This is a genomic window from Luteibacter sp. (genome assembly GCF_009912395.1).
Taxonomy (GTDB): domain Bacteria; phylum Pseudomonadota; class Gammaproteobacteria; order Xanthomonadales; family Rhodanobacteraceae; genus Luteibacter.
Genome location: NZ_WNDO01000015.1, coordinates 57,672 through 115,342, shown reverse-complemented (window position 1 = coordinate 115,342; position 57,671 = coordinate 57,672). Strand labels below are relative to the sequence as shown.

Sequence of the window (57,671 nt, the reverse complement as noted above, 5' to 3'; positions counted from 1 at the left end):
GCTCGACGCGCTGACCGACGCCATCGTCCCCGGCTCGATCAAGTCGCCCGCGCCGCTCGCCCTGCCCGCGGCCGTGACCGAGGAAGAAGCGCTGGCCAAGATCCGCGCCGTCGCCGACCGCAACCAGGTCTTCCGCAGCTTCATCGGCCAGGGCTACTACGGCACGCTCACGCCGAACGTCATCCTGCGCAACGTGCTGGAGAACCCGGCGTGGTACACGGCCTATACGCCGTACCAGGCCGAGATCTCGCAGGGTCGCATGGAAGCCCTGATCAACTTCCAGACGATGGTCACCGACCTCACCGGCATGGACATCTCCAACGCCTCCCTGCTCGACGAGGGCACCGCGGCGGCCGAGGCCATGACCCTCGCCAAGCGTTCGGCAAAGTCCAAGTCCAACACCTTCTTCGTGTCGAAGGACGTGCACCCGCAGACGCTCGAAGTCCTGCGCACGCGCGCCGACGGCATCGGTATCGACGTGCATGTCGGTGACGACGCCGAGGCCGGTTCCGTCGACAGCTTCGGCGTGCTGTTGCAGTACCCGAATACCTTCGGCCGCATCAACGACTACAAGGCGCTGGCCGAGGCCACTCACGCGCGCGGCGCGATCGTCTGCGTGGCCACCGACCTGCTCGCCCTCACCCTGATCGCCTCGCCGGGCAGTTGGGGTGCGGACATCGTGGTCGGCAACACGCAGCGCTTCGGCGTCCCGTTCGGTTTCGGCGGCCCGCACGCCGCATACCTCGCCTGCCGCGATGCCTATAAGCGCTCGATGCCGGGCCGTCTGATCGGCGTGTCGCTCGACACCGAGGGCAAGCCGGCCTACCGCCTCACCCTGCAGACCCGTGAGCAGCACATCCGCCGCGAGAAGGCCACCTCGAACATCTGTACCGCGCAGGTGCTGCTCGCCGTCATGGCCAGCATGTACGCCGTGTACCACGGTCCGGAAGGCCTGCTCCGCATCGCCCGTCGCACGCACCGCTTCGCCGCGATCCTCGCCGGCGCGCTGGGCAAGGCCGGCGTGACGGTCGGCGGCCACTTCTTCGACACGCTGCACGTCACCGGTGTCGACGCCAAGGCGATCCACGCCAAGGCCGAGGCCGCGAAGATCAACCTGCGTGCGATCGACGCCGGTTCGCTGGGCATCAGCCTCGACGAGACCACCACCCGCGCCGATATCGTCGCCATTGCCGCCCTGTTCGGTGCCGACGCGAGCGACATCGACGCGCTGGACGCCGCCACCGCCGACGCCCTGCCGAATGGCCTGCTGCGCGACGTGGACTTCCTCCAGCACCCGGTGTTCAACACGCACCACAGCGAACACGAGCTGCTGCGCTACCTGCGCGGTCTCGCCGACAAGGATCTCGCGCTCGACCGCACGATGATCCCGCTGGGCTCGTGCACCATGAAGCTCAACGCCACCGCCGAGATGATCCCGGTGACGTGGCCCGAGTTCGCCAACATCCATCCGCTGGCCCCGGCCGCACAGTCGCAGGGCTACAAGCAGCTCATCGACGAGCTGGAAGCCATGCTGGTCGAGTGCACCGGCTACGACGCCGTGAGTCTGCAGCCGAACTCCGGCGCGCAGGGCGAATACGCCGGCCTGCTGGCGATCCGCGCCTACCACCGCTCGCGCGGCGAAGGCCATCGCGACATCTGCCTCATCCCCGAGTCGGCCCACGGCACCAACCCGGCCTCCGCGCAGCTGTGCGGCATGCAGGTGGTGGTGACCCGTTGCGACGCCAACGGCAACGTCGATGTCGAAGACATCCGCAAGAACGCCGAGAAGTACTCCGACCGCCTCGCCGCGATCATGATCACCTACCCGTCCACGCACGGCGTGTTCGAGGAAGACGTGGTCGCCATCTGCGACATCGTGCACACGCACGGCGGCCAGGTGTACACCGACGGCGCCAACATGAACGCGCTGGTCGGTGTGGCCAAGCCGGGCAAGTGGGGTTCGGACGTCTCGCACCTCAACCTGCACAAGACCTTCTGCATCCCGCACGGCGGTGGCGGCCCGGGCGTGGGCCCGTGCGCGGTCAAGTCGCACCTGGCCCCGTTCCTGCCGCGCACCTTCGGTGGCGAGGGCGACGTGGGCATGGTGAGCGCCGCCAGCTTCGGCTCGGCCTCGATTCTGCCAATCTCCTGGATGTACATCACGCTGATGGGCACCGAAGGCCTGCGCAAGGCGACCCAGGTCGCCCTGCTCAACGCGAACTACATCGCCACGCGCCTCGCGCCGCACTACAAGACGCTCTACACCGGTCGTAACGGCCTGGTGGCGCACGAGTGCATCCTCGACCTGCGTCCGCTCAAGGACGTCACGGGCGTGGGCGCCGAAGACGTCGCCAAGCGCCTCATCGACTTCGGCTTCCATGCCCCGACCCTGTCGTTCCCGGTCGCCGGCACGCTGATGGTGGAGCCGACCGAGAGCGAATCGCAGCACGAGCTGGATCGCTTCATCGACGCGATGATCCAGATCCGCGAGGAAATCCGCGCGGTGGAAGACGGTCGCCTGGACCGCGAGGACAACCCGCTGCGCAACGCCCCGCACACGGCCACCATGGTCACGGGCAGCGAGTGGTCTCACGCCTATCCGCGCGAACTGGCCGCGTTCCCGCTGCCGTCGCTGAAGTTGTCGAAGTACTGGCCGCCGGTGTCGCGCGTGGACAACGTCTACGGCGACAAGAACGTGATGTGCGCCTGCATCCCGGTCGACGCGTACAAGGAAGACGTCGAGGCGTGATAGAACTGTAGGAGCGCGCTTGCGCGCGATCGCGCGCAAGCGCGCTCCTACAGGGGCGACCAATACGGACTGGTCCAGGCCCTTAACGCCTCCAGGAACACCCGCAACCGCGACGGCATGAACCGTCGCGTCGGATACACCGCGTGCACCGGGATGATCGGCGACGACCACGCCGGCAGCAGGCGCAGCAGTTCCCCGCTGGCCAGTCGCTCGTCGCAATAGCCCGATGGCAGGAAGCCGATGCCGTGGCCGCGATACACGAACGCGCTCACCGAATGGAAGTCGCTGCTCGACAGCGGACCGGTGACGCGCACCTTCACCGACCGACGCCCCTTCACCAGCACCCAGTCCGCCTCGTTGTTGCGCACGCTCAGCAACACGCAGGCATGCGAGGCCAGCGCCTCGGGACTCGCGGGCGTGCCATGGCCTGCGACGTAATCCGGCGACGCCACCAGGTAGCGCACGCTGTCGCCAATGCGTTGCGCCACCAGCGACGAATCCCGCAGCTCACCGAAACGGACACCGACGTCCACGTTTTCCGCGATCAGGTCGACGAAGGCGTTGGTCACCGACAGTTCCACTTGGATGCGCGGATAGGCACGCATGAAGTCCGAGACGAAGTCGAAGAACGGCGTCTGTCCCAGCACCGCAGGCACGGACACGCGTAGCAGACCCTCCGGCTCGCGCTGGGTCTGGGTAAGCGCCCGCTCGGCGTCCTGCAACAACGCCAGCGGCTCGCCGCAGGCTTCCAGGTAGGCGCGCCCCTGCTGGGTCAGGCTGAGCTTGCGCGTACTGCGCTGGAGCAGGGTCACGCCCAGGACGGCCTCCAGTTCCCCCACCCGCCGGCTCACCGTAGATACGGGCATGGCGAGCGAACGCGCGGCTCGCGAAAAGCTGCCCAACTGGGCGACGCGGACAAAAATGGCGATGTCGTTGAGGTCGAGCATGGCCTATCTTTCCACCAATGGGAAAGACATTCCATATCTTCCCGTCTAATCAAGCAATCCAGCGCTTCCCATACTTCCCTCCAGTCAACCCACCATCGACTGGAGGCAGTCATGAAAACCATCGTCATCACCGGGGCATCGCAGGGCATCGGCGCCGGTCTGGTCAACGCATTCCTGGAACGCGGCTACAACGTGGTCGCCACCTCGCGGAAGGTGAGCGCCTCCCGCGAGTTGCTGACCTCGGACCGCCTGGTCCGCATCGACGGCGACATCGCCGATCCCGCCACGGCTGACGCCGTGCTGGCCGCGGCCGTCGACCGCTTTGGCGGCGTGGACGCGCTGGTCAACAACGCCGGCATCTTTATCGCCAAGCCCTTCGTCGACCATACCGTCGAGGACTACCGCCAGTTGCTCGCCACCAATGTCGACGGCTTCCTGCACCTGACCCAGCGCGTGATCGCCCGGATGCTCCGGCAGCGCACTGGCGGCAGCATCGTGAGCATCACGACGCCGCTGTCGGACCACCCCATCGCCGGCCTGAACGCGGCCGTGGCGATGATCACCAAGGGCGGCATCGAGGCAGCGTCGAAGAGCCTGGCCCTGGAATACGCCGGCGAGGGCATTCGCGTGAACACGGTCGCGCCGGGCGTGGTCGACACGCCACTTCACGAGAACAACCCGAAGGACTTCTTGGCCACGCTGTCGCCCATGCACGGCATTTCCAGCGTGCAGGAAGTGGTGGACGCCGTGGTCTTCGTGACCGAGGCACCGCGTGTCACCGGGGAGCAGGTCCGCGTCGATGGCGGCGCGCACCTGGGCAAGTGGTGAGCACCGGGGCCGAAGGGCGGCTCGCCGCCCTGGGATTGACGCTTCCCCCGCCACCCCAACCCTTCGGCAGCTACGTGGAGGCGGTGCGAATCGGCGCGATGGTGTACTTCAGCGGGATGCTGCCCGCCGTGGGCCACGATCTCCCGGTGCTGGGCCGGGTTGGCGCCGAGCTGACGACCGAACAGGGGCACGACGCCGCCCGGATGGCGGTGTTGAGCGCCCTGGCGGCAGCGAAGGCGTTCCTAGGTTCGCTGGACAAGGTGACCCGGGTCGCGAAGCTCGGGGTCTACATCGCCACGGTCGGCGATTTCCGGGAACACCCCCGGGTAGCCGACGGGGCCTCCGACGTACTGCGGGCGGTATTCGGCGATGAGCTGCTCTCGGGCCGCGTGGTGCTGGGCGTGGCAAGCCTGCCGCTGGGCGTTCCCGTGGAGCTGGAGCTGCTGCTGGAAGCCGCCGACTGAGGCGATTCCGTACGCCTTCGCATTCGCCTCATTGAGCTTTGTCTTAAACTTCGCTCCCTACCCCGCCGCGCTTCGCGGCGGGGTCCATTCCAAGGTGAGCGCATGACCCAGGAAACCCATCGCGACGAAAGCCTGCTCGGCCTGCTCAAGGGCGTCGAGAAGTTCAGCCACAAGGTCTTCCAGGAGAACAAGCCCCTGTTCGACGAGCTGGCCGGCAGCCAGAGCCCGCACACCCTGTTCATCACCTGCGCGGACTCGCGTGTGGTCCCGGAAATGATCACCCAGACGGAACCGGGCGAACTGTTCGTCTGCCGCAACGTCGGCAACATCGTTCCCGCCTATGGCGAGATGATGGGCGGCGTGTCGGCTGTGGTCGAGTACGCGGTGACCGTGCTGAAGGTGAGCAACGTGGTCATCTGCGGGCATACGGACTGCGGCGCCATGAAGGGCCTGCTCAATCCGGATTCGACGAAGGACCTTCCCACGGTCGAGGCGTGGCTGCGCAACGCGCAGGCCGCGAAGAGCACCGTGTTCGCCCGCAAGGTCGACGATGCCGACATTCTCCAGGCGACCATCGAGGAAAACGTGCGCCTGCAGCTCGATCACATCCGCACGCATCCCAGTGTCCGCGCGAGCAACCAGATCACCCTGCAGGGTTGGGTCTACAACATCGGCGATGGCAGCGTCACGGTGCTGGACGAGCACGAAAACCGCTTCGTGCCCCTTGCCGCCGCCATCAAGCGCGAGAACCACGCGTGATCCTGCCGGGACGCGCGCACCTCGGCCATATCCTGCGCTATGTCGGCCGGCCACTGATCTGGCTCCTGGCGTGGGACGTGGCCGTCACCGCGTTCTGGTACTTCATCCATCCGCGCTGGGCGGAGTTTCCCGCCCTGCCGGTCACCCTGCTCGGCTCGGCCGTCGCGGTGTATCTCAGCTTCCGCAACACCACCGCGTATGCGCGCTGGTGGGAAGCCCGCACGTTGTGGGGCGCGATGGTCAATGCCTCGCGCACCCTGGCCCGCGAGGCGCTGACCCTGATTCCCCAGCGGGACGTGGCCGCGACGGTGGCGCACCGGCAAATCGCCTACGTCCACGCGCTGCGCATGCACCTGCGCCGCCAGTCTCCATGGGACGACCTGACCAACCGCCTGCCCGCCGAGGACGTGGAACGCCTGCGCAGCGTCACCAACGTGCCCAACGCGATCCATGCGCGCACGGCGACGATCATCGCGGCGGCAAGACCGGAGCCGATCCTGCTCGCCACGCTGTCACGCACGCTAAGCGACATCTCCAATGCCCAGGGCGGCATGGAGCGGATCAAGAACACGCCGCTGCCGCAGCAATACGCGACCTACCCGGAAATCTTCACCCACGGTTTCTGCCTGCTGCTGCCGCTGGGCCTGGTCGAGACGCTGGGCCTGTATACCCCGCTCGGCTCGACCGTCGCCGGTTTCCTCTTCCTCGCCCTGCTGCAGATCGGCAACGACATGCAGAACCCGTTCGAGAACCTGGAAGACGACGTACCGCTCACCACGCTGACCCGCGCGATCGAGATCGACCTGCGCGACGGTCTCGGCGAGTCGCATGGCCTGGAACCGGTGAAGCCGGTGGACGGCATCCTCTGGTAAGCCTCAGAAGCGATAGGTGCGAACCTCGTCGCCGCGCTGCACCGAAAGTTCGAAACTCCGCTCGTCCAGCGAATGCACGGCCTCGACCACCACGCGGTCGGCGCCAGCGGCAAGCTGTTCCGCGTGTTCGCGAATGCCTTCCGGCAAGTCCGCAAGGCCGATGAGGAATTCCACCTCGGTCGCTTCATGACGGCGGAATTCCACCGTGACCTCCTGGCCGAAATCCTTCAGCCGGGCATCGGTGCCGCCGGTCACGCGTTCGGTGCCGATCGAAATGCCGTGCAACTGCGCCAGCGAGTGACCGGCCACGCCTGTCATCGCCACGCCCGCCGCGACCATCGAGCCGTAGGCCAGCCGACGGAACAGCGCCTCGCTCAGTAGCGGCAGGAGGCGGCGCACGCCGAAGGTGGATACCACGGCGGCCAGGGCCAGCACGGCACCCGCCAGCAGCGCGTCGCGGGTCACCAGGCCAAAGACGACGTACAGCGCGAGCTTGAGCAGGTGCAGGATGATCTCGTTGGCCGCGCGCGTGGCGACCACGCGCTCCTTGCTCAGGCCGTAGCGCATGTAGAAACCATTGAAGAGCAGGCCCACGGCACCGGTCAGGCCCGATACGAAACCCGCGCACAAGCCGATGACACCCAGCATGCCGGACGACGGTGCCCGCCTCGCGACGATCGCTGCCGGCCGGCGCCAGAGCATCGGCAGATTGACCAACAGGAACACGCCGATCAGCAATTCCGCGTAGACCGGGCTCACGTGTCCCAACAGCCACGCACCTAGGCAAGCCCCCGGCAACGAGAACGGCACGAACCAGCGAACGATGCGCCATTCGACATGGCGCACAAACAGCCCGATCCGCGCCACCGAACTCACCGCGCTGCCCATCGACAGCGCCACGGGCACCTGGGCCATCGGCAGCCCGATCCGCAGGATCGGCATCAGCACGAGCCCTGCGCCCCCGCCACTCACGGCACTGAGGGCGAAGGCGACGAGCGTGGCGACGAAGACGAGGGCGAGAAACATCGGGGAAGGTTTGGCGACCGGTAATGCGCAAATCATCCGGCCGGCCACTTAGGGGAACCTTCGGCACCAGGGCATGGCGTTCAGCGGGGAGCTTGCCAGCGGCCGCCCAGCGCCCGGAACACGTCGATCTGTGCATCGGAAACGCGCGCCGTGACAAGGGCGAGATCGGCCTGTGCCAGCACCAGCGTTCGCTCCGCATCGAGCGCGGCAAGCGTATCGACCTGCCCTTCCCGTCGCTGGGCGCGGGTGATCTCCGCCGCCCGCCTGGCATGGTCCAGCGCGGTGCGCAGCGCCTCCTGTCGCTCCAGGGTATAGGCGTAGCCGGACAGCGCCGTCTCCGTTTCCTCGAGCGCGCGAAGTACCGTCCGGTCGAACATCGCCAACGCTTCCTGTTGGTCCGCCTGCGCTTCCGCGATCCGCGCACGAACTGCCGCACGATTGATATCCCAGGTGATCAACGGCCCCAGCATCCACCGCAATGGACCGGTGCCGAACAGATCCCCAGTGCCCCCACCCGTCGACCCCAAGGAACCACCGAGGCTGATCCGTGGATAGAGGTCGGCCGTGGCGACGCCAATTCGCGAGGTCGTCGCCGCAAGGCGTCGTTCCGCTGCGTGAACATCGGGTCGTCGGGCCAGCAACCGGGCACCGTCGCCGACGGGAATGGACTGGTCGAGAACCAGCGGAAGGCTTCGCTCGGCGGCGATCGCCGGAAGATCGGCCGGTGCTCTCCCCGTCAGCGTCGCCAGCCTGAAAAGCGCGGCTTGTCGCTCGGCCTCGATAGACGCCGCCTCCGCTCGGCGTTGGTCCCGAAGCGCGGCGGTACGCGACGCTTCCAACGGTGTCGTCAGTCCGATATCCGCCCTGCGCGTCATGATGGCGACGCTGCGATCCAGCAGATCGACATCCGCCTGCTCGATCTGCAGGCGCGCGAGCGCCGATGCCGCGTCGGCATAGGCACGCGTCGTCTCGGCCACGACCGCGATGCGCGTGGCGTCCACATCGGCGGCGGACGCCGCAGCCTCGTCGCGCGCCGCCTCCACGCGACGGCTTACCCTGCCGAACATATCCACTTCATAGGCGACATCGAGCCCCAGGTCGATACGCCGCCCCTGGCGCGCATTGCCCGGGATGGTATCGACAGCACTTGTCCGACCGTACGTGGCGCTCGCGTCGAGCGTCGCCGTGGGCCGTTCCGCCGACGCCGCCTCGCGAACGGAAGCGCGCGCACGACCCAGCCTTGCCACGGCGACACGCACATCCGTATTCGCCGCCAACGCGTCCTCGATCAGGCGATCCAGCACCGGATCCCGGTACAAGCGCCACCAGTCGTCGACCGGATCCGCGGAATCGACGGCGTGGGATGTTGCGAAGGCACCCTTGGCGGACGCGGGTATCGAGGGACGTGTGTCATCGGGACCTACCGCGCAGCCCACCAGGCCCAGCGCGATACCGGCCAGTAGAAGATAGCGCATCACGTATTCTCCTGTCCGATCATCGGGGACACCCGTTTGCCGCGACGGCCTGCGCGCTGTTTCGCCCACTCGGACATGTCCCGGCACATGACATAGAAGGTCGGCGTGAACAGAAGGCCGAACCCCGTCACGCCGAGCATCCCGGAAAACACGGCCGTTCCCAGGGCCTGTCGAAGTTCCGCGCCCGCGCCTTTGGCGACCAGCAACGGAAGCGTGCCCAGCACGAAGGCGAAGCTCGTCATGAGGATCGGCCTGAGTCGCTCCCGCGCGGCAATCACGGCGGCCTCCTGCACCGATGCGCCGTCGCCTTCCGCCTGCCGGGCGAATTCGACGATGAGGATGGCGTTCTTGGCCGCCAGCGCGACGAGTACGACGAGCCCGATCTGGGTGAGGACGTTGTTGTCCATGCCGCGCAGGTTCACGCCCAGCATCGCCGAGAGAAGGCACATCGGCACGATAAGGATGACGGCGAAAGGAAGCGCGATGCTTTCGTACTGCGCGGCCAGCGCCAGAAAAACGAAAACCACGGACAGGCCCAGCACGAGCAACGCCGTGTTGCCCGCGGCCTCCTGCTGGAAAGCGATGCCCGTCCATTCCCTGCCATATCCTCTCGGCAAGGCCTCGTCGGCCGCATGCCCCATCGAGGCAAGCGCCGCGCCGGACGAAACGCCAGGCTGGGTGTCGCCATCGACCGCCACCGCCGGATGGAGGTTGTAGCGCATGACCCGATAGGGGCCGGTGTCGTCGCCGAACGTAGCGACGGCTCCGATAGGCACCATCGCACCGGAGTCGGATCGCGTCTGGAGATTGGCGATATCGGCCTTGGTCCGGCGAAATGATGCCTCCGCCTGTGCAGTCACACGAAACGTCCTGCCGAGCAGGTTGAAATCGTTGATGAAGGTGGACCCAAGATAGACCTGCAAGGCCTCGAAGACACGGCCCGGCGGCACGCCCAGCATCTGCGCCTTGACGCGGTCGATGTGCGCGGTCACCCGTGGCGTGGCCGTTTCGAAGAACGTGTATACGCTGGTCAGTCCCGGAGTCGCATTGGCCTTGGCGATCACCGCCTGGGCGGCTTTCTCCAGGTTCCGATAACCGTCACCGTCCTGGTCCTCGACCATGAGTCGATAGCCACCGGCCGACCCGATGCCTCGAATCAAGGGGGGCGTCACGATCATGATCCGGGCACCTTGGATGTCGGCCGTCGCCTTGCGCGCCTTGTCCAAAAGCTTGTCGAGCGTCCACCCGTGGCGCGCTCTCTCGTCGTAGTCGTCGAGCATAAAGAAGGCTGCGGAGGAACTGGCCGCCCGCGTCTCGGAAGGACCATCCACGCCGGAGAAGCCGATGCTCGTCTTGATGCCAGGAATGGGAAGGACTCGTGCGGAAACCTCCTCAAGCAAGGCCTCCGTGCGCGCCGCGGACGATCCGGGTGGCAACTGGATGGCCGCGATGAAATAGCCCTGGTCCTGCGCCGGAATGAATCCAACGGGTGTCACCCACAACAACCCGCCCGCGGCCACGATGAGGCCGACGTAGACGACCAGCATGGCGCGAGGTCGGCGCACCAGACGCGTCGTCAACCGCCCATACCGTTCGCTTGCCAGATCGAACGCGGCGTTGAACCGGTTGCCTGCCGCGTCGACGATGCGCATCCAGCGATGACGCTCCCCTGCCACCGCGTGCGGCTTGAGCAGGAGGGCGGCGAGCGCCGGCGAAAGCGTCAGCGATACGAGCAAGGAAATGACCGTGGCGGTGGATATCGTCACGGCGAACTGTTGGTAGAACGCCCCCGACAGTCCACTCATGAAGAGCGTCGGAAGAAACACGGCGCAGAGCACCAGAACGATACCGACCAGGGCACCCGATACTTCATCCATGGATAGGCGAGCCGCCTCGAGGGCGGATTGTCCCTGCTGGATGTGACGCTCGACGTTCTCCACCACCACGATGGCATCGTCCACGACGATACCGATGGCCAGCACCAGGCCGAACAGCGAAAGGTTGTTGAGCGAGTAGCCCGCGCCTGAAAGCACGATCGCGGTACCCACCAGCGAAATGGGGATGGCCAGCACCGGAATGATCGCCGCACGCCACTTCTGCAAGAACACGACGACGACCAGGGTGACGAGGATCACCGCCTCAAAGAGGGTACGGACCACCTCGTCGATCGATTTCTGGATGAATTCGGTCGGGTCGTACGCGATCTTGTAGGTGAGTCCCGCGGGGAATCGCGCGGAAAGACGCTCCATGGCCGACCTCACACCTTCGGAAGCGGCCAGTGCGTTCGATCCCGGCAGTTGCACCACGCGGATGACCACCGACTTCTCGCGACCGAGATACGCCGACAGGCCATAGTCTTCCGCCCCAGGCTGCACCGTCGCCACATCGGATACCCTGACCTGCCGTCCATCGGCATCGGTACGAATCACGACATCGGCGAACTGGGACGGCTCGGTGAAGCGTCCCTGCGTCTGCACGTTGAGCTGGAACGCATCGCCGTCGGACGGCGGCTGACCCAGCGTGCCGCCCGCGACCTGCACGTTCTGGGACCGGAGCGCGGCGACGATGTCACCGGCGGTCAGGCCAAGGGCGGCCGCACGGCGGGGATCCAGCCATATACGCATATTCAGTTCGCGGGATCCAAAAAGCTCGGCGTCGCCGACACCTTCGATACGCAAGAGCTCATCGCGAACGTGGGTCAACGCGTAGTTCGAGATATAGGCTTCGTCCAGCGAGTGGTCCGGAGAGATCAGATTGATGGCCAGCAGGATGTCGGGCGCCGTTTTCTTCGTGACGACGCCGTACCGCTGCACCTCTTCCGGCAAGCGCGGGATGGCCACCGCCACCCGGTTCTGGACCAGGTTCTGCGCGTTGTCCAGATTCGTTCCCTGCCGGAAGGTCACGGTGATGACCAGGCGTCCGTCACCCGTCGACTGCGACGACTGGTAGAGCATGCCGTCGACGCCGTTGATCTCCTGCTCGATCGGCGCCGCCACCGTGTCGGCGACGGTCTCCGCCGAAGCCCCCGCATAGGTGGCGGTCACCTGCACGGTCGGCGGTACGATGTCGGGATACTGGGCGATCGGCAAGACGGTGTAGCAGATCGCGCCGAGAATGGTGATGACCGTCGCCACGACGGCGGCGAAAATCGGCCTGTCGATGAAAAAGCGAGAGAAGCGCATGCGCTAGGTCTCCTTGTGGGAACGCGCGAGGCAAGGCTTCCGCCCGCGTGAGCGCAGAGGGCGATTCATGGCGTCTGAATCGTGGCGGCGCCCGCCTGGGGCACGGTGACGGCGTCGCTGATCGCCCGAGGCTGCGGAGCGATGTTGCCGACGTGCGGCTGCACTTTCTGTCCCGACTGGACAAGCTGCACGCCGCTGATGACAACCCGGTCTTCCGGTTTCAGTCCCGCCCTGATCACCCTGAGGCCATCGACCAGCGCACCGAGTTCAACGGCACGCGTCGCGACAACATCACCACCGGTCACGACGAATACCACCTTACGGGTCAGGTCACTCGATATCGCCGTGTCGGGGACCAGCAAGGCGTGATGCGTGCCCGCCATGGGCAAGCGCAAGTCACCGAACATGCCCGGCGTAAGGAACAGGTCGGGATTGGCGAAGGTCGCACGTATCCGCATCGTGCCGGACCGGGAATCGAGCGTGTTATCGGTGAAATCCACGGTGCCATGCCTGGTATATGTCGCCTCGTCCTGTAGACGAATCTCCACGGGCAAGGACGCCTCCCCTGCGCCCCGCTGCCGTTTCATCTTCATGAAAAGCGCTTCGGAGCTGGTGAACGAAAAATAGATCGGATCGAAGACGTTGATGGTCGTAAGAAGGGTTCCCGAGGCACCTGCGATCACCTGGTTACCCGCATCGACACGCCGATCGGACACCGTCCCTCCGACAGGCGCACGTATGCGGGTGAACTCCAGATCCAGTTCGCGTGCCCGCACCGTGGCTTCCGCCTTCGCAACCGCCGCTGCGGCCCTTTCGACGGACGCCTTGAGGTCATCGATGTCGTTCTGGGAGACGGCGTCGTCACCGCGCAGGCGCATGGCCCTCGCCGCGTTCGTGCGCGCGAGCGTCAGGTCGCCATGAGCGCCCGCCAGCGTTGCCTTCGCTTCTGCCAGTAACGCCTCATACGGGCGAGGATCGATGGTGAAAAGGAGTTCTCCGGGGGTGACCACCGCGCCATCGCGAAAGTGCACGCCGGTCACCTGCCCCGATACGCGAGGGCGGATCACGACAGATCGACTCGGCTCGAAGCGGCCGATGTAGGTATCCCATTCGCGTACGTCGCGCTGGAGAGGCGGTGCGACAGTGACGACGGTCGTCGCCGATGCGGGAGGTTTCTCCTTGTGGCCGAGGTGACCGACAAGGAGCCATGCGGCAAACACAAGCATCAGCGCTCCCCCTATCACCCTTCCCCGGCGTCCGCGCCCCATGCGCTTGAACCGGGACGTACCTGTCTGTTCGTCATTCATCGATGCAACCTTCCTCGTCGGCGGCCGTCATTTCCGGGTTCGGCCCCCATTCGTCATGTAGATAAGCAGGCGGTGCCCAGGGAGCGGCCTTCGTCAGGCTCAGCCCGTGGCGGGCCATCGTTGTTTCAAGCCAAAGGCGATCAGGACGACCGCGACCGCGGTGAGAAGCACATCGGCGACCAGCGCGGCATGGATGCCGCCCAGCAGGTCGGCGCGCATGGTCATCACGGCCGCCAGGGCAGGAATGTCCACGGTGGATCCGACACGCTGACTCGTCGTCATCAGTCCCGAAGCCAGTCCCTTGCTGGCTTCGGGGATTCCGGACGTGGCGATCACGGATGCCGCCACCACCGCCGTGATATGGCCGAAGAAACCGATGAACAGCGCTGGCACCAACAAACCCATGTAGAGGGTGTCGGAGCCAAGGAAGATCAACGGAGCGGTGAGCCCGCCCTGGACAAGCAAGGCCAGGAGAAGCACCCGTCGTGCACCGCGCCGGGCGATGGTGCGTCCCGCGAGGACGCCGGCGACGATCGATGCGGTACCCGGGATGCCGAACACCAGGCCGGTCGCGAACGGTCCCAGATGCAGGGTCTCCTGCAGATAGAGCGTCACGAGATAGATCAGCCCGGCCTCCATCGAAAAGATGGTGAGTACCGCCACGTTGCCCCAGCGCACCTGCGGCCATGACAGCATCTCGATGGCGACCAACGGCATGGGCGCGCGCCGCTCGATGCGGAAGAACAGCACCAGCGTCGCGACACCGATCGCAAGCGCACTCCAGGATTGTTCCGTGAAGCCGAAGACGAGCGCGACGAGTCCGATCGTCCCCGATAGGGCTCCGGGAATATCCAGGCGAAGGCCATCGCGCGAACGCGAATCCGGAACGACGAACGGCGTCAGGATCAAGATGGCAAGTGCGATGGGGACGTTGATGAAGAACGCCCAGCGCCAGCTGAGCACATCCACGAGCATCCCGCCGGCGAGGGCGCCGAACGTAAAGCCGCCCGAAAGCAGCGCGCCGTTCAAGCCCAGCACGCGCGCACGCTGCCGCTCGTCGTCGAATGCGGTAATCAGCAAGGCCAGCCCCGCCGGCCCTGTCATGGCCGTGGCGATTCCTTGCAGCACGCGAGCCGACAGGAGAAGGATAGGACCGGTCGCGACACCACCCAGGAACGACGACACGGTCAACAGCGCCAGGCCGACCAGAAACATCCTGCGCAAGCCGTACAAGTCGCCCAGGCGCCCGAAAAGCAAGGACAAGCCCGCGGCGGGCAGCGCGAACGACGTGGCGATCCACGGGTATTGGCTCACCGTCAGCCCGACAGCTCGCCCGACGTCGGGCAATGCGACGTTGAGGATCGAGAAGTCGGCGGACAGCATGAAATTGGCGCCGAGCAAAAGAACGGCGACGAGCCGCTGCCGCGCCGTCATCGGTGGCGCTTCGCTCGTGCGCTCCGTCGTGAAATGAGGCATCTCCATGGCTATATCGCCCCTCTCATCGATGACCGGACGCGTCGCGCCGTGCGGGCGAACCGCAGCGTGCGAAGGATCGGCTGAAGGCGTAGCCGGAACTGACCAGTTCGCGAGCGTCGTCCAGGCGCATCGATTCGTAGCGACGAAGGGCGCCCCCGACATCGCCGCGAACCCGCCCGGCTTCCAAGGCACCCGCCAGGGCCTGGGCGTCCCACGCCGACGCGTCGAACCCCTTTCCCGTCATCGGCGAGGGCACGTGAGCGGCATCGCCCACAAGGCACACCCTTCCGTGACTCAGGCGTGGGGGCATGTATTCGCCGACAGGCGTTCCGATCACGGTGCGCCGGGCAAGGCAATGAAGGATCGCTTCGCGCCACGGATCGGGCCAGATCGCCTCCGCTTCGTCCATCAACGCGCGGTACGTTGCCTCTGTGAGGTCGTCGGCTCGCAGGGTCCGGCGCACCACATCGCCGACGACCGCGCCGCTGGCCCGCAGAAGGTCGTTGCGACCGGCGTCATACCAGCCGAAACCCAGGCGTCGACGACCCGCAGCCTGCGATCCATCCGCACCGGGTAGGTAGTAGGCGTTGAGGCAATAGTCCCGCTCCTCGAGGATCGCGAGTTGTGCCGGCCACGGTGCGGCAGCAAGTTCACGCTCATCCACGATCCCCAGCCAGATGAGATACCCGGCGAACATGGCCTCGGGCCGGTCGGGTGCCACGTGCCGACGCACGACGCTGGCATGGCCGTCGGCACCCACGACGACATCACCTGTCACGACTTCGCCGCCCTCCGTGACCGCCCACGCGGCGTCCTCGTCCTGGTCGACCCGCGCCACGCGCTCCAGCGTGCGAACGCGGATGCGGGAATCGGTTTCGACGATGGCGCGCAAGGCGGAATGGACATCGGCCCACGCCTGCGGGCCCGACGGAAGCGTGCGCCCCACGGCGTCACGCCCCATCAGGCGCCGGAGAAGTCCCTCGGCGACGGGCAACGCCGCGCCCCCTCGGTCCTTTCCGTTCGAGCGTTCCAGCACAGTCACGTTCATTCCGATGTGGGACAACGCCAGAGCGCTCATCAGGCCCGACAACGAGGCGCCTACGACGACGGCCGTGCCGCCGCTAGCGTGAAATGGGTGGTTCATCTGCCCGATCCTGTATTATGCGAAGGGTCACTACGTTTAGATTAACGTAGACACCCTACGTTTAACAAGGAGTCTTTCGGTGTGCCCGCGATCCCCCCCTCCAAACCGACCCGTCGACCACGCGCCGACGGCGAGCGCAACCGGCTGCTCCTGATCGACGCCGCCAAGCGCATCTTCGCCGAAAAAGGGGCGGCGGCGAGCCTCGAACAGGTGGCGCGCGAGGCCAAGGTCAGCATCGCCTCGCTCTACCGGCACTTTCCGACCCGGGACGACGTGATTTCGGCCGTGTATCGACAGGAGGTGGACGCGCTCATCGGGGCCGTCGACAGCCTCGCGGCGACACACGATCCGGAAGCCGCGCTGCGCGCATGGCTGATGCTTTTCGTCAACTTCCTCGATGCCAAGCACGGCATGGCCGAGGCGATGAACACCCTCATCGGTGGGCCGGAGGACCTCTACAGCAAGACGCCGGATCGACTCGTCCTGCCGATCACGGCACTGGTCGGACGCGCCGTCGAAGCGGGGGTATGCCAACCCGACGTGGAGCCGCTGGATCTGCTTCGCGCGCTTTCGGGCGTGGCGACCATCCGGGTGACCGAAAACTGGAAATCCTCGGCGGTTCGGATGGTGGAACTGCTGGTCGCGGGCATGTCGACAAGGACCACCGGCCGCGACACGCGATAAAGGCCTCAAAGGGATCCGGCGGCAGGCCCCCTCCGGCCGCCAACCGCAGCAAATACACCCCGCCCCCACTCCCGAGCATGACGCATGGCACGGGACAAGCGCCTCCCATGGGATTTCAATCGAAATAAATCCAGTCATTCGTGGAGAAGCCCTTGCGTCCGTTGCGCCCGCTCGTCCTCGCTTCCGCCCTCTTGCCGGCCCTGGCCGGCGCCGCCAGCGGACCGGCCACCCTGGTCAATCCATTGATCGGCACCGCCAACGGCGGCGATGTCTTTCCCGGTGCGGTGGTGCCCTTCGGCATGCTCCAGTTCAGTCCGGAGGAATCGCCCCTGCCGGGCCGCAAGGTGCCCATCGCTTCGGCCGGCGGCTACGAGCATCGCGGCGATACGATCCGCGGCTTCAGCCTCACCAATGTCGAGGGCTGGGGCTGCGCGGGTGCTTCCGGCGACGTGCCGATCATGCCGGTGACCGAGGCGATCGTCGGATCGCCCAGCAAGGATTTCCGCCATAGCTACACGTCGACCTTCTCGCACGCCAACGAGCAGGCCCGCGCTGGCCACTATCGCGTCGGCCTGGACAACGGGGTGACCGTGGACCTCACGGCGGCTCTGCATAGCGGCGCCGCGCGCTTCGCCTTCCCCGCCGGCAAGCCGGTCAACGTGCTCGTGCGCGCCTCGGATTCCGAAATGGGTTCCGAGAACGCCACCGTGCAGGTGGACGGCGCACACCATCGCATCAGCGGCGAAGTGACCAGCGGTAATTTCTGCGGCTACATCAACGAAGCCGACCGCCGCAGCTACTACACGCTGCACTACGTCATCGAATTCGACCAGCCGTTCGCCTCCACCGGCACCTGGAAGGATGGCACCGTCACGCAGGGTGGCAGCCATAGCGAAGGCGGCACGGGCTACGGTGAGAAAGGCATCCCCGATATCGGCAAGGGCTCGGGCGCCTGGGCCGGCTTCGCCGCCGGCACGAAGGAAGTAAACCTGCGCGTGGGCATCTCCTATGTGAGCGCCGCCAACGCGCAGGCCAACCTCGACGCGGAAGCGCCCAAGGGCACCGGCTTCGACGCGCTGCGCGACAAGGCCGTGGCGGCGTGGAATCGCCAGCTGTCGCACATCGACATCGAAGGCGGCACGCCGGACCAGCGCACGGTGTTCTATACCGCGCTGTACCACGCATCGATGACGCCGAACGTCTTCAGCGACGTCAACGGCGAGTACATGGGCTTCGACGACAAGGTGCATCGCGTCGCCGGCACGCAGAAGGCGCAGTACGCCAACTTCTCCGGCTGGGACGTGTACCGCTCGCAGCTTCCCCTCGTCGCCTGGCTCGAACCGAAGATCGCCAGCGACATCGCGCAGAGCCTGTACAACCAGGCGCAGCAGAACCACGGTGTATGGGACCGCTGGACGCACAAAAACGGCGCCACGCACGTCATGAACGGTGATCCATCTGCACCGTCCATCGCGGGCATCCACGCCTTCGGCGCGCGGGACTTCGACGTGAAGGGCGCGCTGGATTCACTGGTGCATGCGGCGGACCATCCCACCGCCCTGGATACCTCGCACGACGGCTGTGAAGTGGAATGCGTAGGCCAGCGCCCCGGTCTCGACCAGTGGCTGAAGCTGCACTACATCCCCGTCGGTGCGCCGTCATGGAGCCCGGCGGCCGACACGCTGGAACTGGTCACCGCCGAATTCGGCCTCAGCGCCCTCGCCGATCGTCTCGGCGACAAGACCACTTCCAAGCGTTTCCTCGAACGTGCGCAGTACTGGCGCAACCTGTTCGACCCGAAGGCCACGCCGGAAGGCGGCTATATCCGCAACCGCAACGCCGACGGCAGCTGGGCGCTGGTGAAAGACGACGATAACAAGCCGCCGCACGCGTTCACGCCCTCCACCGAAGACGGCTTCGTCGAAGGCAGCGCGGCTCAGTACGTGTGGATGGTGCCGTTCAACGTGCACGGACTGTTCGAGGCCATGGGCGGCGCGGACAAGGCACGCAAGCGACTGGACGCGTTCTTCTACCAGCCGGACGGCACCTTCGCAGTGACCAATTCGGGACCGCTGCACGCCGAACTCAACAACGAACCGTCCATCGGTTCGCCGTGGCTGTACAACTTCGCCGGACAGCCGTGGAAGACGCAGGAACTGGTTCGCCGCGTGCAGGACACCATCTGGCTCAACGCGCCGAACGGCATCCCCGGTAACGACGACCTCGGCGAGATGTCGTCGTGGTACGTGTTCTCTGCGCTGGGCATCTATCCGTCGATCCCGGGCCGCGCAGAGCTGATCGTCGGCAGCCCGCTATTCACCAAGGCGACGGTCCACCGCGAAGGCGGCGACGTGACCATCCTCGCGCCGAACGCCGGCCAGGGCCGACCGTACGTCAATGCCCTAAAGGTGGATGGCAAGTCCAGCGATCGCGCGTGGCTACCGGAATCGTTTGCCCTTAAGGGCGGCAAGCTGGAGTTCGACCTGTCCGACAAGCCGAACACCCAGTGGGCGAGCAAGCCGAAGGATGCCCCGCCCTCCTTCGACATCGGCAAACACTGACGCATACGCCGTCGCGGACACGGTCCGCTCCCACCGGTTGGTAGCATGTCGCTACCGAAGGTGTGGGAGCGGACCGTGTCCGCGATGGAAATGGCGTCAGATGGTTTCGGAGCGAAGCCTCAACGCATTACCCACCACCGACACCGAACTCAGGCTCATCGCCAGCGCCGCGATCATCGGCGACAGCGTGATGCCCAGCAGCGGATACAGCACGCCCGCCGCCAGCGGCACGCCCACCGCGTTGTAGACGAAGGCAAAGAACAGGTTCTGCCGGATGTTCTTCACGGTGGCGACCGACAGCGCACGTGCCCGGACAATGCCGGCGAGATCGCCCTTGAGCAGGGTCACCGACGCGCTCTCGATGGCGATATCGCTGCCGTTGCCCATGCCGATACCGATATCCGCCGCCGCCAGCGCCGGTGCGTCGTTCACGCCATCGCCCGCCATGGCGACCTTGCGACCCGCCGCCTTCAGCTCCGTGACCACCTGCGCCTTGTCCTCGGGTGATGCCCCGGCGTGCACTTCGTCGATCGGCAGCGATGCCGCCACCGCCTTCGCCGTCGCTTCGCTGTCTCCGGTGAGCATCACCAGGCGAACGCCTTGCGCATGCAAGGCTTCCAGCGCAGGCGCGGTGGACGCCTTGATCGCGTCCGCCAGCGAAAGCACGCCGGCCAGACGTCCGTCCACGGCAAGGAACATCGCCGTCGCGCCCTTCGCCCGCCACTTCTCGACCAGCGCCCGACCGGCACCGATATCCACACGCTCATCGTCCATCAGGCGCGCGTTGCCCAGGGCCACGTCATGCCCATCGACCCGGCCACTCACGCCGCGCCCCACCGATACCTGGAAGCCGCTGATCGCCGGAATTGACACGCCCCGCGCTTCCGCCGCCGTGACAATGGCCGCCGCCAGCGGATGCTCGCTCGGACGCTCCACGGCCGCCGCGAAGGCCAGCACCTCGCTGTCCTCGTAGCCAAAACCACGCAACTCGACGAGCGACGGCTTGCCCTGCGTGAGCGTGCCCGTCTTGTCGAACACCAGCGTATCGATGTCGCGCAGCGTCTCGATCGCCGCCGCGTCGCGGAACAGCACGCCTGCCTGGGCACCGCGCCCGCTGGCGACCATGATCGACATCGGCGTCGCCAGGCCCAGCGCGCAGGGACAGGCGATGATCAGCACCGAAACGGCGGCGACCAGCGCATGCGCCAGCGTCGGCTCAGGACCCACGAACCACCATGCGGCGAACGCGAGCAACGCGCAGACCACCACGGCCGGCACAAACCACGCCGCGACCTTGTCCGCCACGCGCTGCAACGGTGCACGCGAACGCTGGGCTTCCGCCACCATCATCACGATGCGCGAAAGTACCGTCTCCGCACCGACATGCTCCACGCGCACCACCAGGGCACCGTGCTGGTTCTGCGTGCCGCCGGTCACCTTGTCGTGGGCATGCTTGGCGACCGGCATCGGTTCGCCGGTCAGCATCGACTCGTCGACATGGCTCTCGCCTTCCAGCACGACGCCATCAGCAGGGACCTTTTCACCCGGACGCACGCGCACCGTATCGCCCGCATGCAGCTGCTCCAGCGGCACATCGTCCTCGCGACCGTCCTTGCCGATACGGCGCGCGGTCTTGGGCACCAGGCCGAGCAACCCACGCAAGGCCTCGCCCGTACGTCGACGCGCACGCAGTTCGAGGAAATCGCCCAGCGTTACCAGGGTGACGATCACGGCGGCGGATTCAAAGTAGACCGCGACCTGGCCGTGCATGTCGCGCATGGATTCGGGGAACCACGATGGCATCAGCACGGCCACGGCGCTGTACAACCACGCCACGCCCGTACCCAGCGCGATCAAGGTGTACATGTTCGGCAACCAGGGCTGCAGCGAACGCCAGCCGCGCGCAAAGAACGGCGCACCGCCCCACACGACGACGACGGTGGCGAGCGCGGCCTCACCCCAGCGGGCGATGGACGCCCAGGGTTCGGGCCACATCCAGCCGAACAGGTGCGGCCCCATCGCGACGAAGAACACCGGCAGGGTCAGCGCCACAAGCGTCCAGAGCCGCGCACCCAATGCGCGGACCTCGCCATCGTCGTCGGCCAGCGACGGCATCGCCGGCTCCAGCGCCATGCCGCACTTGGGGCACGAACCCGGTCCTTCCTGGCGTACCTCAGGATGCATCGGGCAGGTATAGATCGTGCCGGCCGGCATCGGCACCTCGGGTTCCTTGGGACCCAGGAACTTCGCCGGCTCGGCGATGAAACGTTCGCGGCAACGGGCGCCGCAGAAGTGATAGTCGTGATTGTCGTGCGTGGCGTGATGCGGCGTCTTCGCCGGGTCCACGGTCATGCCGCACACGGGATCGATCACGGTCGCGGCCTCGGCGGCGGCGCCGTGCGAGCAGCAGGAGTGGCTCATCGCGTCGGCTCCGCCAGGGCCTTGAGGATCGGGCAATCCTCCGGCGCACCATGGCCCGGGCAGGCTTCGACCAACTCGGAAAGACCGTCACGGACACGCTGCAACTCGACGATGCGCTCGTCGATGGCCTTCAGCCGCGCCGCCGCCCGCTCGCGCACGCCTTCGACGCCGCCATGGCGGTCGGCCGAGAGCGCCAGCAGCTCGCGAATCTCATCCAGCGTGAAACCGAGGTCCTTCGCCCGACGGATGAAGCGCAGCCGCGACACGGCCGCCTCGTCGTATTCGCGGTACCCCGAGGGCCGGCGCCGCGGCTCGGGCAGCAGCCCTTCCCGCTCATAGAACCGGATCGTATCGATAGCCACCCCCGCGCTCTGCGCGATGCGGCCGATGGTGAGGGAGTTTTGAGTGGTCATGAGGCAAGTCTAGACCCTTGATGTAACTCAAGAGTCAAGCCCCAGCCAGCCGATTCAGCTAGGCACTCAACGCATCGCGCAATTCCGTCAGCGCGGCACGATGACGCCGGGTCGTCCGTATCGCGAGGTAGTACGTTTCGGCGCCCTGGTCGACGCGAACGTCGAAGGGGACGATGAGCCGGTCCGTGGCCAGATCATTCGCGACGAGGATCTCCTGGGCCACGACCACGCCGAGGCCGTGTTGCGCCGCCTCGTAGGCAAGCGTGGAACTCTCGAACGTACGCTTTCTCGCCATCACCTGCGGATCGAAACCCGCCGCATGACACCACGTGTTCCAGTCATCTGGACGCGACGTCACCTCCAGGAGGGTCTGCTCGCTGAGCCAGACCTCGTCGATCGGGCGGCTTTTCTGGACAAGTTGCGACGAGCACACCGCGACCAGCACATTGGTGACCAGGGGCGTCGCCTCATAGCCGGGCCACTGACCGTGTCCCAGCCGGATGACCGCGTCGCAGTCGATCTCTTCCCCCCACTCGGACGACGTGGTCAGGCGGACGCTGATCTGCGGATGCGTCACCTGGAAACGGCTGAGTCGAGGGATGAGCCAGCGCGTTGCGAACGTCGTGTGCGAATGAAGCCGGATGACGGAACGCAGACCACTGTCCTGCATGCCGCGAGTCGCCTGGCGGATGCCATCCACATGCTCGTTGATGCGTTGGAAATAGGCCGCACCCAAAGGCGTCAGCGCGAGACCTCGCCCCTGCTTCTCGAAAAGATTCGTCTCGAAGAACTCGTCCAGCACCTTCAACTGACGGCTGATGGCGCCTGACGTCACAAAGAGCTCCTCGGCGGCCGAAGCTACCGAGCCGGTCCTGGCGACAGCCTCGAAGGCGATCAGGGCATTTAACGGCGGCAGCGAGCGCACGACAGTTTCCTAAAACTCAATGATTGAGGAAAATTAATCGATAGTCCCGGTGTCGTCCAGTGCGGACACTGTCGCCACGCCGCAGATTTGCGGCCCGTCAGACTCCCGAGGACAACCAAGATGATCAAGGTCTACAACCCGGCCGACGGCAGCGTCGTCGGCGAAGCCCCCGACATGACCACGGCCGAGGTGCTGGCCGCCGTCGACCGTACCTGTGCCGCGCTCCCCGCCTGGGCGGGCCTGCTGGCAAAGGAACGCGGAGCCACGCTGCGTCGCTGGTTCGAACTGGTGAGCGAGGATCGTCGCGACTTCGCCGAACTGATGGTCAAGGAAAACGGCAAGTGCATGAGCGAGGCGCTGGGCGAGGTCGCCTATGGCTTGGGCTTCATTGAGTGGTACGCCGAGGAGGCCAAGCGCGTCTATGGCGACACCATCCCGACGCATGCGCCGAACGCGTCCGTCATCGTCACGAAGGAGCCGGTGGGTCCTACAGCCGCCATCACGCCCTGGAACTTCCCCTTCATGATGATCGCGCGAAAGATCGCCACGGCACTTGCCGCTGGCTGCACGATGATCATCAAGCCGTCGGAAGAAACGCCTCTTACCGCATACAAGCTCCTTGAATATGCCCGCAAGGCGGGCATCCCGGAGGGTGTTTTCGAGATGGTGACCGGCGACCCCAAGACCATCGGCGAGGCGTTCACCAACGACGATCGGATCCAGAAGATCTCCTTCACCGGCTCGACCAACGTGGGCAAGATTCTTGCCCGCAACAGCGCCGGCACGCTGAAGAAGATGACCATGGAACTGGGTGGCAACGCGCCGTTCATCGTCTTCGACGATGCCGATGTCGACGAAGCGGTTGCAGGGCTGGTCGCCGCCAAGCTGCGCAACTCCGGCCAGGTCTGCATTTCGCCGAATCGAATCTATGTGCAGGACGGTATCTACGATGTGTTCGCTCGTAAGCTGAAAGCGGCAGTGGAGCGCATCCGCGTCGACCAGGGCCTCCAGGACGAATTCGTCGTCGGCCCCCTGATCAACCAGTCCGCCGTCAACAAGGTCGACGCGCTCGTGGCCGACGCGGTCGCGCACGGTGCGACGATCCTCTACGGTGGAGAGCTCGCGCGGAAAAACTCGCTGTTCTACAAGCCGACCATCCTGGTGGATGTACCGGACGATGCCCAGGTCCGCACCACGGAAATCTTCGGGCCGGTGTTCCCCCTGTATCGATTCACCAGCGAGGAGGAAGTGACTCGACGCGCCAACGATACGGAGTATGGCTTGGTGGCCTACGCCTTCACCCCGAATCTCGGCAAGGCCTTCCGCATGTCGCGCAACATCAAGTCGGGCATGGTCGTGATCAACAGCGGTTCGGTAGGCACGGAGTCGGTGCCGTTCGGCGGCGTCAAGCAATCCGGCTACGGTCGCGAAGGAAGTTACTACGGGATCCAGGAATACGTCAGCGTCAAGTACACGCTCATGGCGGGCCTCGACAAATAAGCCTGTCACGCCTGGCGGCCTCCACCGTAGGAGCGCGCTTGCGCGCGATCGCGCGCAAGCGCGCTCCTACGACGTGCCTAGATGTGGATGCCGCCGGCGACTTCGATCCGCTGCGCATTGACCCAACCCATGTCATCCGACAGCAGCGAGGCGATCACCGCGCCCACATCCTCGGGCAAGCCGACCCGCCCCAGCGCCGTGTTGTCGGCGATCATCTTGTTCACCTGGGGATTGTCACGAACGATCGCGCCGCTGAAGTCGGTGGCGATGGGGCCCGGCGCCACCACGTTGACGGCGATCCGGCGCGGGCCCAGTTCGAGCGCCATGTAGCGGGTAAGCACCTCTACTGCCGCCTTCATCGATCCGTAAATCGCCCGGTTGTTCATGGCGAAGCGCGCCAGGCCAGAGGAGATGTTCACGATGCGGCCGCCGTCGTTGATCAGTGGCAACAGCTTCTGGGATAGCAGGAAGACGCCCTTGAAGTGCACGTTGAACTGGGCGTCCAGTTCGGCCTCCGTGCCTTCCACGAAGCTGGCGGTGGATGAGGTCCCGGCATTGTTCACGAGGTAGTCGAAGCGTTCGGCACCCATCCGGGACAAAGCCGACCGCACCTCGTCGGTGAACGCGTCGAACGAGCTGGCCGCGCCGACATCCAGCGCCAGAGCCTCGCTCTGGATGCCTTCCTCGGCGGACAGCGCCAGTACGGCCTCGGCTTCTGCCCGATTCGAATGATAGGTGATGATGGACCGGACGCCCCGCCTTGCGAGGGTCAGCGCGGTCTGGCGGCCAATACCCCGGCTGCCGCCCGTGATGAGAGCGATTTTTCCCTTGAATGATGCGGCGTTCACGTTCGTCATGTCGGACTCCTCGGTCGATGGCCTGCCGACATGCTGCGCCTTGCGCCTCCCGGCTTGAATACCAGAACCTTCCCTGTTCTTGCCTATTCCTGCCTCCGACCCTACCTTGGGTCGGCACAGGCGACGAAACGAGGCACAGCCCATGTCGAAGGAACTGGTCGACGCGATCCTGCGGTACACCGAGCGTCAGCCCGGCCCACCGCCTTATGCCACGCCCATCGAAGGCCTCTGGGTCCTGCGCTCGGATCATCCCAAGCCGCCGACCCGCCGCCTCGCGCAGCCGGCTATGTGCGTGGTCGTCCAGGGTACGAAGTGGGCGACGGTCGGCGACCATCGCGTGGAATACGGCGCGGGGCAAGCCCTTGTCGTCGGCGTGGAGACCCCCTCGCTGGGCCGCGTGGTTGAAGCCACGCCCGACAAGCCGTGCCTGGTGCTTGTCTTCCCCCTCGACCTCGCGATCATGCGCTCGGTCATCGAAGGCATGGACGCGCCACCGCAGGTGGCAGGGTATCTGGGCCGTAGCATCTTCGTGACCGACTTCGACGGCCCCCTTGCCGAATGCGCCCTGCGCCTCGTCCGGTTGCTGGACACCCCGAACGCCATTCCCACGCTGCATCCCATGATCATGCGCGAAATGGCGTTCTGGCTCCTCAGTGGCCCCCATGGCGGCGATATCGCACGCCTGGCGTTGACGGACAGTCCCTCGCAGCGGGTGATGCATGCGGTGCGGCACCTGCGTTCCCATTTCGCGAGCGCCGTGCGCATCGAGGAACTTGCCAGGCTCGCGCAGCTCAGCGTCACGGCGTTCCATCGCCAGTTCAAGGCGCTGACCGCGCTCACGCCGTTGCAGTACCAGAAGCAACTGCGCCTGCTCGAAGCGCGACGCCTGCTCGCCTCACGTGCGGTCAACGTGGAAGCGGTGGCGATGGAGGTGGGCTACCAGAGTCCCTCGCAATTCAGTCGCGAATATGCGCGGATGTTCGGTGCCCCTCCCAAGCGGGACACCACCCACCTGAAATCCATGCTCACCGCGGCGGCACCGTAAGTGCCGCTCAAGCCATATCGTCGCCTCGCGACGGCACAGGCACACATACAGTCGCCCGTGGTGGCGTCCTGACCTTCATCCCGAAGATCAGCCGGAGCACGGCGAACCGGCGCACGCATCCGTCGTACAGCACGAAGCAGGCAAGCAGGCTCCCCGTCAGGACGACCGCATACTTTGTCCACGGCGTCCACGGCCGCTGGATCACGTAATAACCAATCGTGACGATCACCGTCTGGTGCAGGATATAGAACGGATAGCTCGCCTCCCTTGCCCAGGCCAGCAAGGGATTCATGAACGACAGGTAGCGATAGCCGTATCCGAGGAAGACCATGGCAAAAAGCCAGGTGAACACATTGGCCCCGATATGGTCGACGGGCGAGTCGTGGGGGACGACGCCGGTATTGAGCCCGTATATCAGCAGGACGAGCAACACCGTCCCTCCGATCAACGACCATCGCCTTACCTCGCACAGCCACTTCCAGATACCCGGCATCGAGGCCATGACGTAGCCGTAGATCGTCAGCATCAGATAGTGGTTGAAGATATACCAGTCGCTGAAAAGCGTATGCGCCTCCGGATAGATCGACTTCAGGAGCATCTCGTTGATGCCCAGCGGAAAGCCCAGAAGGAAGATCCATTTCCCCGGCGCCAGGTTCGGGCCGCGTCGCTTCCACCAGAGCATTGCCGGAAGCAGGAGCAGCACGTAGACGTAGAGATAGAGGATGAACCACAAGTGGTGCCAGCTGAAGTCGCCCGCCGGATAGGGAACGAAATGCAGTACCCGCGTGACGTAAAAGTCGAGATACCCCCCGGTCCACTGTCCGCGTAAAAGACGCTCGTAGTAGATCTGCGGCGGTACCACCAGGAACATGCCGACGATCAGCGGCAACAAAAGCTTGACCGTCCGCTCCTTGAGGAAACAGCCAACGCTACGGCGGCGCAGGGCAAACCACATGCCCGCGCCGGCAATGACGAACAGCAGCGGCATGCGCAGCCGGTGTGCGATATCCATGGGCCAGACCAGTTCGGGAATCGTCTCGTTGTTGACGATGTGCCAGCCCCAGCCCACGAAGATCATGCCGGTGTGGAAGAAAAACAGGACGAAGATCGCGATCACTCGCAACCAGTCCAGGAAATCGTAACGTTCGCGCGATTCGTCGGCCATGCCCCCTGCTCCGTTCCGTTGCATGCAAGAAGCCTCGCCCATCGACGAGCCCGCGGCACGGAATAAGTGGTCAGCGGCGATCCCGCCGTGGCGAGCGGGACGCTGCTACCCCATTCGCTCGAAAAAGGTGTCGCGATATCGCCGGCTCAAACGAAGGACGCGACCGTTGACCAGGTGGATCTCGTAGTCGCCCTTGAACAAGGGCGCCAACGATCCGACGCAGGCCATATTCACCGCCGTCGACCGGTGTACGCGCACGAAACGCTGCTCGCCCAGTTGGAGAAGCAAGTCCTGGAGGGTCCGCCGCAGCAGGTAGCTTTGCCCCGCCGCATGCACATGAACATAGTTATCGGCGGCTTCCAGCCATTCGATGGCAGTCACATCGATCAGTCGCAGCCGGTCGCGATCGGGGACGAGCAGCCGCTCGCAAACGGGCGATCGCTCCCGCCCCACCGCGACGGCCGCGGCACCCACCTGGCGCGTTTTAAGGCGCTCACGGATGCGATCCAGCGTTCCCGCGAGTCGTGGCCGATCGTAGGGCTTTAGCAGGTAGTCGACCGCGTTGAGGTCGAAGGCCTTCACGGCATGCTCGTCGAAGGCGGTGACGAAGACGATCAGCGGTGCACGCGATGGCTCAAGCTGGGCCGCGACCTCAAGCCCCGACAGCGTCGGCATCTGGATGTCGAGGAAAGCGACATCCGGTCGAAGCGCCTCGATGCCCTCCGCCGCGGATATGCCGTCCGCCACCGACCCGACCACTTCGACGTCAGGCTGTTCCGCCAGCCAATGCCCGAGTTTTTCGCGGGCTGGGGCTTCGTCATCGGCGATAAGGGCACGCATCATGACTCGGCCCGCGCCAGCGGTATCGTGACGCAGGCGGAAACGCCACTACCGTCGTCAAGAACTCGCAGGGATGCTGCCGGGCCATAGATGATGATCAACCGCTCACGGCAGTGGCGCAGCCCGAGTCCATCCCGTCGTCCCGGTGCGAACGAGGAGCCGCAGTTTCGCACCACGATGCGCAGGCAGTCCTCTTCGCGCCGGGCACGGATGACGATAGCCACCTGGGCCACGGTCCCTTCGACACCATGCTTGAACACGTTTTCGAGCAAGGGCTGGAGCAGGAGGACCGGAACAGGCGTATCCCGAACGGCTGGATCGATGTCCCATGCCAGGGTCACCCGATCCCGAAAACGCTCGCACATGACGTCGGCATAGAGTTCGAGCGTGTGCAGCTCATCGGCAAGCGGCGTCATCTCCTGTGCCGAGGAGCGCAGGCTGATACGCAGGAGATCGCCGAGCGTCGCTACCAGCCTGTCCGCTCGATCCACATCCGTATGCATCAGGGCTGACACCGTATTGAGCGCATTGAACAGGAAATGCGGCCGTAATTGTGCCTGTAGCTGCGCTAGCTTCGCATCGGCGAGCGCCCTGCGGGTCTGCAACAAGCGATGCTCCTCAATGCGCCACTGCGCATGGGAGTCGATACCGAACAGCACGCCAAGCCACAGACAGGCGTAAAGCGTCAGGCGGACGGTTTCGTATACGAAGATATAGACCCAGCTGGGATGCTCGTAGATACGCCCTACCGACGCGTAGACACCGTGGCGGATGGCGTAAACCGTGACGATGAAGACGACGGACACGATCGGAAGCCACCGCAGGTACATGCCGAACCAGGTAAGTGGGCGGTCCAGGTAAGGCGAGTAGCGTCGACGGACACGCGCGGCCAGCAACATGAAGCCAGACGCCACCAACGCCGAACTCCCCTCCCACAACACGGGCTCCCACCATGACGTCACCGGATTTCGTAGCGCATCCTGCACGGATGCACCGATCATGAGCAACCAGAAGACGATCCATATGGCCGCCAGAACGCGAGGCGAAAACGTCTCACGACGCTCGATGAGGACATCTTCGGCAGGTGAATGGGCACGTGCGGTCATAGCGATCGAGTATAGCCACGCGCATGGCGTGCCGCCGCTATCGTGGGGCGAGCGGGACATGCGAGGGGTGAGTCGGAACGCCGCCATGGGCTCGCAGGGTGGCGTGGTAATATTTGCGATTGCCCAACGATCCATACGCCGATGCAAACCCTCCCCGCCTGCCCGATCTGTGGCATGGAAAACACCTATCCCGATGGTGACCTGTTCATCTGCCCCGATTGCGCCCACGAATGGCCGCAGGTTGCTGCAGCCAACGACGATACCGATCTCGTCGTGCGCGACGTCAACGGCAACGTCCTCAACAGCGGCGATACCGTGACGGTGATCAAGGACCTCAAGGTCAAGGGCTCATCCATTCCCCTCAAGCAGGGTACGGTGATCCGCAACATCCGCCTCGTGGACGGCGATGCCGAGCATATCGAAGGCAACTCCGAGAAAATCAAAGGCCTGGTACTGAAGGTCTGTTTTCTAAAGAAAGCCTGACGGAATCCGGCGGGCAACTGTCTTGCAGGCAAAGACTGTCCACCTGACCTCACTCATGCTGGCGATGCACGCCAGCTAGTGCGCTCTACACCACAACGTCCATCACGGCACTCCCGACGTAAGTCGAGCCGTCGCTCATCCGCGATCCGGTCCTGAGTGACAAGGCCAAACGTCGCTGATCCTCCTCTCGCCTGCCGGCCGTAATCGCTCCTTCCATGGGATTTCGAGGTGCTTTGCCCCCTCGCCATGGACGTCCCAAGGACCCCGGCCAGGACAGCTGACGCCCCCCGCAAAGAAATCTTTTTGCAACGCAGCGTGACAGCTTGCCATTTCGGCGCCTTAATTCACCCACAGGGGAATTTAGATCGATCCAATTCAGGTTCAGTCCGGTGGCAGGTCATCGCTACGTTTGCGATGAGTGGTCGTCGGGTTGGACTGCTACGGTGATGCGCTTCGGGCGCGATCAAGGTCGTACCGAGTCAGACTGTCGAGGGGAGTGGAACATCGCTGCATGAAATCGAGATCTGCCCGTCTTTCCATGATGGCCAACCGGCATGACACGCGCGTGTCTGCTTTCTCGAGGCCTTCCGGCCGTCCAAACCTCGATGCCCGTCGAACCAGGGTGTCGCCACGATTTGCCCGAGCGTTGAAGCCGTCGATGGACGATCGCGACAACGACCTGTTCCGGTCCGGGGCGACGTTCACCAGGCGTACGCCTTGACCCTTCCGTGAAGTAGACAAGCCGTAGCCGATGCGCCGCGCGCTTATCGGCCGCCAAAAATTTAGATCGATTTAGATTGGGGAAAGGAGGACGCGTGAGGCTCTAGTTCGCGCATCTGGGAAGGGAAAAAAGGGGGACACCGCGCCAACTCCAGGGGCGGCGCCTATCACCGAGGGGAATAAAAACAAATGAAAAAGCTGCCATATATGCTAATGCGTAAACCGCTCTGCGCCGCACTTGCCACGGCCACCCTGTCGCTTGCCGGCTACGTGGGCACGCCTTCCATCGCCTTCGCCCAGGACACCGCGGCCTCCGCACCGGCGCCGGCGCCGGCGCCGGACAAGGCCCCGGTCAAAAAGAACGACAAGAACAAGAAGGCCGAGAAGGACGCGAACGGCGATTCGGCCAACCCGACCAACCTGGACACCGTCGTCGTTACGACCTATCGCCAGTCGATCGACCAGAACGTGCAGGACAAGCGCGAGGCGAACTCCATCGTCGAAGTGATCAACGCGCAGAACATCGCGCAGTTCCCGGCGAAGAACATCGCCGACGCGCTCGCCCATATGCCTGGCGTCGTCATCAGCCGCGAGTCCGGCGAAGGCAAGACGGTGAGCATCCGTGGCCTGGCCCCCGAGCTGACCCTGACCCAGTTGAACGGCAACTACGTCGCCTCCGCAGATACCTCGGCCGGCCTCAGTCGCTCGTTCAACTACACCCTGTTCCCCGCCAACATGTTCTCCGACATCAAGCTCTACAAGAGCCTTGAGGCACGGCTGGACGAAGGCGGCATCGGCGGCAACGTCGACCTGCGTACCCGCCGCCCCCTGGAAATGGAAGCCAACGAAGGCTTCGTGACCGGCACCGCGGCAAGCTCCGATACCAGCAGCAAGACCGAACCGCAGGCGTCGGGCCTGTGGTCGTGGAAGAACAAGGACGAGACCTTCGGCGTACTCGTCGCCGGCTCCTACCAGAAGCGCAAGGCCGTCACCTATAGCGCCGACGCCTCCAGCTGGCACTGGTGGTCGGACAACTGTACCGATCGCACCACCTGTACCCAGCCGCCCACGAACGTCCACGGCGGCACGTTCGATCCCGGCGTGGCCAAGAACATCGATCTGTGGCCAGGTGGTGGCGTGGTCGACCAGGCCGGCAACAAGTACAACGGCTACTGGATGCCGCAGCAGTTCTCCACCAGCCGCAACGACCTTGACCTGAAGACCAAGGGCGCCCAGGCGACCTTCCAGCTCAAGCCCAGCGACCACTTCCTGCTGACGGGTAACTACTTCCGCTTCGAGCGCCAGCAGACCCAGATCACCAATACCCTGGAAGTGCCCGAGTGGGGCCTGCCCGGCAGCAGCAACTACGCCGACCAGCAGGGTCGCCTGCTCGCCCCCAACGGCCTGACCTTCGACCCGTCGCACACGGTCGTCACTGGCGCCAACTACCAGCTTCCGCCCGCTGGCGTCGGCTGCAACGCGTCGGTGAACCCCTCGACGGGCAAGGCCCGCCAGGCGGTGGATGTCTGCTCCACGGAAATCCCCTGGCTCAACGGTAACTACTCCGTCGAGAAGGCCAAGTCGCAGACCCTCAACCTGGAAGGCGAGTGGGACAACGGCGGCAGCCTCAGCGGCTCGTTCAACGTCGGCCGCACCTGGGCCAGCGGCGGCCCGTCGATCGAACTGGGCATGGCCGCCAAGCCGCGCAACTTCGTCAACGGCCAGTGGGTAGACGGCAGCAACGGCGCGTCGTGGAACCTGAGCAATCCGGGCATCAACGCCTCGCCGGACACGCTGAAGAACATGCTCGCCGGCGCGGGCCAGGTGGACCTTGGCTCCACCGGCTCCAACATGGTCAACACCAGCACCTCGCAGAACTTCGCGCAGGCGGATTTCACCTGGGCCTTCGACTCCACCTGGCTGCAGTCGCTGCAGTTCGGCGCGAAGTACACCGATGCGCACGCCGAGCAGCAGAGCAACGAAGTGCGCTGGTACTGCAAGGGCACCACGGCCCAGTTCCAGGGCTGCGACCCCAACGCCGGCCAGCTCCCCGGTGACTTCCTGCTGCCGAACAGCCTGGATCTGAGCAACCACGCCTTCGACAACGGCACGTTCCCGGCCATCAACTACCCGGCCTACTACAACCATCTCAACGCCACGTACGACCGGGTGCTCTACAACAAGCCCCAGAACAAGTCGTCCATCGGCGAGAAGATCGCCGCCGCCTACGTCCAGGCGAACTTCGATACGGGCACCATCCGCGGTAACGTGGGCCTGCGCTTCGTCACCACGAAGCAGGATCTCACCGTCGCCAACGACGTCACCGTCAACAACTCGGTCTACTACCACGATCCGGCAGGCAACATCCTGATCTGCCCGGCATCGGGCGTGAACGCCGGTGGCGGTGCCTGCGCGGCCGGCGACTTCCAGTACCTGCCGAAGGAACAGCAGTACACCGAAGCCTTCACCAACGCCACGACGAAGAAGCGTTACAACAAGCTGCTTCCGAGCTTCAACATCGCCTGGACCATCGCGGACAGCTTCGTCCTTCGTGCCGCCGGCTCGCAGGCGATGGCCCGCGCCAACTACACCGACCTGGCCCAGCTCGGCAGCCTCACCAACTACACCCAGGCCTACTACAACGACCGCAAGCAGTTCGGCTCGCCGCTGCCCGGCTGGTACGGCAGCGGTGCCAACGCCGCGCTCAAGCCGTTCACCGCCACGCAGTTCGACCTGGCCGGCGAGTGGTACTACGCCGAGCACTCGGTGGTGGGCCTCGACCTGTTCCAGAAGAAGGTGAAGAACTTCGTCGTGCCGGTCACGGTGAACAACATCGACGTGAACGTCGGCACCAGCACGCAGAACTTCATGCAATACAGCACCAACGCCAACGGCCGCTCCGGCACGTCGAAGGGCGTGGAAATCTACGCGCAGCACACCTGGGATTCGGCTTCGGCTACATCGCCAACTACACGCTCAACAAGACGAACGAAACCCCCGTCTCGCTGGGTGATACGCAGGTCGGCAAGTCGGAGCTGATCGGCAGCGCGAAGTACGCGGCGAACGTGTCGCTGTTCTATGAAAAGAACGGCCTGCTGCTGCGTGCCAGCGACAACTGGACGGGTCGCACGATGCAGGGCCTCTCGTCGGGCCTGCCCATCTACGCGCAGCCGTACCACCAGATCGACCTGAACGGCGACTACGAGTTCAACAAGCACTTCATGGTCACCGCCTCGGTCATCAACCTGACGAAGTCGACGCCCCACACCTACCTGGGCGGCGACACCCGCGCCCGACTGGTCCAGCTGCTGTATCCGGGCCGTCAGTACTACGTAGGCGTGACGTACAAGTTCGGCGGTAAGGAAAGCTAAGAAAAAACGCGCGGGGTCGGGCTTCACAGCCCGACCCCGCGACCGTTTTGGCTATCGGAAACGTACATGATCCCCTCCCCTGCACGCCCCCTCTTTGCCGCGATGCTCGCGACCTTCGCGCTGAATGTCGCCGCGGCGACCCAGCCGACGAATACCTCGTCCTCGGCACTCGATCTCGCCAACCCACTCGTCGGCACCGCCGCGCTCGATCGGCAGGCGCTGATTGGTAACTCGCCACCACCGGGCGAACCGCTGTACACCGGCATGACCACGCCGGGCGCCAGTCTTCCCCAAAGCGCCACCGAAGCCGCGCCAGTCAACATCAATGTCGATCTCGGCTTCGCCACCGGCGTCCCCGTGGCATACGACTACCGTCGCCCCACCATGGTGGGCTTCACCGGTGGCGGCTCCACGTATGGTGCACGCGGCGCGCCCATGGTGATGCCCGTGGTGGGTGACTGGACCGTGCCGCCGGATTACGCCACCTCGTACTACGACAAGGCGACCGAGAAAGCCTCGCCCGGCTACTACGCCGTGGATCTCGCTACGTTCCAAACGCGCGTCGAGTTAACCGCGACGCAGTGGACCAGCCTGATGCGCTTCACGTTCCCTGAGAGCCATCGGTCCAACGTCGTGCTGAACCTGCGACGCGGGGGCGGCGATCTTGAAGTGGTCGACGACCATACGGTGCGCGGCGTCGCCACCGAGGGACGCCGGGACCACGACGCGGACGGTCCGTACTTCGTCGCCGAGTTCTCGCGCCCCTTCGCCAGCTTCGGTACCTTCCATTCGGAGATCACCCAGAAGGGCGAAGGACTCGGACGGGAAGATGTGCAGGCCGGCCGGCGGACGATCTCCGGCGACTACGCGGGCGCCTATCTCACGTTCGACACCAAGGCTGGCGACCAGGTCGTGGTGCGCATCGCCCACGGGCATAGCGCCGAGGAAGCCGATCAGCGACTGACGGCCAAGGACAGCGACGCGGACTTCGACCGCGCGCATGCGAAGGCTCGCGCCCGCTGGGCGGAACTGTTCGATCGCGTCGAGGTGACCGGTGGCACGCCGAAGCAGCGCGCGCTGTTTTACTCGACTCTTTACCATTCCTTCGCCAGTCCCCGCATGATCGCGCGCAAGGGCGAGCACTACACGGACTCCACGGGCAAGGACCGGGTCGCCGACTACGACCATTACGGCCCGGTGCCGTTCTGGGATACGGGTTGCAACCAGATCGTCTTGCTGATGCTGATGGAGCCCGCCGTAGTGCGCGACATCATGCAGTCCGAACTGGATCGCGCCCGCGAACGCGGCTACATGAACACCTCGTTCCACGGCGACCACGCGGTGTTCCTCTACGACGGCGCCTGGCAGCGCGGCATCCCGTTCGACTACGCCGCCGTGTACGAGTATCTGCGCAAGAACGCGATCGATCCCAAGGGACCGCGCGGCTACCTCGCCGAATACATGCAACAAGGCTGGATCTCCGACATCGTGCCTCCGGGCAACCCCAGCCCACCGTATGCCGGCGGCAAGGCCGGCGTGGCCACGACACTGGAATACGCGTGGGACGACCATGCGCTGGCCGATGTCGCCCGACGACTGGGCAAGAAGGACGACGCGGCGCTGTTCGAAGGCCGTGCGGCGAACTACCGCCATGTGTTCGATCCCTCGGTGGGCTTCTTCCGCGGCCGCACCGACGACGGGCAGTGGATCTCGCCCTTCGATCCCGGCGAGCCGTACTACAACTTCATGATGAAGGAAGGTTCGGGCTGGTCCACGCTGTGGCTGGTGCCGCACGACGTGCAGGGCCTCATGGGCCTGCTCGGCGGACGCGACGCGTTCAACGCCAAGCTCGACGCCTTCTTCTCCACGCCGTACACGGCCAAGGGCGTCTGCCGCGACTGCACGGGCCTGATCGGGCAATACGTGCAGGGCAACCAGCCGGACCAGCAAGCCGCGTATCTCTACGCGTGGAGCGGCCAGCCCTGGAAGACCCAGGCGCTGACCCGCCGCATCCTTGCCGACATGTATGGCAGCGACGCCACGGGCTACGCCTTCCCCGGCATGGACGACCAGGGTTCGACCTCGTCCTGGTACGTGCTGAGCGCCATGGGCTTCTACCCGGTCGATCCCTCCCGCCCGGATTACATCATCGGCAGCCCGATCTTCGACCGTGTCCGCCTGCGGCTGGGCAACGGCAAGGTGCTGGAGATCGTCGTGCACAACAACTCGGAGCGGAACATCTACATCCAGTCCGCCACGCTCAACGGCAAGCCCTGGACCAAGCCTTGGTTCAGCCATGCCGACATCGCGAACGGCGCCGTCCTGGAGTTCACGATGGGGCCCGAGCCAAACACTTCCTGGGGCAGCGACCCGCACGACGCGCCGTACTCGATGTCGACAAAACAGCATTGAATGGATAAGGAACAGCGAATGACCGGCAAGATCACTTCACGCGGTACGCGACTCTGCATCGGCCTCGCGCTGGCGATGGGCATCGTCCCCATGGCCAGCGCGGCGACGGACCAGGGTGGTACCTGGAGCGGCAAGGTGGCACCCCTGGCGACACCCTGGACGGCGGAGGTCTCCCCCACCAACGCGCTGCCCGAGTACCCGCGCCCGAAACTTGCCCGCCCCTCGCTGGAACATCCCCAGTGGATGAACCTCAACGGGCTATGGGAGTTCGCCGCGAGCGACAGCCTTGCCGCGCCCACCTTCGGCCAGCCGCTGAAGGACAAGGTGCTGGTGCCCTACCCGATCGAGTCGGTGCTTTCCGGCGTGCAGAAGCACTCGGACTTCATGACCTATCGTCGCCTCGTGGAGATTCCCGAGGACTTCACCGAGAATGGCAAGCACGTGCGCCTGAACTTCGGCGCGGTCGCACAGGATGCCACCGTGTACGTCAACGGCAAGCAGGTGGCCAAGCACACGGGTGGGTACACTGCGTTCGACGCGGACATCACCTCGGCGCTTCGCGCGAAGGGGCCGCAGGAAATCGTCGTCACCGTGCACGCGCCCGTGGATGGCGTCGATGTCATGGTCGGCAAACAGCGCCTGAAACCCGATGGCATTTTCTACACCGCGGCTTCGGGCATCTGGCAAACCGTGTGGCTGGAACCGGTGCCGGCCACTCACGTCACGCAACTGGAATTCACCCCGGCGAAGAGCCTGGACGCCTTCACGGTCACGGCGCAGGTGGACGGCGACAAGGCGCAGGCCAAGTTGCACGTGGTCGCCTACGCGGACGGCAAGTCCGTGGGCGAGGCCACCGGACCGGCAGGCAAGCCGTTGCGGCTGGCCATCGATCATCCGCATACCTGGAGCCCGGACGATCCCTTCCTCTACACCTTCAAGGCCACGCTCGAAAAAGCCGCTGGCCAGAGTGACGAGGTCACCAGCTATGCCGGCCTGCGCACCATCGCCGTCGCAAAGGTGGGCGGACGCAATCGCATCGTGCTGAACGGCAAGCCGACCTTCCTGCTCGCCACGCTGGACCAGGGCTACTGGCCCGACGGCATCTACACGGCGCCCACCGACGCGGCCCTGAAGTTCGATGTGCAGAAGACCCGGGACTTAGGCTTCAACACCATCCGCAAACACATCAAGGTGGAGCCGGCACGCTGGTACTACTGGACCGATCGCGTCGGCCTGATGGTGTGGCAGGACATGCCCTCGCTGCCGAACGGATACAACGAAAAACTCGGCGATGCCGCGAAGAAAGGATTCCGTGCCGACGTCTCCGCCATCGTCGAACAGCTCCGCAACGAGACCTCGATCATCGGCTGGATCCCCTTCAACGAAGGCTGGGGCCAGTGGAGCATCCCCGCCGCCGGCGAACTGTCCGCACAGATCAAGCGCCTCGATCCGTCGCGACTGGTCGATGCACGCAGCGGCCTCAACTGCTGCGACACCAAGGGTGATCCGCACGCAGGCGACATGATCGACGTGCACGACTACCAGGGCCCCGGACTGCCCAGCCCGGATGCGACCCGCGCCTCCATGGACGGCGAGCACGGCGGCCTGACCCTCGGCGTACCGGGCCATGTCTGGCCTAACACGGCCATCAACCCGTACGGCGACGTAAAGGACCGCGACGCGCTCAACGCAGGCTATGTCGCGAACACTGCCGTGCTGCGTGACAAGGCACACGACAAGGGCGTGTCCGGCAGCGTCTACACTCAGATCACCGATGTCGAAGGCGAGCACAACGGTCTCTACACCTACGACCGCAAGGTCGAGAAGGTGGACGAAGCCAAGGTCCGTGCAATCAATGAAGCGACGGTGCGCGCCGCCAGCCGGCCCTGAGCGTCAACGGCGTTCGTACACCCTATCGAGCTCGGCCGCGGCGACATGCACGCGGTCGATGCCGGAGGCCTGCGCACGTGCGGTGCCCGCCACCTGGCGGGCCACCTCGCCCAGTTCGCCCACCGACACATCCAGCACGCCCATGACGGATGCCGCGTGGCCCACGCGAGCCACGCCCGTATCGACGGTGGTCCGCGCGTTTTCAATCAGGGTGCGGATCTCCCGTGACGCCGCCGCGCTACGCACGGCCAGTTGGCGGACTTCGGCGGCCACCACAGCGAAGCCGCGGCCGGATTCGCCCGCCCGCGCCGCCTCGATGGCGGCGTTGAGCGCCAGCAGGTTGGTCTGGAACGCAATGGCGTCGATGGTCTCGAGAATGCCGCCCACGGCCTGCGTGTCCTGGCGAATATCCTCCATCGTCCGCATCGCCTCCTCCGTGGCGTGACGACCGTCGGCGGCTTTCCGCCGCGCCTCGCTGGCCAGGCGTTCGCCCTGCTCGGCCACCCGGGAATTACCCGAGACCGCTTCTGCCAGCGCTCCGACTTCGACCTGAAGCACACGCGCGGCACGCGTCTGCGCCGTGATGTCGGTGGCGTACTTGATGACCTTTACAGGCATGCCATGCGGATCGAGCACGGGGTTGTAGGTGGCCTGGATCCAGACTTCACGACCGCCCGCGCCAATGCGACGGAACAGGCCGCCTTGCAGTTCGCCCGCCTGGAGACGAGCCCAGAAGTCGGCGTAGGCCCGTGAAGAGGCTTCGCCCGGCTCCAGAAACATCCGGTGATGGGCGCCGACCACCTGATGGGCTTCATAGCCCATGGCGTCCAGAAAGTTCTGGTTAGCGGCGATGACGGTGCCATCCAGCTCGAATTCGATGATGGCCTGGGCGCGATCGATGGCGGCCAGACGCGCCACGTCCGCAGGGTCCGTCCGAACAACCTCCAGGGGAACCTCGACTGCCGCGCTCAACGTCCCGTCGGACGGCCGTTTCGCGAAAAAACGTCTGATCATCGAAGTTCCGAAAAAGTGTGATGTAGTTCACACTATCGGCAACCTAGTAATGCACTTTAGCAAACGATATGGTGGCGAATTGTGGAGACAATGTGAAGCGTTCAGCTTCTCACGCCAAGGCGCCCGGGCCGATCGCATCGAAGAACGACGCCACTTTCCGGGTGCGCCGCCGCTCCTTCAGGCAGGCGATGTGGATATGCGTGCGGACCGGCTCGCCGTCGATCGGCAGCGACCGGATGCGATCGTCCGGCACGTATTCCGATTGCGACACCGTACCGACGCCGAGGCCACGGATGACCGCCTCGCGCAGCGCCTCCCGGCTACCGATCTCCATCGCGACCGTCGTCGAGAGTCCGCGCTCGTCGAACGCTGCCTCCAGGGTCCGACGCGTGGTGGAACCTGCCTCGCGCACCAGCATGGGCTCGCAACTGAGTTCCTCCAGCGTCACCGACGCGCGTGTGGCCCAGCGATGCGTGCGGTGGACAAAGGCGATCACCGGATAGGACGCATAGGGCTGCATGTAGTAACGCTCGTCGGCGATGACGCGCGCCACGACACCGACATCACTCGTGTAATTGGCCAGGTCGTCGAGCACACGCTCGGAGTTGCCCAGCGCCATCGTGACGAACATGTGCGGATGACGGGCATGGTAGGCGGCGATCATGTCGGTGACATGGAAGGGGCTCACCGCACCGATCTTCAACGCGCCGTGCCGGAGGCTGCCACTGTCGTCGAGCAGCAGCCGGGCATCGTCCTCCAGGCCGACCATGCGCCGGGCCAGGTCAAGGAACTCCCTGCCCACGGCGGTCAGCTCGACCCCGCGTCCCCGGCGATGGAATAGCTCCACGCCGTGCTCCTGTTCCAGCGCCTGGATCTGCGAGGTGACCATCGTCTGGCTCGTCCGCATGGCGCGAGCGGCAGCGGTAAAGCCGCCATACCGGTCGACGGCAATGAAGCTGCGCAGCTGGGTCAGGGTCATGGCCGATCCATCGATTTATTCGTTCAAGAAGTCACGAAACAACGCCTGGGACGATCTTAGGATCGAAATATGACAGGCAGCCCACGGCAACAAGTCATCGAAAAAACCGTTGAAACCATCGCGAATGCACGCCTCAACCGATCACGGAAGTGACATGCGGCGACCCTAGCCTGAGGGTCACATTCTCAGGTGGCGCATCCGATGAACCTTCTTTCCCATCCCGGCACCGTGGTGCCCTCCCCGTCCTATCGCGGCCCGGTCGCGGCTGCGATCTTCGACTGGGCTGGCACGGTGCTCGACTTCGGCTGCATGGCACCCGTGGAAGCCTTCCGCGAGGTATTCGAAGAGGCCGGTGTGCCGATCTCCGAAGCGGAGGCCCGTGCGCCGATGGGCGCGGCCAAGCGTGAGCACATCGCCCTCATCCTCGCCATGAGCGATGTCGAAGCCCGCTGGGTCGCCATGTTCGGCAGCAAGCCCGACGAAGAGGAGGTCGATCGTCTCTACGCCCACTTCCTCCGCGTGGACGAAGCCCATGTGACGCGTCACGGCGCCATGATCCCGAAGGCCCTCGAAACGATGGCCGCGTTGCGCTCGCGAGGCATCCGCATTGGTAGCACCACGGGCTACCCACGCGAGGTGATGACGAAGCTCTTGCCGCTGGCCGCCTCGCAGGGCTACGTGCCGGACCATTGCTGCACCGTCAGCGACGTATCCCGCGGGCGTCCGTGGCCGGACATGTGCCTTGCCAACGCCATGGCCTTGCAGGTGCCTGACGTGCGGGCATGTGTCGTCGTGGACGACAGTCCCAGTGGCCTGGTCTCCGGCCGCGCCGCCGGCATGTGGGTCATCGGCATCGCCGCCAGCGGCAATGAAATGGGCCTGTCGCTCGACGACTGGAACCAACTGGCTGCCGATGAGCGCACCGCACGCCTGGCACCGATCCGCGAGCGCCTTGAACGCGCCGGTGCGCACTACGTGATCGACAGCGTCGCCGACCTGCTGCCCGCCATCGACGCCATCGAAGCACTGCTGGCGGATGGAGTGACACCTTGAACGGATGGGCATTCCACAATCCGGTGCGCGTCCGCTTCGGACGGGATGCACTGGACGATATCGGCGACGTGCTGGCCGGACGCACCTACGTGCTGGTCACCTACGGTGAAGATCCATTCCCGGCCTTCGCCCAGCGCATCGCGGCCGTCGCTGGGCCAGCCCTCGTCGTCTACGACAGCATCTCGCCGAATCCCGACGTACGCTTGCTGGAAGATCTCTGCACGCGACTGGGTACGCTCGACACGATGCCCGAGGTGATCGTCGCCCTGGGCGGGGGGTCGGTCATGGATTCGGCAAAGGCACTCGCCGCCAGTCATGGCGACTGGCAACGGGTGGCGCGACGCCTTGCCGACGGCACCGTGCAGGACGTCGCGGCGCTACCGATCGTGGCGATTCCCACCACGTCGGGTACCGGCAGCGAAGTGACCTGCTGGGCGACCGTGTGGGATCCCGAGGCGGATCGCAAGCTGTCGCTGGCGGGCGAAGACCTGTATCCCCAGGCCGTACTCGTGGATCCCGGCCTCGTCGCCGGCTTGCCCTGGGGCGTGACGCTGGTGAGCGGACTGGATGCGCTCTCGCATGCGCTGGAAAGCCTCTGGAACGTAAACGCCAATCCGATCACGCGCGGCCTGGCGATCCAGGCGATCCGCGACATCAGGACCGGCCTGCGCCGTCTTCGCCAGGACCTGGACGACGCGGAGGCACGCGACCTGATGTCCCTGGGCTCGTTGCGCGCAGGACTGGCGTTCTCCAACACGCGCACCGCGCTGGCCCACAACATTTCCTATCCCGTCACCTTGCGCCACGGCGTCGCGCACGGCATCGCCTGCTCGTTCTGCCTACCCGACGTGATGACGGCGGCGATCGGTACGGACACCCAGTGCGACGCGGCCCTTGTCGAGGTGTTCGACGACCTGCAGGAAGCCCCCGAACGACTTCGCGCCTTCCTGCAGGAACTCGGCGTCGATAGCAACCCATCCACCTACGGCATCGACAACGCGCAGTGGCGCGCGATCGTCGCGGATGCCTTCGTCGGCGAACGCGGCCGCAACTTCATCGGCCATATCGACCGATTCCCCTTCCACGACACCGCCAGGCGATGCGCCTGACCCGATGGACACTCCCATGACAGCAGCACGACCGATCCAGACCGATGCGCTGACGCGGCTCGACAACATGCCGTGGACCCGCTTCCATACCTTGCTCACCGTCGCCCTCGGCATCGGCTGGGCACTGGACTCTTTCGAAACCAACATCATCGGCAGCGTCTTCGGCGTGCTCAAGGCGCAATGGCACCTGTCCTCCACGCAAGGATCGCTCGCGGTCAGCATGTGGGTGATCGGCATGCTCATTGGCGCGATCGGCTTCGGCTACCTCGCCGACCGCTACGGCCGCAAGCGCCTTTTCCTAGGCACCCTGCTCTGGTATGCCGCCTTCAGCATCGCCACCGTGTTCTCGTGGAACTACGAGTCGTTCCTGTTCTTCCGCGTGATGACCGCTCTCGCGGTCGGCGGCGAATACTCCGCCGTAACCGCGACCATGGGCGAGTTCATTCCCAAGCGACATCGAGGTCGGACGGATGCGTCGATCCTTTCCGGCTTCCCGCTCGGTGCGCTCGCTTCGGCCGCGGTCACGCTGCTGTTGCTCAACCACCTCCCGCGCGACATTGCATGGCGCGTCGGTTTCGGTCTCGGCACGACGCTGGCCCTGTTGTTCTTCTGGATTCGCCGCGTGATTCCGGAATCGCCGCGCTGGCTCCTCCAGCAGGGACGCCTCGCCGAAGTGGAGGCCATCGTCGAGCGTATCGCTGCCAGCGCGTCGTCACCGGGCATGTCTGCCGCCTTGCAGGAACAGGCATGCCGGCGTTATGCCCCAAGCCCCTACGTTCCGGCCACGCCCGCGTTCATGCGAAACATCCGTGAACTGTTCGGCGCCTATCGCCTGCGTTGCGGCCTCGCCAGCGCGCTGAACTTCTCGCAGGTGGCCGTCGTCTACGGCGTGCTTTCACTGATGGCGCTGGTGATCCTTCCGTACATGAAGGTGCCGGCGGACGACATGCCGATCTACTACGTCTACGGCAACGCGGCGGCCTTGCTCGGTGGCCTCACCGCCTCGTGGCTCGTCGAAGCCTGGGGACGCCGCCTCTCACTGCTGGCCAGCTACAGCTTCACCGCGCTGGCGATCGTCCCGCTGTATGTGCTGCATACGCTGCCGGGCATGGTCACGGCCTACTGCCTGATCCAGTTCGGCGTGACCTGGGCCTATATCTCGGGCTACGTCGTGTCCTCCGAAGTGCTTCCGACACGGATGCGAGCCACGGGCCTGGGCATCTCCGTCGCCGTGGGACGCGTCGGCGCCATGCTCGCCCCGCTATCGCTCACCTACGCCTACCAGGCATCCGGTTCGCCGTCCTCCGCGTTGCTTGTCTTGCTTCTGCTCGCCCTGCCCGGCCCCATCGCGGCTGCACTGTGGTGGCGCATGGGAACCGAGACCCGCAACGTCTCGCTGGAAGAAGGCAGCGTCGAGAACGGCGCCACCCCGCAGTCATCTCGCATCGACGCCCGTTACGGCGACCTCGCGCCCACGCGCACTCACTGACACCCGCCCATTCGCTCCGATGGCGCGTGCCTGCGGCCGCGCCACGGGGGCGGCTTGCCCAACACCACCCATTCCATGTCTCGGGGGATTCCTCATGGTTCGGCACCACGTTCTCGCGCATCGCAAAAAACTCGCTCTTGCCCTGTCCCTCGGCGTCCTCGCGACGAACGGGGCCCAGGCGAAGGACAACGACGACCTCACCTGGAACGGCGTCACCCTCTACGGCATCGTCGATATCGGTGTCGCCCACCAGGACCATGGCGCACCGCTCAGCCAGGACATGTACACCGGCATGGCCTACATGGTGACCAAGAACAGCAACCGCGCCATCACATCCGTCGCGCCCAATGGCTTGAGCCAATCCCGACTCGGCCTCAAGGGCCACATTCCCATCGGGGAAGGTTTCGAGGCGGTATTCAACGTGGAATCTGGCTTCAATCCGGAATCCGGGCGACTGTCAGACGCGCTTGCCGCCCTGGCCCATAACAACGGCGTAGCACAGACGCAGCAGACGACGGGTGCCGACGGATCGCGTGCAGGACAGCTCTTCAACGGCCCCGCGTACGTAGGCCTATTGTCACCGGTCTACGGTACGTTGACCCTCGGCCGGCACAACACCTTCCTCACCGACGCCGTCACGGCATTCGACCCGCTCGGTGCCTCGTACGCGTTCTCGGTGCTCGGCGCGTCCGGCACCGCGGCCGGCGGCGGCAACACGCAGGACGTTCGCCTCGATGCATCGCTGAAGTATCTGTATACGTGGCAAAACTTGCATGCCGGTGTGCTGTACCAGCCGGGCCATGGCGACACTAGTCCGGGCAAGGCCGTGCAACTGGACGCGGGTGGCCAGTTCGGTGGATTCGCCTTCGACGCGATCTACGCACGGAAGGACACGGCGATCCTTGCGTCGTCCCTGACGGCCGCCCAAGTCGCCACGCCGGGTGTTCCTCACGACGCCCTCGCGGCCACCGTGTCGGACAATCGGTCCTATGCGTTCACCGCCGCCTATACCGTCAGCGATGCATTCAAGGTGTCCGGTGGATACGAACGCATCACGTACCGTAATCCCGAGCATCCGATCCAGGCCGACTTCTCCGGACTCGGCGGCTACTACATCGCCTTCGTCAACAACGCCGCCTATGCGCACGCCAAGGTGCTGAAGGTGTCATGGCTGGGTGCCACCGCCCACCTCACCGACCATCTGGCGCTCACGGGGGCGTGGTACCACTACGACCAGAACAGCTACGCAGGCAATGGCTGTTCGGACCGGAGTGCCGGCACGTGCAGCGGCACGATGAACGTCTACTCCGCCGTGCTGGATTACCGGTTCAATCGTCATGTCGACGTTTATGGCGGAATCATGCGCTCGTACGTGAATGACGGGCTTGCCAGCGGCTACCTCGTCACGGCCGTCTCGAATGTCATGACAGGTATCCGCTTGCAGTTCTAGCGAAGCACCTGACGGATCGCCCAGTTGCCTAACGACAACGGCCTGGGCGATCATCCGGGATCAATGCAACGGTTGGGGAGCCGAGCATGTCTCACGCGCAGGAACAGCAGCTGGAACGCCTGACGTTCTTCTCGGACGCCGTGTTCGCCATCGCCATCACCTTGCTGGTGATCGAAATCCACGTACCTCAGCCGGAAGGCACCGGCGACGCGGCGTGGTTGCATGCCCTTGCCGAGCTACTGCCACACTTCTTCGGCTTCGTACTCAGCTTCATTGTGGTGGGCGCACTGTGGGCTGCCCACCATCGCGTATTCGCCATGCTACGGGGATTCCATCCCTCGCTGGTATGGCGCAACCTGGTGCTCCTGATGGCCGTGGCGTTCACCCCGTTTTCGACGGCGCTGATGAGTACGCATTCGAACGAGCGCATACCGGAGATGTTCTACGCGCTGAACCTCGTCGTCGCCGGCCTGCTTCAGTACCGACTGTTCCACAGTGCGCTACGCACGGAGTATCTTCGCGAAGGCATCGAGGAAGGCGATGTCATCGCGATGCGCCGACGCAGCCTTGCCCTACCCTGCATGGCCGCACTGTCATTCGTGCTTGCCATCTGGGCGCCCGGCCCGAGCAACCTGCCCCTTGCCCTCATGCCGCTCGTGGTCCTGTGGTTCGCGAGGGGCGGTGTCCGCCGCCCGCACACCACGCCGACAACGGACGCCGACGCGACCTGACCTCAGGCTTCCTGGGCAATGTGCCGCAACTGCCGCTCGAACTCCTCGGGCGGCTGGCCGCCGGAGATCAGGTAGCGATCGTTGACGATCACTGCGGGCACGCTGTTGATGCCCATGTTCCGCCAATGGATTTCTTCTTTGCGGACATCATCGGCATAGCGGTCGGATTCGAGCACGGCGCGTGCGGCCTGCGGATCGAGGCCGGCCTTTTCCGCGGCGGCGACGAGACGTTCGCGATCGCCCGGGTCGGCCTGGTCGGTGAAGTTCACGATGAACAGTTCGCGCTTGAGTTCATGTTGCCGTCCCTCACCCTTCGCCCAGGCCAGCAGGCGATGGGCATCGAAGGTGTTGTAGATGCGACTGGCATCGGACGTATTCATACTGAAACCCACTGACGCGGCGCGCTCCTTGATGCGCTCTCGATTCGTCCGCGCCTCGTCGGCGGAGATGCCGTACTTGCGGACGATATGCTCCAGCGTGTTTTCGCCGCCGGCCTTCATGTCCGGGTTCAGCTCGAACGGATGGAAGGCGAGCTGCGGCTCGACTACGCCATCCAGGCGTTCCAGCGCCGTTTCGAGACCGCCCAGGCCGATGGCGCACCAGGGACAGGCGATGTCGGAAACGAAATCGATCTTGAGCTTGCGGGTCATGGGGCGGCACCTCTGTCAGCGTTTCCATGGCGTGCGGGCCAACCACCTGGCCGCAACCGCCGTCAGCTTCGCTATGTGGTGCCGACAAGGAACCAATCCAAGGGCTTCCCATCGGCAAGCGCCGATGGGAAGCCCGTCGATCGCGGATTACCAGTTACTGTTCACGTAGTCATTGAGCTTGGCGATGTCCAGGCTGCCCCAACCGGTGACGTTGTCGAAGCCGGCACCGGCCTGGAAGCCGAAGCCGTTGTACCCGTTGTTGCCGCTCGTGACGTCGTGCAGCGGCGACGGGTCGGTGCTGAAGTGCTGGTAGAAATTGCTCGTGGGAAGGCCCAGGCCGTTCGCCCGTGCCGAGGCCAGGCGCGCCCAGATACCGACGAAGATCGGCGACGCAAGGCTCGTCCCGCCCACGCGGACACGGGTGGCGCCATTGGCGGCGCGCGACGTGCTGCCACCCAGGACGATCTGCGCACCACTGGCGTTGTCGGCGTCGAAGGCGATGTCCGGCACCTGGCGCTGCGTTACCGATCCGCCCAGGGCGTCGCTCTGCCAGGACGGCGCATCCTCGTAGACGCTCACGCCACCACCCGTGGCCCACAGGCGCAGGTTGTTGTCGCCATGGGCGGGGTCCACGGCAGACAGGCCCGAGTTCCAGGTGACTTCGCCGGCCCATGCGCTGCCGCTGGTGGTCAGTCGCGTACCGCCGACGGCCACGACATTGGGCGAGGTGGACGGCTCGGACACCGAGTTCTGCGATAGGTCGATCTGAACGTTGCCATCGGCGTCCGCGACGTAGCCCGGTGAGCCTTCCTGCGGATCGCGCGACCACTGGTACGCACCCGCGTCACCGCTGGCGACCGAGAACACCTGCCCCTGGGCCGCCGCCTGCGCGAAGATGCGGTCATCGGCCGCCTGCGAACCCGACTGGTGGGCCGCTTTTTCGTCCACGCCGAGCGACACGTTGATCACCTTGGCGAGGTTGTCGGTGACCGCGCGGTTGTACGCAGCCGTGATGTTGGACAGGCTTGCCGTGGAGCCCGCATAGAAGATCAGCTGCTTCACGCCGCCGCTGGTACCCACGATGGTCTGGCTGTCCAGGTTCCACTCGACGTTGTCGCCGGGGATATCCTTATACGTGCCACGATCGCTGTGCACTTCGCGGGTGTTGGTGGTGGGCAGGCCGCTCTGGGTGGTGAAGGTCTTCAGGTCGGCGATAGGCTGCGCCTGCGAACCCCAGCCGATGATGGCCACGGTGGTATTCGTCGCGGCGCCCACGTTGCCGACGTTGTAGATGGCCGGGAACTCCGTCGTCGCATGCGAGGTAACCGTCGCCTGGGCGGCTGCCCGAGCGGTCGAGGCGGTCCTCGACAGGGAGACCTCGTCGACGATCGGTTCCGGACGCGTATGCAGCGTATGCGCCTGGGCCACGTCCTGGAGGCCCAGCACCGCGTCGACGACGTTGGCGAGCGACTGCGGCACGCGGGCCGGCTCGTCATTGGCGAAATGCGCTTCACCGTTCACGTCCAGGTGCTGCAAGTGCGTATGGAAGGCGGCGCTGGCCGCACCCGCCGTACCGTCCGCCGATACGAGCTGGTTGTTTTCGGCGACGACGACGTTGGTGAAGCCGTACTTCCGCAGGTGCTCGGCCACCACCTGGGCCTGCGCATCTGTCGGCGAGAAGCGTGCCTTGAACTCGGCGGGCGTCAGATACTTGTGATATTCCGGGCTACCCGGGCGGTTCACCTCGGCGAGGAAGTCCTTCAACGCTACCTCGTTACGGAGGTTGAGGCTCAGGGCGACATGCAGCGGCTTGTCCGCTTCGAGCGGACGCACCTTGCTGGCGTCGAGGACAACGGGGCGCCCTTGCAGGCGCAGGCTCCACGAACCGGCCGAAGGCGCCGTACGACTGATCGCTGCGGCGGTGCTTGCCACGGCCGGAGCCGTGCTGCTCACTGCGGCCTGCGTGCGGGTGGTGAGCCAGATATCGTCCGTGGCGGCATGGGCGGCAAAGGCCGTGGCACCGAGCGCAAGCGCCAGAGCGGTCTGGCGCAGGTGGGTCGTGCGGAAAAGAGCGATTCGCGACGTCATATAGATCCTTCCAGGTACTGGAACGCCATGTGTTGGCGGCATTCGCGGGATGCGAATGCCGAGGGAGTCCGGCGAAGCTCGCCCATGGGACGAGCCGTCACCGCCAGACGGAGTGCGCAAGGGCATGGCAATCCATCCATTACCCACAACGCGTACCCGCCACACACCCCCTACCGCCAAATGGGCGTTTAGACGTCCAAAGCGATATTTACATTCAAATCATCATTCGAATTGCCAAATACGCGACAACGATCACGCTTCGCATGATGTTGCGAATGCCGTTTATGCGTCGCGATGGCGCGGTTGCCGCCGAATCGATCGACCCGCGTACAGCGCCTCGTCGGCGCGGGCAATGACCGCATCGACGAGCTCGCCAGGATGGGCGATCGCCGTGCCGACACTCAGTCCGATGCCCGCATCGCCCTGCCCCGACTCGATCGACGACGCCACCGAAGCGACGCGCGTAGGCTCCTGGATCACCACGAGGAACTCGTCACCTCCCATGCGAACCACGACATCATCCGCGTGGCAGCATCGCTCCAGGTAGCGAGTCACCATGACGAGTATCTCGTCGCCTCGCTGGTGGCCGAGCGTGTCGTTGACCTGCTTGAAGTGATCGAGATCCACCACGACGCACCCCCATCCGCAGCCTGACGCCACCTGCCGCTCCAGTGTCGTCAGGTATCGCCGATTATGTGCATGCGTAAGGGGATCGCGCGTCGACCAGTCCAGCAGCATGCTTTGATAGCGGTGCTGCTCCGTCACGTCCTGGGCATGCCCCAGCACATAGGGGCCATCTGCGTCTTCACTCAGGATGTTCTGGTAGCGCCAGTAGCGCAGCTGTCCATCGGATCCCTGCAACTCGAGGACGCCCAGCGCGATGCGTTCGTCCTGGACACGCCGCAGGTAGCCGGCAAGCTCCGGCCTGCGCCTGGGCGACATGAAATCGCCGAGGCTTCGCCCGAGCATCGCCGACAGCTCGAAGCCCAGCGAGGTCGCCGCGGCGGGATTCACCGCGAGGATGATGCCGTCCAGATCGTGCGTGCAGATCAGGCCCAGCGAATACTGGAACAATTGGCGGAAGCGTCGTTCGCTAGCTTCCAGCGCCTCGATCGCGCGATGCCGCTCGCTGACATCCTGGAAAGCACCGGCAAGCCGCGCCGACACACCGCCCTCTTTCTCCAATTCACCCACCGTACGTACCCAGAGCCGCTTGCCAGTAGCGCTTCGGAAAGGTACTTCAAGGTCGTAGGGCAGGCCTTCGTTGATGGCGCGATCTACTGCGCCGAGGATCAGCGTACGCGCCTCGGGCTCATAGAAAGTCAGGGCTTCGTCCAGCGTCGGCTCGTAATCTTCTGGCACGCCATGGATCTGCCTTACCTGGTCCGACCAGCGGATACGCTGCGTCCGCAGGTCGAACTCCCAGCCGCCCACGCCCGCGATACGGCCCGTGCGTTGCAGGAAGATCTGGCTTTCGCGCAATTCCTCGCCCAGGCGCGTCGCCACATCCGCCAGTCGACGCGCCTCCACCGCATCGGAACGATGCGTGTCCTGCGCCTGGAGCATGGCCAGCCGTTGCTGGAGCATCAGCGACGCCGCTCGTGCCAGGTGAGCCAGTGCCGCACGCTGGTCGTCCGCGAGCTCGTGCGGAGTGCGATCAATGACGCACAACGCGCCCAGCGTCGCTCCTTCGGAGCTGACCACGGGAAACCCCGCATAAGAGCGAATATGCGGCGCACCCTGGACGAGCGGGTTGTCCGCGTATCGTCGATCGGCCAGCGCGTCGATCACTTCCAGTGGCGTTCCCGTCGACACGACGGACTCGCAGAAGGCATAGGCCCGGGGCGTCTCCGTCACGCCCGTCAGACCGACGTTCGCCTTGAACCACTGTCGCGACTCATCCAGCAGGGTCAGCAGGGATATGGGCGTATCCGCCAGCGCGGCGGCGGCCGACGCGATGGCGTCGAACGCCTCTTCCTGGGGCGAATCCATCACGCGCAAGGCGCGCAGCGCCGCGAGTCGATCGGTCTCGTTCACGTGTCCTCCACGGAAGCCGGCGAATGCCACGTGACCTTACTCTAGCGCGCCAGGCTCCTGCGAAACCTCGACTATCCGGCAGGCTCGTTCGAAATCGCAAACCAAGGAACCTGCGGCAGGAACAAGGGCATGACTGTCGCGGCCGCTCCCAGGGGGGACGTCAAAGCTTCATGCCGAGCCAGATCACGGCCTCGGTGGCGATCGCCACCATGGGGCGGAGCGTGCGGTACCAGGGATCGCTCGCAGCAAGATGGGCCGCGGCGTGATCGTGGTGCATCCGCTCCTCGTCGACGATCCGCGAAATCGCCTCGACAGCTTCGGGATCGACATCGCGTAACCGTGTCGCCTGGTCTTCGAGGTGACGCAACACGACACTCTCGACCGCCACCGTGGTGGCGGAGATGGCTCGCTCTCCCAGCAACCCCGTCACGATGCCCAGGCAAAACCCACCTACGCCACATAACGGATAACTACGGCATCGCCGGACATGACGCCGCGCGAGTTCCGTGGCAAAGATCGCACGGTGACGACGCTCGTGTTCGCGAAACTCAACCAGCTCTGGCACGAGACGCCTCGCACGCCATCGGGCCATGGTGATCTGCCCGGTATAAATGGCGATGGCACCAAACTCTCCGGCGTGGTCCACCTTGAGCACGCGGCTACCCAGGGAAACGGTGGAACGCCGGTGCGTCATCGGCATGACGATAATGATCGACCTATGCAGCCGCGCATCCTGCTCGCTTCCATATGGCACCCCCGATGTATCGCGCCAATATAGTCACGACCATCCGCAGTGTCACGTCACGAGAGCCGTCACCGCCCAGTCGTGGCCACGGCATGCCCACGCACGTGGTGGGCGCGAGACACGATCCACGCAACGGCCGCCAGCGCAAGCGCCAGGATGGTCGCCGCATAAATATCGATGGCCGCCAGCAGGCCATGGTGCTGTGCGATCCAACCCACCGCGATCGTCGGCACGCTGAAGGCGAGGTAGCTCTCGATGTAGAACACGGCCATGAGCCGCGTGCGATCGTTGGCGTCGGCGAGGGGAAGTACCGCACGCACCGAGCCGAGGAAAGACGCGCCGAAACCGCCACCACCGATGATGGAACCGACGATCAGCCATGTGCCCGAACCATATCGCGCACCGATCAGGATGAGGGCAAGACCTGTCACGAGCAGCCCCGCGCCACTGAGCAACACACGATAGGCACTCACCCGCATCGCGGCGAGCACGGCGAGCGCACCGGTAAAGGTGAGCGCCGCCACCGTAAGGCCACCGAGCCACGGTGACGTCGAGTGCGTGGTCTGCGCGACCAGCGAGGGCATCAGCGAAAAATAGAATCCGCCCAGCATCCAGACCGCGATGTTGAGCGGCGTCACGGCAAGCAACGCACCTCGGGCATGCACGGGTACGGCGATACTCGGCCTCAGGCTAGCGACGGCACCGGGTCGGCCACCCGAGGTTTCAGGCGTCGTCCAGACAAACGCCAGCCCCATCAGCAAAAGAACACTCAGCACCACGAAAACACCCTGGAGCGGTGCCGGCGCGAGCACCACCAGCGACGTACTGCCGAGCGCACCGAGCGCAAGCCCGACCAACGGCGCAATGCTGTTGACCGTCGCGCCGTGGACGCGATCGACATCGAGCAGCGCCGCGCCGATCGCCGCCGTGGCGAGCCCCGTCGCAAGGCCTTGCAGCAGACGCGCCGCCACGAGCCAACCCGGGCCGTCGGCCTCAAGGAAGGCGAGCATCGCGACGAGATTGAGCAGGATGGCCAGCGTAATCACCGGCCGACGACCCAGGTGATCGGATAACCGGCCAGCGAACAACAGCGCCGCCAGCAAGGCGAACGCATACGTGGCGAAAATCGCCGTCAGCAACGTGGGGGTGAAATGCCAGGCCGCCTGATACAGGCGATACAAAGGGGTGGGCGCCGCGGACGCCCCCATAAAGACCATCAGGACGCCGGAATGGATCGCGAGCGAACGTCGCGTCGAAGCCGCGGAGGGGGCGGAGGTCATGACAAAAAGCCACTAAAGCTAAGAATGTGCTTTAGCGTACTCCGATTCCAAACTAACGCAAATACTTTGCGTTAGTGAATGATATCCTAGCGCCATGAACACCAGTGCCACGCCCCAACTCCGCCCCGGCGGCCGCAGCGCCCGGGTCCAGGCCGCCGTGCACCAGGCGGTCCGGGAACTGCAGCAGGAAGACACCGACGGACTCACCGTGCCCGCGATCGCCTCACGGGCGGGCGTCACCCCCTCGACCATCTACCGGCGCTGGGGCGATCTGACCCAGCTTCTCGCCGACGTGGCCGTGGAGCAGATGCGCCCGGACACGGCGCCGCCGGACACCGGCACTTATCGGGGCGACCTGGAGACCTGGCTGGGCGATTACCTCGAAGAGATCGCCTCCGAGCCCGGACGCAAGATGCTCCGCGACGTGCTCTGCACTCCCGTCCCGGACAACGCCTGCCGCTGCGCCGAGTTCATGGCGCAACAGGTCGACATCATCCGCGAGCGCGCCATCGCGCGTGGCGAGCACGTAGTTTCCACGCGCGACGTCATCGATCACGTGCTGTCGCCCTTGCTCTATCGCATTCTCTTCGCCTCGGAACCGCCGAGCGTCGACGATCTGCACCACTGGATCGCCGGTGTGCTGGGACATCGACGCTGAGGATCACCCCAGCGTGATGCGTCCCAGCACGGACGCGAGATGCGCGCGGTCAAAGGGCTTGTTGAGGCGCAGCAGGCTGGAGAACGCCGAGGCTGGCACTTCGGCATACGCGGTCGCCAGGACGATCGGCATCCCGGGTCGCAACTGCCTGACCTCGCGCGCCAGCTCTTCGCCGGTCATGTGTGGCATGGCGTAATCCGTCATGAGCACGTCGTAGTGTTCGCTGGATTGCAGCCGCTCCAGTGCGTGACGCGCCGACGATACGGTGGTGACCGTATGCCCCAGGTCTTCCAGCAACGCAGCAAGCGTCATCAACACCAGATGGTCGTCGTCGACCGCAAGCACGCGCAATGCGACAGTCGCGTCACCGACATCGTCGGATACGACGACCTCCTCGACGGCGATGGCGTCGCATGCTTCCGCCACCGGTAGCCAAAGCTCGGCCCGGGTACCCTCCTCGGGCTGGCTGTGCAGCACAAGTCGCCCCTGCGACTGCGCGGCAAGCCCGTGGACCATCGAGAGCCCCAGTCCCGTGCCTTTACCGACCCCCTTCGTCGTGAAGAAAGGATCGGTGGCGCGAGCGAGCGTATCCGCATCCATGCCCTGCCCCTGGTCGACGACGGATAGCCGTACATAGCGCCGCGCCTCGGGCAGGCGAAGGTGTTTTTCCGGGACATCCACGTTCTCGGCCTCGATCCCGATGCGCCCGCCTCGCTCGCCATAGGCGTCACGCGCGTTCACCACGAGGTTGAGCAGCGCCAGCTCCAGTTGGTGGGGGTCCACCAGCATGGGATTGAGCCGGGGCGCGAGGCGGATCGCCAACTGGAAACGCTCGCCCAGCGTATGGTCGAGCAGCTTCGACATGCCTCGCACCAGTTCACTCGCATCGACGGCACGCGGGCTCAGTTCCTGGCGACGGGCAAAGGCCAACATGCGCTGGGTCAGGCTCGCCCCACGCTGTACGCCCGCCAGTGCGGCGGCGAAGATGGCTCGGGTACGCTCGTCGTCGGGCAGGCGTCGGCTCAGCAGGTCGAGCGCGCTCTGGATCGCCATGAGCAGGTTGTTGAAATCATGCGCGACGCCGCCGGTCAGTTGCCCCATCGCCTCCATTTTCTGCGCCTGGAACAAGGCCATTTTCGCCTCTTCCAGCTTGAGCGCGGCATCGCGTTGCTCGGTGACATCACGGGTGATCTTGGCGAAACCGATCAGTGCGCCCTTGTCGTCCTGGATGCGATCGATGATGACATGGGCCCAGAAGCGACTGCCGTCCTTGCGGACGCGCCACCCCTCGGCCTCGACGCGACCCTCGACGACCGCACGCTGCAGATTGCGCTCGGGCTCGCCGGCCGCCTGGTCGTCCGGGGTGTAGAAGCGCCGGTAATGGCTGCCGATGATATCGACGGGCGCGTATCCCTTGATCCGCTGGGCGCCGGAGTTCCAACTGGCCACGTGGCCCGTGGGGTCGATCATGTAGATCGCGTAGTCCGCGACGCCCTCGACGAGGATCCGGAACTGGGTATCGCTCCCGGCCAGATTACCCGTCGGGATGCCGTCCACCCGCTGTTGTTCGCCCTCTTCCGACGGCGATGATTCGATCACTTCTGCCATGGCTCCTGACGCTTTCCGTGCCCCCCGGCACGATCACTACCCGTCGATCATGACAGGTTCGCGCAGGACCGCGTCAGGCAGGCGGGTGCTTTCGGTGGACTGCCGAAAAACCGCTGGCATGGGAGGCTGGAAACCTGCTGGCCATCTCCACCTGGAGGAACTCGACGAAGCGTCGCACGCGAGGCGGCTGGAACGTATTCGGATGGTAGAGCGCGTGGATCGGTGACGGCGCCGACCAAGCCGGCGCATTGACCAGCACGAGCCTGCCCTCGTCCACGTCGCGGGTCACCGCCCATAGCTGCCGATACGCGAATCCCCGCCCCAGGATGGCCCAGGTTCGGATCACTTCGCTGTCGGTGCTCTCGTGGTACCGGCGCACCTGGACCACGTGGTCGCCCAGTCGCCATTGATCGCGGGGCCCCGCGCTGGTGGTCAGCACGAGGGTGGGCAAGTCGGCGAGCGCGTCCGGCGCGGACGGCATGCCATGGGCCTCGATGCAGGCCGGGGAGGCACAGACCACCCGCCAGCTGTCTGCGAGATGCCGCGCCACGAGGTCGCCGTTTTCCAGCGGCCCCACGCGGATGGCGACGTCCACATCGTCGGGTACGAAGCGCGAAAGCGAATCGGACAGGATCAGTACGATGCGCACGTCTGGATGCAGCGCCATGAAACGGTCCAGCACATGGACGAGCAGGTTGCGCCCCAGGTCGGACGGCGCCGATACCCGCAAGGTGCCGCTGACGCGCTCCGTGCCGTGGCGTACGGCCTGCTCCGCCTCGCGCATGGTCTCGATCGCCTGCCGGCACGAGGCGATGTAAAGGCGGCCCTCATCGGTCAGGCGGAGTTGACGCGTCGTCCGCTCGAACAGGCGCGCGCCCAGCGCCGCCTCGATCCGTTGCACGCATGCGCTGGCGGCGGCCGGCGACAGGCCGGATCGACGACCCGCGGCCGACAGGCTGCCGAGATCGGCGGCGTCGACGAGCAACTGCATGTCGCTGAGGCGCTGCATGGCCCTGGCTCCGTCGGGCGAATGCCCCGGTCTGGCGGATGATCTTCAAGCTGCGATTGAAGATCAATACAGGTCCGGACCCATTATCAAAATCAGCCAAGCGCCAGAGCATAGCGACACCCACCCACCTGCCGAGGCAACGCCATGTCGCTCCCCCGCCTTTCCCTGACGCTTGCCCTGCTCGCGTTCACCGCCGCCCCGGTTGCCATGGCGGCCGAGGACGCCACGATGATGAAGTCCATGGTGCCCAAGGAACTGGTCGGCGCCTGGGCCCTGGTCCGCTGCGACAACGTCTATCCGGACGGACACCGCGTGGAACTGTATGGCCCCAACCCGGAAGGCATGTGGCTCATCGATGCCCAGGGCGACTACATGATGCAGATCGTCCGGGCGAAGCGAATACCCTTCGCCGCGAACGACAAATCCAAGGGCACGCCGGAGGAATACCGTGCCGCGTCGCTGGACAGCAACGCCCACTTCGGCCATGTGAGCGCCAACGCCACCACCATGGTCATGCACAGCCAGATCGTGCGCGCCTCTTATCCCAACTGGGACGGTAAGGGCGGCGACACCGGTTATACCCTCAAGGGCGACGAACTCACCTACACCGTCGCCAAGCCATCGAGCGGCGCGGCCGAAGGCGCGCACGGCGAAGTGGTCTGGCGACGCGTTCACTCCTGACACGCGACAGGGAAGCCGGCGCCACGCCATGCCCTGCCCGCGTCGTGCCATGAAAATGACCCGACGTGTGCAGGGCTGGCCACCAGCATCGGGGCGTCGAACACCACTCCCCGCCCATGTCGTCTTCCCTGAAAACCGCCGCGCGATGCGTGGCGCTTGTCGCGCTCGCCGCGCTGCTCGTCGTCGATGTCGGCTCGGCCATCGATGTCATCTGGCACCGCCAACAGGCACGAACACTGTCCATACAGCTCTACAAGCTGGCGGCGGAACGGGACGCCCTGCAATCGGAATACGGCCGCCTGCTGCTGGAACAGGCCACCTATGCCGATCCCCAGGTGGTCGAGGAACGCGCGACGCGGGACCTCGGCATGGTGCCGCAACCCGTGCTGCGCCTGATCCGCGGCCAGCGGACCACCCCGAACTGGCCGCTGATGATCGAACGGACACGCCAAGTGCCCACGCCCACCC

At 65.2% G+C, this 57,671-nt stretch carries 45 protein-coding genes (2 of these 45 cut by a window edge); 22 read left to right on the top strand and 23 right to left on the bottom strand.

Translation table 11 applies throughout. From position 1 onward, the window contains the following. Positions 1 to 2,749, top strand: partial view of an aminomethyl-transferring glycine dehydrogenase gene (gene gcvP, locus GAK28_RS14510; RefSeq protein WP_291780475.1) — the 3' portion only. It extends 122 nt beyond the left edge of the window; only the last 2,749 of its 2,871 coding nucleotides appear in the window; its start codon lies beyond the left edge, outside the window; its stop codon occupies positions 2,747 to 2,749. A gap of 47 nt (positions 2,750 to 2,796) precedes the next feature. Here gcvP and GAK28_RS14505 read toward each other — a convergent pair whose 3' ends face one another. Beyond that, positions 2,797 to 3,696, bottom strand: coding sequence for a LysR family transcriptional regulator (locus GAK28_RS14505; protein ID WP_291780470.1), 900 nt, complete (start codon positions 3,694 to 3,696; stop codon positions 2,797 to 2,799). Positions 3,697 to 3,807: 111 nt separating this feature from the next. Here GAK28_RS14505 and GAK28_RS14500 point away from each other — a divergent pair, with 111 nt between their 5' ends. The 4 genes from GAK28_RS14500 (at position 3,808) to GAK28_RS14485 (ending at position 6,619) form a co-directional block, all read left to right on the top strand. Continuing rightward, positions 3,808 to 4,524, top strand: coding sequence for an SDR family oxidoreductase (locus GAK28_RS14500; protein WP_291780467.1), 717 nt, complete (start codon positions 3,808 to 3,810; stop codon positions 4,522 to 4,524). Beyond that, positions 4,521 to 4,988 (top strand): RidA family protein, encoded by a 468-nt coding sequence (locus GAK28_RS14495; protein WP_291780462.1) that lies wholly within the window; start codon positions 4,521 to 4,523, stop codon positions 4,986 to 4,988. The genes GAK28_RS14500 and GAK28_RS14495 overlap by 4 nt, the downstream gene beginning before the upstream one ends. 102 nt (positions 4,989 to 5,090) lie before the next feature. Continuing rightward, positions 5,091 to 5,747, top strand: coding sequence for a carbonic anhydrase (locus tag GAK28_RS14490; protein ID WP_291780459.1), 657 nt, complete (start codon positions 5,091 to 5,093; stop codon positions 5,745 to 5,747). After that, complete coding sequence (locus GAK28_RS14485) at positions 5,744 to 6,619, top strand: bestrophin family ion channel (RefSeq protein ID WP_291780456.1); 876 nt, start codon at positions 5,744 to 5,746, stop codon at positions 6,617 to 6,619. The genes GAK28_RS14490 and GAK28_RS14485 overlap by 4 nt, the downstream gene beginning before the upstream one ends. A 3-nt stretch (positions 6,620 to 6,622) precedes the next feature. On the opposite strand, the gene GAK28_RS14480 is transcribed toward GAK28_RS14485, so the two are convergent. From GAK28_RS14480 to GAK28_RS14455, 6 genes are all read right to left on the bottom strand, one after another. Then, on the bottom strand, positions 6,623 to 7,645 hold the full coding sequence (locus GAK28_RS14480; RefSeq protein WP_291780454.1) for a sulfite exporter TauE/SafE family protein: 1,023 nt from the start codon (positions 7,643 to 7,645) through the stop codon (positions 6,623 to 6,625). A gap of 80 nt (positions 7,646 to 7,725) precedes the next feature. Then, entirely contained in the window at positions 7,726 to 9,120 is a 1,395-nt protein-coding gene (locus tag GAK28_RS14475; protein ID WP_291780451.1) for a TolC family protein, read from the bottom strand. Beyond that, entirely contained in the window at positions 9,120 to 12,302 is a 3,183-nt protein-coding gene (locus tag GAK28_RS14470) for a multidrug efflux RND transporter permease subunit (RefSeq protein ID WP_291780449.1), read from the bottom strand. The genes GAK28_RS14475 and GAK28_RS14470 overlap by 1 nt, the downstream gene beginning before the upstream one ends. Positions 12,303 to 12,367: 65 nt before the next feature. Further along, positions 12,368 to 13,528 (bottom strand): efflux RND transporter periplasmic adaptor subunit, encoded by a 1,161-nt coding sequence (locus GAK28_RS14465; protein ID WP_291780447.1) that lies wholly within the window; start codon positions 13,526 to 13,528, stop codon positions 12,368 to 12,370. A 180-nt stretch (positions 13,529 to 13,708) separates the two neighbouring features. Beyond that, positions 13,709 to 15,091 (bottom strand): MFS transporter, encoded by a 1,383-nt coding sequence (locus GAK28_RS14460; protein ID WP_291780443.1) that lies wholly within the window; start codon positions 15,089 to 15,091, stop codon positions 13,709 to 13,711. Positions 15,092 to 15,107: 16 nt separating this feature from the next. Further along, the gene (locus GAK28_RS14455; RefSeq protein WP_291780440.1) at positions 15,108 to 16,229 is read right to left on the bottom strand and encodes an FAD-dependent monooxygenase; all 1,122 of its coding nucleotides are present in this window, start codon (positions 16,227 to 16,229) and stop codon (positions 15,108 to 15,110) included. Between the two features lie 81 nt (positions 16,230 to 16,310). Here GAK28_RS14455 and GAK28_RS14450 point away from each other — a divergent pair, with 81 nt between their 5' ends. Together GAK28_RS14450 and GAK28_RS14445 are read left to right on the top strand one after the other, a co-directional pair. Then, positions 16,311 to 16,913: a TetR/AcrR family transcriptional regulator gene (locus GAK28_RS14450; protein WP_291780438.1), complete on the top strand. Its 603-nt coding sequence runs from the start codon at positions 16,311 to 16,313 to the stop codon at positions 16,911 to 16,913. Between the two features lie 152 nt (positions 16,914 to 17,065). Then, the gene (locus GAK28_RS14445) at positions 17,066 to 19,474 is read left to right on the top strand and encodes a GH92 family glycosyl hydrolase (RefSeq protein WP_291780436.1); all 2,409 of its coding nucleotides are present in this window, start codon (positions 17,066 to 17,068) and stop codon (positions 19,472 to 19,474) included. A gap of 96 nt (positions 19,475 to 19,570) precedes the next feature. Here GAK28_RS14445 and GAK28_RS14440 read toward each other — a convergent pair whose 3' ends face one another. Genes GAK28_RS14440 through GAK28_RS14430 form a run of 3 tightly spaced genes read right to left on the bottom strand, consistent with a single transcriptional unit; the run spans position 19,571 to position 23,233 of the window. Continuing rightward, positions 19,571 to 21,895, bottom strand: a complete 2,325-nt coding sequence (locus tag GAK28_RS14440; RefSeq protein ID WP_291780433.1) for a heavy metal translocating P-type ATPase — start codon at positions 21,893 to 21,895, stop codon at positions 19,571 to 19,573. Then, complete coding sequence (locus GAK28_RS14435; protein WP_291780430.1) at positions 21,892 to 22,308, bottom strand: heavy metal-responsive transcriptional regulator; 417 nt, start codon at positions 22,306 to 22,308, stop codon at positions 21,892 to 21,894. Before GAK28_RS14435 ends, GAK28_RS14440 begins: the two co-directional genes overlap by 4 nt. A 58-nt stretch (positions 22,309 to 22,366) precedes the next feature. Further along, entirely contained in the window at positions 22,367 to 23,233 is an 867-nt protein-coding gene (locus GAK28_RS14430) for a LysR substrate-binding domain-containing protein (RefSeq protein ID WP_291780427.1), read from the bottom strand. Between the two features lie 120 nt (positions 23,234 to 23,353). On the opposite strand from GAK28_RS14430, the gene GAK28_RS14425 reads away from it, so the two are divergent. Continuing rightward, a complete protein-coding gene (locus GAK28_RS14425; RefSeq protein ID WP_291780424.1) occupies positions 23,354 to 24,733 on the top strand; it encodes an NAD-dependent succinate-semialdehyde dehydrogenase in 1,380 nt (459 codons plus the stop codon). A gap of 77 nt (positions 24,734 to 24,810) precedes the next feature. On the opposite strand, the gene GAK28_RS14420 is transcribed toward GAK28_RS14425, so the two are convergent. Further along, on the bottom strand, positions 24,811 to 25,590 hold the full coding sequence (locus GAK28_RS14420; protein WP_291780421.1) for an SDR family oxidoreductase: 780 nt from the start codon (positions 25,588 to 25,590) through the stop codon (positions 24,811 to 24,813). Between the two features lie 142 nt (positions 25,591 to 25,732). Here GAK28_RS14420 and GAK28_RS14415 point away from each other — a divergent pair, with 142 nt between their 5' ends. Continuing rightward, on the top strand, positions 25,733 to 26,635 hold the full coding sequence (locus tag GAK28_RS14415; protein ID WP_291780419.1) for an AraC family transcriptional regulator: 903 nt from the start codon (positions 25,733 to 25,735) through the stop codon (positions 26,633 to 26,635). 7 nt (positions 26,636 to 26,642) lie between these two features. Here GAK28_RS14415 and GAK28_RS14410 read toward each other — a convergent pair whose 3' ends face one another. The 3 genes from GAK28_RS14410 to GAK28_RS14400 all read right to left on the bottom strand — a co-directional run bounded on the left by GAK28_RS14410 (position 26,643) and on the right by GAK28_RS14400 (position 29,746). Continuing rightward, a complete protein-coding gene (locus tag GAK28_RS14410) occupies positions 26,643 to 27,800 on the bottom strand; it encodes an acyltransferase family protein (protein ID WP_291780416.1) in 1,158 nt (385 codons plus the stop codon). A gap of 105 nt (positions 27,801 to 27,905) precedes the next feature. Then, the gene (locus tag GAK28_RS14405) at positions 27,906 to 28,640 is read right to left on the bottom strand and encodes a LytTR family DNA-binding domain-containing protein (RefSeq protein WP_291780413.1); all 735 of its coding nucleotides are present in this window, start codon (positions 28,638 to 28,640) and stop codon (positions 27,906 to 27,908) included. After that, a complete protein-coding gene (locus GAK28_RS14400) occupies positions 28,640 to 29,746 on the bottom strand; it encodes a histidine kinase (protein ID WP_291780411.1) in 1,107 nt (368 codons plus the stop codon). Before GAK28_RS14400 ends, GAK28_RS14405 begins: the two co-directional genes overlap by 1 nt. Before the next feature lie 141 nt (positions 29,747 to 29,887). On the opposite strand from GAK28_RS14400, the gene GAK28_RS14395 reads away from it, so the two are divergent. The 5 genes from GAK28_RS14395 (at position 29,888) to GAK28_RS14375 (ending at position 38,622) form a co-directional block, all read left to right on the top strand. Further along, positions 29,888 to 30,229 (top strand): zinc ribbon domain-containing protein YjdM, encoded by a 342-nt coding sequence (locus tag GAK28_RS14395; protein ID WP_291780409.1) that lies wholly within the window; start codon positions 29,888 to 29,890, stop codon positions 30,227 to 30,229. Positions 30,230 to 31,162: 933 nt separating this feature from the next. Beyond that, positions 31,163 to 33,988 carry a TonB-dependent receptor gene (locus GAK28_RS14390; RefSeq protein ID WP_291780407.1) on the top strand — a complete coding sequence of 942 codons (2,826 nt, stop codon included), beginning with the start codon at positions 31,163 to 31,165 and terminating at the stop codon, positions 33,986 to 33,988. Between the two features lie 26 nt (positions 33,989 to 34,014). Then, positions 34,015 to 34,320 (top strand): hypothetical protein, encoded by a 306-nt coding sequence (locus GAK28_RS14385; RefSeq protein ID WP_343161876.1) that lies wholly within the window; start codon positions 34,015 to 34,017, stop codon positions 34,318 to 34,320. A gap of 66 nt (positions 34,321 to 34,386) precedes the next feature. Beyond that, the gene (locus GAK28_RS14380) at positions 34,387 to 36,732 is read left to right on the top strand and encodes a GH92 family glycosyl hydrolase (RefSeq protein WP_291780405.1); all 2,346 of its coding nucleotides are present in this window, start codon (positions 34,387 to 34,389) and stop codon (positions 36,730 to 36,732) included. An 18-nt stretch (positions 36,733 to 36,750) separates the two neighbouring features. Next, a complete protein-coding gene (locus GAK28_RS14375) occupies positions 36,751 to 38,622 on the top strand; it encodes a sugar-binding domain-containing protein (protein WP_291780402.1) in 1,872 nt (623 codons plus the stop codon). A gap of 3 nt (positions 38,623 to 38,625) precedes the next feature. Here GAK28_RS14375 and GAK28_RS14370 read toward each other — a convergent pair whose 3' ends face one another. Together GAK28_RS14370 and GAK28_RS14365 are read right to left on the bottom strand one after the other, a co-directional pair. Beyond that, a complete protein-coding gene (locus tag GAK28_RS14370; RefSeq protein ID WP_291780399.1) occupies positions 38,626 to 39,540 on the bottom strand; it encodes a methyl-accepting chemotaxis protein in 915 nt (304 codons plus the stop codon). A gap of 205 nt (positions 39,541 to 39,745) precedes the next feature. Then, a complete protein-coding gene (locus GAK28_RS14365; protein ID WP_291780396.1) occupies positions 39,746 to 40,615 on the bottom strand; it encodes a LysR substrate-binding domain-containing protein in 870 nt (289 codons plus the stop codon). Positions 40,616 to 40,816: 201 nt separating this feature from the next. On the opposite strand from GAK28_RS14365, the gene phnX reads away from it, so the two are divergent. The 5 genes from phnX to GAK28_RS14340 all read left to right on the top strand — a co-directional run bounded on the left by phnX (position 40,817) and on the right by GAK28_RS14340 (position 46,447). Beyond that, positions 40,817 to 41,668 carry a phosphonoacetaldehyde hydrolase gene (gene phnX, locus GAK28_RS14360; RefSeq protein ID WP_291780394.1) on the top strand — a complete coding sequence of 284 codons (852 nt, stop codon included), beginning with the start codon at positions 40,817 to 40,819 and terminating at the stop codon, positions 41,666 to 41,668. Continuing rightward, positions 41,665 to 42,777, top strand: a complete 1,113-nt coding sequence (gene psrA, locus GAK28_RS14355; RefSeq protein ID WP_291780392.1) for an iron-containing alcohol dehydrogenase PsrA — start codon at positions 41,665 to 41,667, stop codon at positions 42,775 to 42,777. The genes phnX and psrA overlap by 4 nt, the downstream gene beginning before the upstream one ends. A 16-nt stretch (positions 42,778 to 42,793) precedes the next feature. After that, complete coding sequence (locus GAK28_RS14350) at positions 42,794 to 44,266, top strand: MFS transporter (protein ID WP_291780390.1); 1,473 nt, start codon at positions 42,794 to 42,796, stop codon at positions 44,264 to 44,266. Positions 44,267 to 44,360: 94 nt separating this feature from the next. Continuing rightward, a complete protein-coding gene (locus GAK28_RS14345; protein ID WP_291780387.1) occupies positions 44,361 to 45,716 on the top strand; it encodes a porin in 1,356 nt (451 codons plus the stop codon). Between the two features lie 86 nt (positions 45,717 to 45,802). Continuing rightward, complete coding sequence (locus GAK28_RS14340; RefSeq protein WP_291780384.1) at positions 45,803 to 46,447, top strand: TMEM175 family protein; 645 nt, start codon at positions 45,803 to 45,805, stop codon at positions 46,445 to 46,447. A 2-nt stretch (positions 46,448 to 46,449) separates the two neighbouring features. Here GAK28_RS14340 and GAK28_RS14335 read toward each other — a convergent pair whose 3' ends face one another. The 5 genes from GAK28_RS14335 to GAK28_RS14315 all read right to left on the bottom strand — a co-directional run bounded on the left by GAK28_RS14335 (position 46,450) and on the right by GAK28_RS14315 (position 53,247). Next, positions 46,450 to 47,097, bottom strand: a complete 648-nt coding sequence (locus GAK28_RS14335; protein WP_291780381.1) for a DsbA family oxidoreductase — start codon at positions 47,095 to 47,097, stop codon at positions 46,450 to 46,452. A gap of 147 nt (positions 47,098 to 47,244) precedes the next feature. Continuing rightward, positions 47,245 to 49,185, bottom strand: a complete 1,941-nt coding sequence (locus tag GAK28_RS14330; RefSeq protein WP_291780379.1) for a S53 family peptidase — start codon at positions 49,183 to 49,185, stop codon at positions 47,245 to 47,247. 282 nt (positions 49,186 to 49,467) lie between these two features. Continuing rightward, entirely contained in the window at positions 49,468 to 51,222 is a 1,755-nt protein-coding gene (locus GAK28_RS14325) for a diguanylate cyclase (protein WP_291780377.1), read from the bottom strand. A 160-nt stretch (positions 51,223 to 51,382) separates the two neighbouring features. Continuing rightward, positions 51,383 to 51,916 (bottom strand): demethoxyubiquinone hydroxylase family protein, encoded by a 534-nt coding sequence (locus GAK28_RS14320; protein WP_291780375.1) that lies wholly within the window; start codon positions 51,914 to 51,916, stop codon positions 51,383 to 51,385. A gap of 119 nt (positions 51,917 to 52,035) precedes the next feature. Continuing rightward, a complete protein-coding gene (locus tag GAK28_RS14315; protein WP_291780374.1) occupies positions 52,036 to 53,247 on the bottom strand; it encodes an MFS transporter in 1,212 nt (403 codons plus the stop codon). Between the two features lie 94 nt (positions 53,248 to 53,341). Here GAK28_RS14315 and GAK28_RS14310 point away from each other — a divergent pair, with 94 nt between their 5' ends. Further along, a complete protein-coding gene (locus GAK28_RS14310; protein WP_291780373.1) occupies positions 53,342 to 53,905 on the top strand; it encodes a TetR/AcrR family transcriptional regulator in 564 nt (187 codons plus the stop codon). A 3-nt stretch (positions 53,906 to 53,908) separates the two neighbouring features. Here GAK28_RS14310 and GAK28_RS14305 read toward each other — a convergent pair whose 3' ends face one another. Then, complete coding sequence (locus GAK28_RS14305; protein WP_291780370.1) at positions 53,909 to 55,513, bottom strand: PAS domain-containing sensor histidine kinase; 1,605 nt, start codon at positions 55,511 to 55,513, stop codon at positions 53,909 to 53,911. A 73-nt stretch (positions 55,514 to 55,586) separates the two neighbouring features. Then, entirely contained in the window at positions 55,587 to 56,522 is a 936-nt protein-coding gene (locus GAK28_RS14300; RefSeq protein ID WP_291780367.1) for a LysR family transcriptional regulator, read from the bottom strand. A 144-nt stretch (positions 56,523 to 56,666) separates the two neighbouring features. Here GAK28_RS14300 and GAK28_RS14295 point away from each other — a divergent pair, with 144 nt between their 5' ends. Together GAK28_RS14295 and ftsL are read left to right on the top strand one after the other, a co-directional pair. Further along, positions 56,667 to 57,203: a lipocalin-like domain-containing protein gene (locus tag GAK28_RS14295; protein WP_291780364.1), complete on the top strand. Its 537-nt coding sequence runs from the start codon at positions 56,667 to 56,669 to the stop codon at positions 57,201 to 57,203. 116 nt (positions 57,204 to 57,319) lie between these two features. Beyond that, on the top strand, positions 57,320 to 57,671 hold the 5' portion of the coding sequence (gene ftsL / locus GAK28_RS14290; protein WP_291780361.1) for a cell division protein FtsL. Its footprint extends 47 nt past the window's final position; only the first 352 of its 399 coding nucleotides appear in the window; its start codon is at positions 57,320 to 57,322; its stop codon lies beyond the right edge, outside the window.

Coding starts and splice junctions, on each gene's coding strand:
- GAK28_RS14335 (WP_291780381.1), bottom strand. CDS start 47,097: ATGACCCGCAAGCTCAAGATCGATTTCGTTTCCGACATCGCCTGTCCC.
- GAK28_RS14490 (WP_291780459.1), top strand. CDS start 5,091: ATGACCCAGGAAACCCATCGCGACGAAAGCCTGCTCGGCCTGCTCAAG.
- GAK28_RS14415 (WP_291780419.1), top strand. CDS start 25,733: ATGTCGAAGGAACTGGTCGACGCGATCCTGCGGTACACCGAGCGTCAG.
- GAK28_RS14380 (WP_291780405.1), top strand. CDS start 34,387: ATGATCCCCTCCCCTGCACGCCCCCTCTTTGCCGCGATGCTCGCGACC.
- GAK28_RS14330 (WP_291780379.1), bottom strand. CDS start 49,185: ATGACGTCGCGAATCGCTCTTTTCCGCACGACCCACCTGCGCCAGACC.
- GAK28_RS14400 (WP_291780411.1), bottom strand. CDS start 29,746: ATGACCGCACGTGCCCATTCACCTGCCGAAGATGTCCTCATCGAGCGT.
- GAK28_RS14480 (WP_291780454.1), bottom strand. CDS start 7,645: ATGTTTCTCGCCCTCGTCTTCGTCGCCACGCTCGTCGCCTTCGCCCTC.
- phnX (WP_291780394.1), top strand. CDS start 40,817: ATGAACCTTCTTTCCCATCCCGGCACCGTGGTGCCCTCCCCGTCCTAT.
- GAK28_RS14465 (WP_291780447.1), bottom strand. CDS start 13,528: ATGCTTGTGTTTGCCGCATGGCTCCTTGTCGGTCACCTCGGCCACAAG.
- GAK28_RS14455 (WP_291780440.1), bottom strand. CDS start 16,229: ATGAACCACCCATTTCACGCTAGCGGCGGCACGGCCGTCGTCGTAGGC.
- GAK28_RS14300 (WP_291780367.1), bottom strand. CDS start 56,522: ATGCAGCGCCTCAGCGACATGCAGTTGCTCGTCGACGCCGCCGATCTC.
- GAK28_RS14505 (WP_291780470.1), bottom strand. CDS start 3,696: ATGCTCGACCTCAACGACATCGCCATTTTTGTCCGCGTCGCCCAGTTG.
- GAK28_RS14345 (WP_291780387.1), top strand. CDS start 44,361: ATGGTTCGGCACCACGTTCTCGCGCATCGCAAAAAACTCGCTCTTGCC.
- GAK28_RS14420 (WP_291780421.1), bottom strand. CDS start 25,590: ATGACGAACGTGAACGCCGCATCATTCAAGGGAAAAATCGCTCTCATC.
- GAK28_RS14320 (WP_291780375.1), bottom strand. CDS start 51,916: ATGACGCACCGGCGTTCCACCGTTTCCCTGGGTAGCCGCGTGCTCAAG.
- GAK28_RS14350 (WP_291780390.1), top strand. CDS start 42,794: ATGACAGCAGCACGACCGATCCAGACCGATGCGCTGACGCGGCTCGAC.
- GAK28_RS14440 (WP_291780433.1), bottom strand. CDS start 21,895: ATGAGCCACTCCTGCTGCTCGCACGGCGCCGCCGCCGAGGCCGCGACC.
- GAK28_RS14410 (WP_291780416.1), bottom strand. CDS start 27,800: ATGGCCGACGAATCGCGCGAACGTTACGATTTCCTGGACTGGTTGCGA.
- GAK28_RS14475 (WP_291780451.1), bottom strand. CDS start 9,120: ATGCGCTATCTTCTACTGGCCGGTATCGCGCTGGGCCTGGTGGGCTGC.
- GAK28_RS14435 (WP_291780430.1), bottom strand. CDS start 22,308: ATGACCACTCAAAACTCCCTCACCATCGGCCGCATCGCGCAGAGCGCG.
- GAK28_RS14310 (WP_291780373.1), top strand. CDS start 53,342: ATGAACACCAGTGCCACGCCCCAACTCCGCCCCGGCGGCCGCAGCGCC.
- GAK28_RS14460 (WP_291780443.1), bottom strand. CDS start 15,091: ATGGAGATGCCTCATTTCACGACGGAGCGCACGAGCGAAGCGCCACCG.
- GAK28_RS14305 (WP_291780370.1), bottom strand. CDS start 55,513: ATGGCAGAAGTGATCGAATCATCGCCGTCGGAAGAGGGCGAACAACAG.
- GAK28_RS14315 (WP_291780374.1), bottom strand. CDS start 53,247: ATGACCTCCGCCCCCTCCGCGGCTTCGACGCGACGTTCGCTCGCGATC.
- GAK28_RS14295 (WP_291780364.1), top strand. CDS start 56,667: ATGTCGCTCCCCCGCCTTTCCCTGACGCTTGCCCTGCTCGCGTTCACC.
- GAK28_RS14390 (WP_291780407.1), top strand. CDS start 31,163: ATGCGTAAACCGCTCTGCGCCGCACTTGCCACGGCCACCCTGTCGCTT.
- GAK28_RS14375 (WP_291780402.1), top strand. CDS start 36,751: ATGACCGGCAAGATCACTTCACGCGGTACGCGACTCTGCATCGGCCTC.
- GAK28_RS14340 (WP_291780384.1), top strand. CDS start 45,803: ATGTCTCACGCGCAGGAACAGCAGCTGGAACGCCTGACGTTCTTCTCG.
- GAK28_RS14365 (WP_291780396.1), bottom strand. CDS start 40,615: ATGACCCTGACCCAGCTGCGCAGCTTCATTGCCGTCGACCGGTATGGC.
- GAK28_RS14470 (WP_291780449.1), bottom strand. CDS start 12,302: ATGCGCTTCTCTCGCTTTTTCATCGACAGGCCGATTTTCGCCGCCGTC.
- GAK28_RS14500 (WP_291780467.1), top strand. CDS start 3,808: ATGAAAACCATCGTCATCACCGGGGCATCGCAGGGCATCGGCGCCGGT.
- GAK28_RS14395 (WP_291780409.1), top strand. CDS start 29,888: ATGCAAACCCTCCCCGCCTGCCCGATCTGTGGCATGGAAAACACCTAT.
- GAK28_RS14405 (WP_291780413.1), bottom strand. CDS start 28,640: ATGCGTGCCCTTATCGCCGATGACGAAGCCCCAGCCCGCGAAAAACTC.
- GAK28_RS14425 (WP_291780424.1), top strand. CDS start 23,354: ATGATCAAGGTCTACAACCCGGCCGACGGCAGCGTCGTCGGCGAAGCC.